The organism is Microbacterium sp. NPDC057659 (assembly GCF_042799915.1).
Taxonomy (GTDB): domain Bacteria; phylum Actinomycetota; class Actinomycetes; order Actinomycetales; family Microbacteriaceae; genus Microbacterium.
Map to the genome: position 1 here is coordinate 170,529 of NZ_JBHVHU010000002.1, position 55,912 is coordinate 226,440.

At 69.6% G+C, this 55,912-nt stretch carries 51 protein-coding genes and 1 pseudogene (2 of these 52 only partly in view); 31 read left to right on the top strand and 21 right to left on the bottom strand.

Annotated elements, in window-relative coordinates:
- The 4 genes from ACFVAE_RS09470 to ACFVAE_RS09485 all read right to left on the bottom strand — a co-directional run.
- Nucleotides 1-323, bottom strand: the start of a protein-coding gene (locus tag ACFVAE_RS09470) for an ABC transporter permease (RefSeq protein WP_378890978.1). 643 nt of this gene lie to the left of the window's left edge; only the first 323 of its 966 coding nucleotides appear in the window; it begins with the start codon at nucleotides 321-323; its stop codon lies beyond the left edge, outside the window.
- Nucleotides 320-1,306 carry an ABC transporter permease gene (locus ACFVAE_RS09475; RefSeq protein ID WP_378856365.1) on the bottom strand — a complete coding sequence of 329 codons (987 nt, stop codon included), beginning with the start codon at nucleotides 1,304-1,306 and terminating at the stop codon, nucleotides 320-322. Before ACFVAE_RS09475 ends, ACFVAE_RS09470 begins: the two co-directional genes overlap by 4 nt.
- Before the next feature lie 12 nt (nucleotides 1,307-1,318).
- Nucleotides 1,319-3,016: an ABC transporter substrate-binding protein gene (locus tag ACFVAE_RS09480; protein WP_378890981.1), complete on the bottom strand. Its 1,698-nt coding sequence runs from the start codon at nucleotides 3,014-3,016 to the stop codon at nucleotides 1,319-1,321.
- 106 nt (nucleotides 3,017-3,122) lie between these two features.
- Entirely contained in the window at nucleotides 3,123-3,857 is a 735-nt protein-coding gene (locus ACFVAE_RS09485) for a formylglycine-generating enzyme family protein (RefSeq protein ID WP_378890983.1), read from the bottom strand.
- A 172-nt stretch (nucleotides 3,858-4,029) separates the two neighbouring features.
- Here ACFVAE_RS09485 and nhaA point away from each other — a divergent pair, with 172 nt between their 5' ends.
- Both nhaA and ACFVAE_RS09495 read left to right on the top strand, forming a co-directional pair.
- A complete protein-coding gene (gene nhaA / locus ACFVAE_RS09490) occupies nucleotides 4,030-5,328 on the top strand; it encodes a Na+/H+ antiporter NhaA (protein WP_378890986.1) in 1,299 nt (432 codons plus the stop codon).
- 262 nt (nucleotides 5,329-5,590) lie between these two features.
- Complete coding sequence (locus ACFVAE_RS09495) at nucleotides 5,591-6,616, top strand: LacI family DNA-binding transcriptional regulator (RefSeq protein ID WP_378890988.1); 1,026 nt, start codon at nucleotides 5,591-5,593, stop codon at nucleotides 6,614-6,616.
- A gap of 26 nt (nucleotides 6,617-6,642) precedes the next feature.
- Here ACFVAE_RS09495 and ACFVAE_RS09500 read toward each other — a convergent pair whose 3' ends face one another.
- On the bottom strand, nucleotides 6,643-7,818 hold the full coding sequence (locus tag ACFVAE_RS09500; protein WP_378890990.1) for a Cmx/CmrA family chloramphenicol efflux MFS transporter: 1,176 nt from the start codon (nucleotides 7,816-7,818) through the stop codon (nucleotides 6,643-6,645).
- A gap of 284 nt (nucleotides 7,819-8,102) precedes the next feature.
- On the opposite strand from ACFVAE_RS09500, the gene ACFVAE_RS09505 reads away from it, so the two are divergent.
- From ACFVAE_RS09505 to ACFVAE_RS09540, 8 genes are all read left to right on the top strand, one after another.
- Nucleotides 8,103-8,972 (top strand): ROK family protein, encoded by an 870-nt coding sequence (locus ACFVAE_RS09505; RefSeq protein ID WP_378890994.1) that lies wholly within the window; start codon nucleotides 8,103-8,105, stop codon nucleotides 8,970-8,972.
- Nucleotides 8,969-10,795 (top strand): class I mannose-6-phosphate isomerase, encoded by a 1,827-nt coding sequence (locus ACFVAE_RS09510; RefSeq protein ID WP_378890996.1) that lies wholly within the window; start codon nucleotides 8,969-8,971, stop codon nucleotides 10,793-10,795. Before ACFVAE_RS09505 ends, ACFVAE_RS09510 begins: the two co-directional genes overlap by 4 nt.
- A gap of 112 nt (nucleotides 10,796-10,907) precedes the next feature.
- Nucleotides 10,908-12,173 carry an ABC transporter substrate-binding protein gene (locus ACFVAE_RS09515; RefSeq protein ID WP_378890999.1) on the top strand — a complete coding sequence of 422 codons (1,266 nt, stop codon included), beginning with the start codon at nucleotides 10,908-10,910 and terminating at the stop codon, nucleotides 12,171-12,173.
- An 8-nt stretch (nucleotides 12,174-12,181) separates the two neighbouring features.
- On the top strand, nucleotides 12,182-13,057 hold the full coding sequence (locus ACFVAE_RS09520) for a carbohydrate ABC transporter permease (RefSeq protein ID WP_378891002.1): 876 nt from the start codon (nucleotides 12,182-12,184) through the stop codon (nucleotides 13,055-13,057).
- 1 nt (nucleotide 13,058) lies between these two features.
- A complete protein-coding gene (locus ACFVAE_RS09525; RefSeq protein WP_378891006.1) occupies nucleotides 13,059-13,871 on the top strand; it encodes a carbohydrate ABC transporter permease in 813 nt (270 codons plus the stop codon).
- Nucleotides 13,872-13,889: 18 nt separating this feature from the next.
- Nucleotides 13,890-16,019 carry a hypothetical protein gene (locus ACFVAE_RS09530; RefSeq protein ID WP_378891009.1) on the top strand — a complete coding sequence of 710 codons (2,130 nt, stop codon included), beginning with the start codon at nucleotides 13,890-13,892 and terminating at the stop codon, nucleotides 16,017-16,019.
- 103 nt (nucleotides 16,020-16,122) lie between these two features.
- The gene (locus ACFVAE_RS09535) at nucleotides 16,123-17,280 is read left to right on the top strand and encodes a DUF4185 domain-containing protein (RefSeq protein WP_378891011.1); all 1,158 of its coding nucleotides are present in this window, start codon (nucleotides 16,123-16,125) and stop codon (nucleotides 17,278-17,280) included.
- Nucleotides 17,281-17,291: 11 nt separating this feature from the next.
- Complete coding sequence (locus ACFVAE_RS09540; RefSeq protein ID WP_378891013.1) at nucleotides 17,292-18,020, top strand: SGNH/GDSL hydrolase family protein; 729 nt, start codon at nucleotides 17,292-17,294, stop codon at nucleotides 18,018-18,020.
- Nucleotides 18,021-18,106: 86 nt separating this feature from the next.
- Here the strand turns inward: ACFVAE_RS09540 and ACFVAE_RS09545 are convergent, their stop codons facing one another.
- Nucleotides 18,107-18,559, bottom strand: coding sequence for a VOC family protein (locus ACFVAE_RS09545; protein WP_378891015.1), 453 nt, complete (start codon nucleotides 18,557-18,559; stop codon nucleotides 18,107-18,109).
- A 101-nt stretch (nucleotides 18,560-18,660) separates the two neighbouring features.
- On the opposite strand from ACFVAE_RS09545, the gene ACFVAE_RS09550 reads away from it, so the two are divergent.
- The 4 genes from ACFVAE_RS09550 to ACFVAE_RS09565 all read left to right on the top strand — a co-directional run bounded on the left by ACFVAE_RS09550 (nucleotide 18,661) and on the right by ACFVAE_RS09565 (nucleotide 24,499).
- Nucleotides 18,661-19,635 carry a helix-turn-helix transcriptional regulator gene (locus ACFVAE_RS09550; protein WP_378891018.1) on the top strand — a complete coding sequence of 325 codons (975 nt, stop codon included), beginning with the start codon at nucleotides 18,661-18,663 and terminating at the stop codon, nucleotides 19,633-19,635.
- Between the two features lie 62 nt (nucleotides 19,636-19,697).
- The gene (gene purL / locus ACFVAE_RS09555) at nucleotides 19,698-22,007 is read left to right on the top strand and encodes a phosphoribosylformylglycinamidine synthase subunit PurL (RefSeq protein ID WP_378891020.1); all 2,310 of its coding nucleotides are present in this window, start codon (nucleotides 19,698-19,700) and stop codon (nucleotides 22,005-22,007) included.
- 7 nt (nucleotides 22,008-22,014) lie between these two features.
- Nucleotides 22,015-22,158: a hypothetical protein gene (locus ACFVAE_RS09560; protein ID WP_378891023.1), complete on the top strand. Its 144-nt coding sequence runs from the start codon at nucleotides 22,015-22,017 to the stop codon at nucleotides 22,156-22,158.
- 109 nt (nucleotides 22,159-22,267) lie between these two features.
- Nucleotides 22,268-24,499 (top strand): esterase-like activity of phytase family protein, encoded by a 2,232-nt coding sequence (locus ACFVAE_RS09565; protein ID WP_378891025.1) that lies wholly within the window; start codon nucleotides 22,268-22,270, stop codon nucleotides 24,497-24,499.
- A gap of 47 nt (nucleotides 24,500-24,546) precedes the next feature.
- On the opposite strand, the gene ACFVAE_RS09570 is transcribed toward ACFVAE_RS09565, so the two are convergent.
- Complete coding sequence (locus ACFVAE_RS09570; RefSeq protein WP_378891028.1) at nucleotides 24,547-25,473, bottom strand: helix-turn-helix domain-containing protein; 927 nt, start codon at nucleotides 25,471-25,473, stop codon at nucleotides 24,547-24,549.
- Nucleotides 25,474-25,524: 51 nt separating this feature from the next.
- Entirely contained in the window at nucleotides 25,525-26,640 is a 1,116-nt protein-coding gene (locus ACFVAE_RS09575; RefSeq protein WP_378891030.1) for an alpha/beta hydrolase, read from the bottom strand.
- A 151-nt stretch (nucleotides 26,641-26,791) separates the two neighbouring features.
- On the opposite strand from ACFVAE_RS09575, the gene ACFVAE_RS09580 reads away from it, so the two are divergent.
- The 3 genes from ACFVAE_RS09580 to ACFVAE_RS09590 are packed head-to-tail and all read left to right on the top strand — an operon-like array spanning nucleotide 26,792 to nucleotide 28,316.
- Entirely contained in the window at nucleotides 26,792-27,112 is a 321-nt protein-coding gene (locus ACFVAE_RS09580) for a cupin domain-containing protein (RefSeq protein WP_378891032.1), read from the top strand.
- A gap of 35 nt (nucleotides 27,113-27,147) precedes the next feature.
- Entirely contained in the window at nucleotides 27,148-27,492 is a 345-nt protein-coding gene (locus ACFVAE_RS09585) for a TraR/DksA family transcriptional regulator (protein ID WP_378891034.1), read from the top strand.
- Between the two features lie 29 nt (nucleotides 27,493-27,521).
- Complete coding sequence (locus ACFVAE_RS09590) at nucleotides 27,522-28,316, top strand: hypothetical protein (RefSeq protein ID WP_378891036.1); 795 nt, start codon at nucleotides 27,522-27,524, stop codon at nucleotides 28,314-28,316.
- A gap of 53 nt (nucleotides 28,317-28,369) precedes the next feature.
- On the opposite strand, the gene ACFVAE_RS09595 is transcribed toward ACFVAE_RS09590, so the two are convergent.
- Entirely contained in the window at nucleotides 28,370-28,921 is a 552-nt protein-coding gene (locus tag ACFVAE_RS09595; RefSeq protein ID WP_378891038.1) for a hypothetical protein, read from the bottom strand.
- A gap of 82 nt (nucleotides 28,922-29,003) precedes the next feature.
- On the opposite strand from ACFVAE_RS09595, the gene ACFVAE_RS09600 reads away from it, so the two are divergent.
- Together ACFVAE_RS09600 and ACFVAE_RS09605 are read left to right on the top strand one after the other, a co-directional pair.
- Nucleotides 29,004-30,176, top strand: coding sequence for a winged helix DNA-binding domain-containing protein (locus ACFVAE_RS09600; protein ID WP_378891041.1), 1,173 nt, complete (start codon nucleotides 29,004-29,006; stop codon nucleotides 30,174-30,176).
- 51 nt (nucleotides 30,177-30,227) lie between these two features.
- Nucleotides 30,228-30,389, top strand: a pseudogene (locus ACFVAE_RS09605) (response regulator transcription factor); the annotation flags it as partial.
- A 90-nt stretch (nucleotides 30,390-30,479) separates the two neighbouring features.
- On the opposite strand, the gene ACFVAE_RS09610 reads toward ACFVAE_RS09605, so the two are convergent.
- Entirely contained in the window at nucleotides 30,480-30,833 is a 354-nt protein-coding gene (locus ACFVAE_RS09610) for an ArsR/SmtB family transcription factor (protein WP_378891044.1), read from the bottom strand.
- Between the two features lie 83 nt (nucleotides 30,834-30,916).
- Here ACFVAE_RS09610 and ACFVAE_RS09615 point away from each other — a divergent pair, with 83 nt between their 5' ends.
- From ACFVAE_RS09615 to ACFVAE_RS09640, 6 genes are all read left to right on the top strand, one after another.
- Nucleotides 30,917-32,218, top strand: a complete 1,302-nt coding sequence (locus ACFVAE_RS09615; RefSeq protein WP_378891047.1) for an NAD(P)-binding domain-containing protein — start codon at nucleotides 30,917-30,919, stop codon at nucleotides 32,216-32,218.
- Nucleotides 32,219-32,343: 125 nt separating this feature from the next.
- A complete protein-coding gene (trxB, locus tag ACFVAE_RS09620; RefSeq protein WP_378891049.1) occupies nucleotides 32,344-33,321 on the top strand; it encodes a thioredoxin-disulfide reductase in 978 nt (325 codons plus the stop codon).
- A complete protein-coding gene (gene trxA / locus ACFVAE_RS09625) occupies nucleotides 33,318-33,644 on the top strand; it encodes a thioredoxin (RefSeq protein ID WP_378891052.1) in 327 nt (108 codons plus the stop codon). Before trxB ends, trxA begins: the two co-directional genes overlap by 4 nt.
- On the top strand, nucleotides 33,641-34,735 hold the full coding sequence (gene arsB, locus ACFVAE_RS09630; RefSeq protein WP_378891055.1) for an ACR3 family arsenite efflux transporter: 1,095 nt from the start codon (nucleotides 33,641-33,643) through the stop codon (nucleotides 34,733-34,735). Before trxA ends, arsB begins: the two co-directional genes overlap by 4 nt.
- On the top strand, nucleotides 34,732-35,721 hold the full coding sequence (locus tag ACFVAE_RS09635) for a metalloregulator ArsR/SmtB family transcription factor (RefSeq protein ID WP_378891058.1): 990 nt from the start codon (nucleotides 34,732-34,734) through the stop codon (nucleotides 35,719-35,721). Before arsB ends, ACFVAE_RS09635 begins: the two co-directional genes overlap by 4 nt.
- A 22-nt stretch (nucleotides 35,722-35,743) precedes the next feature.
- Nucleotides 35,744-36,148: an arsenate reductase ArsC gene (locus ACFVAE_RS09640; RefSeq protein ID WP_378891060.1), complete on the top strand. Its 405-nt coding sequence runs from the start codon at nucleotides 35,744-35,746 to the stop codon at nucleotides 36,146-36,148.
- Between the two features lie 252 nt (nucleotides 36,149-36,400).
- Here ACFVAE_RS09640 and gnd read toward each other — a convergent pair whose 3' ends face one another.
- From gnd to ACFVAE_RS09655, 3 genes are all read right to left on the bottom strand, one after another.
- Nucleotides 36,401-37,462: a phosphogluconate dehydrogenase (NAD(+)-dependent, decarboxylating) gene (gene gnd / locus ACFVAE_RS09645; protein WP_378891063.1), complete on the bottom strand. Its 1,062-nt coding sequence runs from the start codon at nucleotides 37,460-37,462 to the stop codon at nucleotides 36,401-36,403.
- A gap of 76 nt (nucleotides 37,463-37,538) precedes the next feature.
- Nucleotides 37,539-38,672 carry a hypothetical protein gene (locus tag ACFVAE_RS09650; protein WP_378891066.1) on the bottom strand — a complete coding sequence of 378 codons (1,134 nt, stop codon included), beginning with the start codon at nucleotides 38,670-38,672 and terminating at the stop codon, nucleotides 37,539-37,541.
- The gene (locus tag ACFVAE_RS09655) at nucleotides 38,669-39,574 is read right to left on the bottom strand and encodes a LysR family transcriptional regulator (RefSeq protein WP_378891068.1); all 906 of its coding nucleotides are present in this window, start codon (nucleotides 39,572-39,574) and stop codon (nucleotides 38,669-38,671) included. Before ACFVAE_RS09655 ends, ACFVAE_RS09650 begins: the two co-directional genes overlap by 4 nt.
- Before the next feature lie 155 nt (nucleotides 39,575-39,729).
- Between ACFVAE_RS09655 and ACFVAE_RS09660 the strand changes: the two genes are divergently transcribed.
- From ACFVAE_RS09660 to ACFVAE_RS09670, 3 genes are read left to right on the top strand one after another with little or no spacing between them, the layout of a single operon-like run.
- Nucleotides 39,730-41,100, top strand: coding sequence for an MFS transporter (locus ACFVAE_RS09660; protein ID WP_378891071.1), 1,371 nt, complete (start codon nucleotides 39,730-39,732; stop codon nucleotides 41,098-41,100).
- A 38-nt stretch (nucleotides 41,101-41,138) separates the two neighbouring features.
- The gene (locus ACFVAE_RS09665; RefSeq protein WP_378891074.1) at nucleotides 41,139-42,359 is read left to right on the top strand and encodes an FAD-dependent monooxygenase; all 1,221 of its coding nucleotides are present in this window, start codon (nucleotides 41,139-41,141) and stop codon (nucleotides 42,357-42,359) included.
- Nucleotides 42,356-42,976, top strand: a complete 621-nt coding sequence (locus ACFVAE_RS09670; protein WP_378891077.1) for an NADPH-dependent F420 reductase — start codon at nucleotides 42,356-42,358, stop codon at nucleotides 42,974-42,976. Before ACFVAE_RS09665 ends, ACFVAE_RS09670 begins: the two co-directional genes overlap by 4 nt.
- A 116-nt stretch (nucleotides 42,977-43,092) precedes the next feature.
- Here the strand turns inward: ACFVAE_RS09670 and ACFVAE_RS09675 are convergent, their stop codons facing one another.
- Together ACFVAE_RS09675 and uxaC are read right to left on the bottom strand one after the other, a co-directional pair.
- The gene (locus ACFVAE_RS09675; protein ID WP_378891079.1) at nucleotides 43,093-44,334 is read right to left on the bottom strand and encodes a hypothetical protein; all 1,242 of its coding nucleotides are present in this window, start codon (nucleotides 44,332-44,334) and stop codon (nucleotides 43,093-43,095) included.
- 18 nt (nucleotides 44,335-44,352) lie between these two features.
- Nucleotides 44,353-45,828: a glucuronate isomerase gene (uxaC, locus tag ACFVAE_RS09680; protein WP_378891082.1), complete on the bottom strand. Its 1,476-nt coding sequence runs from the start codon at nucleotides 45,826-45,828 to the stop codon at nucleotides 44,353-44,355.
- A gap of 143 nt (nucleotides 45,829-45,971) precedes the next feature.
- Between uxaC and ACFVAE_RS09685 the strand changes: the two genes are divergently transcribed.
- Both ACFVAE_RS09685 and ACFVAE_RS09690 read left to right on the top strand, forming a co-directional pair.
- Nucleotides 45,972-47,294: a mannitol dehydrogenase family protein gene (locus ACFVAE_RS09685; RefSeq protein WP_378891085.1), complete on the top strand. Its 1,323-nt coding sequence runs from the start codon at nucleotides 45,972-45,974 to the stop codon at nucleotides 47,292-47,294.
- Between the two features lie 11 nt (nucleotides 47,295-47,305).
- Nucleotides 47,306-48,364, top strand: coding sequence for a LacI family DNA-binding transcriptional regulator (locus tag ACFVAE_RS09690; protein ID WP_378891087.1), 1,059 nt, complete (start codon nucleotides 47,306-47,308; stop codon nucleotides 48,362-48,364).
- Between the two features lie 215 nt (nucleotides 48,365-48,579).
- Here ACFVAE_RS09690 and ACFVAE_RS09695 read toward each other — a convergent pair whose 3' ends face one another.
- The 6 genes from ACFVAE_RS09695 to ACFVAE_RS09720 are packed head-to-tail and all read right to left on the bottom strand — an operon-like array spanning nucleotide 48,580 to nucleotide 55,294.
- Nucleotides 48,580-50,049: a polysaccharide lyase 6 family protein gene (locus tag ACFVAE_RS09695; RefSeq protein ID WP_378891090.1), complete on the bottom strand. Its 1,470-nt coding sequence runs from the start codon at nucleotides 50,047-50,049 to the stop codon at nucleotides 48,580-48,582.
- Between the two features lie 51 nt (nucleotides 50,050-50,100).
- A complete protein-coding gene (locus ACFVAE_RS09700; protein ID WP_378891092.1) occupies nucleotides 50,101-51,387 on the bottom strand; it encodes an alpha-L-fucosidase in 1,287 nt (428 codons plus the stop codon).
- Entirely contained in the window at nucleotides 51,384-52,136 is a 753-nt protein-coding gene (locus ACFVAE_RS09705) for a tyrosine-protein phosphatase (RefSeq protein WP_378891095.1), read from the bottom strand. The genes ACFVAE_RS09700 and ACFVAE_RS09705 overlap by 4 nt, the downstream gene beginning before the upstream one ends.
- Nucleotides 52,137-52,143: 7 nt before the next feature.
- Nucleotides 52,144-53,010: a carbohydrate ABC transporter permease gene (locus tag ACFVAE_RS09710; protein WP_378891097.1), complete on the bottom strand. Its 867-nt coding sequence runs from the start codon at nucleotides 53,008-53,010 to the stop codon at nucleotides 52,144-52,146.
- Nucleotides 53,007-53,975, bottom strand: coding sequence for a carbohydrate ABC transporter permease (locus ACFVAE_RS09715; protein WP_378891099.1), 969 nt, complete (start codon nucleotides 53,973-53,975; stop codon nucleotides 53,007-53,009). The genes ACFVAE_RS09710 and ACFVAE_RS09715 overlap by 4 nt, the downstream gene beginning before the upstream one ends.
- A complete protein-coding gene (locus ACFVAE_RS09720) occupies nucleotides 53,972-55,294 on the bottom strand; it encodes a hypothetical protein (RefSeq protein ID WP_378856302.1) in 1,323 nt (440 codons plus the stop codon). Before ACFVAE_RS09720 ends, ACFVAE_RS09715 begins: the two co-directional genes overlap by 4 nt.
- A 142-nt stretch (nucleotides 55,295-55,436) precedes the next feature.
- On the opposite strand from ACFVAE_RS09720, the gene ACFVAE_RS09725 reads away from it, so the two are divergent.
- Nucleotides 55,437-55,912, top strand: partial view of a hydroxyacid dehydrogenase gene (locus ACFVAE_RS09725; RefSeq protein WP_378891101.1) — the 5' end (the start) only. 535 nt of this gene lie beyond the right edge of the window; only the first 476 of its 1,011 coding nucleotides appear in the window; the start codon lies at nucleotides 55,437-55,439; its stop codon lies off the right edge, out of view.

Sequence of the window (55,912 nt, forward strand, 5' to 3'; positions counted from 1 at the left end):
GTGAGTCCGACGATCAGGCCGATCACGGTGGTCACCGCGGCGACCAGCAGGCCGATGCCGAGCGAGGCCCGCCCGCCCTGCAGCAGCTGCGCGAGGGTGTCCTCGCCGCGACCCGAGGTGCCGAGCAGGTGCTCGCCGCCCGGGGGCAGGTTCGGGGTGAAGCTCGCGTCGAAGGCCGAGTACGGCAGCAGCCAGGGGCCGACGACGGATGCCAGGGCGAGCAGTCCCAGCACGACGACGCCGATGATCGCCGTGGCCGGCAGCTTCGGCATCCGTCGCCGCCTGCGGACGTTGGGGCTGACGATGAGCTCTGTGGTGGTCATGATCCGCTCCTCTGCAGCACCCGGGGATCGAGCACGGAGTAGACGAGGTCGACGAGGAGGTTCGCTGCCAGCACCGTCAGGGTGATGATGAGGAACAGCGCCTGGATGAGCGGGTAGTCGTGCGCGGTCACCGCCTGCATCAGCGTGTAGCCGACGCCGGGGTACGAGAACACGATCTCGGTCATGATCTGGCCGCCCACGACGACGCCGATCATGCCGCCCAGCAGGGTGACCGACGGGAGGAGCGCGTTCCTGGCCGCGTGGCGCAGGGCGATCCGCGGCTGCGAGAGGCCCTTCGCCTCGGCGAGGGTCAGGTAGTCCTGGCCCAGCTCGCCGATCATCGCGTTGCGCATGTTCAGGGTCCACGTTCCCAACGAGACGATCACGATCGTCAGCACCGGCAGGAACAGGTGCACCGCCACGTCGCCGAAGAACTCCGGCGTCGGCGCCGGATCGCTGTATTCGTAGGCCTGCCCGATCGGCAGCACCCCCAGCTGCACGCCGAGCCAGTAGACCAGCAGCAGCGCGAGGAAGAAGTACGGGAACGATCCGATGAACAGCAGCGTCGCCGGCACGATCCGGTCGAACCAGCTGCCGCGGAACCAGGCCGCCACGATGCCGAGCACCGACCCGATCACGTAGCTCAGCACCAGCGCCGTGCCGCCGAGCAGCAACGACCAGCCCAGGGTCCCCGAGATCACCTCGGTGACCGGGCTCGGGAACCGCGAGAACGACAGGCCGAAGTCGCCGTGCAGGAGGTCGCCGAGGTACTGGAAGTACTGCACGATCAGCGGATCGTCGGTGATGCCGTACGCGGTGCGCAGCGATTCGATCGCCGAGGGGTCGACCGAGCCCAGCCGCGCGAGCGCGGCCGTGGCCGGGTCGCCCGGTGCGAGCCGCGGGATCAGGAAGTTGATCGTCACGGCCGCGAAGGCGGCGATGAGGTAGAGCCCGATGCGGCGGGCCAGGAACGCGAGTCTCATGTCGTCGGGGCGTCAGGCCTTGGTCAGATGCGGGAACACCAGGTAGCCGCTGTAGTCCAGGCTCAGCGAGAGCGGCGCGTACGGGTTCTTGTCGTCGGGGAAGCCCGTGTAGCGGCGCGTGCTGAACAGGCCGTAGTCGGGCGATTCGTAGAGCGGAACCACGGGGAACAGCTCGGCGAAGCGCTTCTCGATCTGCTGCATCGTGGCCACCTGCTCGCCCTCGTCGACCAGGCCGGTGAACTTCTCCAGCAGCGCGGTCGCCTCGGGGTCGCCGAAGCGGTGCGCGTTGATCGTGGACTGGGTGCCGACCGGCTTGACCGTGTGCGTCGACATCGACTCGTAGTAGAAGCGGTACGGCGTGGAGCTCTCGACCATGCCGACGAGCGTCACCTCGAACTCGCCGCCGTAGACCTGCTCGGCCCAGGAGTCGTAGGCGAGCGTGGACATCTTCACCTCGACGCCGACCTTCTTCAGGTCGTCGGCGACGCTCTGCGCAGCGGTGATCCAGTCCGTCCATCCGGTCGGGATGATCATCGCGTAGCTCATCTTCTTGCCGTCGGGGCTGACGCGGATGCCGTCCGAGCCCTTCTTGTACCCCGCCGCATCGAGTGCGGCGCTGGCGGCATCCGGGTCGAGGGCGACGGATGCGGCGGTCGAGTCGACCAGGCCCTGGTCGATCCAGCTCTTGAAGTGATCCGGCGGCAGCGAGACCGCGTTGGCCGGGTCGCTCTTGCCCCAGTAGGCGACGTCGACGATGCGCTGCCGGTCGATCGCCAGACTCAGCGCCCTGCGCACCTTCACGTCATTGAAGCCCGGCAGCGTGGTGTTCAGCTGCAGGTTCACGGTGCGGGTGCGCGGCCACCAGTAGTGGTTGTTCTTCGGGTCGCGGGCCACGTAGGTCTTGTCGGGGTCGGGGATGATCCCGCCCCAGTCGATCTTGCCGGCGAGCACCTCGGCGCTGATCTGGTCGTTGCCGGAGTACGAGCGCAGCGACAGTCCGTCGACGGCGATCTTCTGCCAGTAGTGCGGGTTCTTGGTGACGCGGTACACCTGGCTGGAGAAGCTCTCGACCGTGGTGAACGGACCGGTGGCGACCGGGTCGGGGTTGTCGAACGTGGTGGGGTCCTTGATCTCGTTCCACACGTGCGCGGGCACGATCACCTGCGACAGCACGGCCTCGAGCGCGGTGGCGCTGGGACGGTTGAAGGCGATCACGACGGTCTTCGGATCCTTGGCCGTGACCGAGACGATCTCGTCGCGGACCTGGGCAGAGGTGGCGACGAGCCCTTCGTTCTTGCGGACCAGTTCGAAGGTGGCGACGACGTCGTCTGCGGTGAACGGCCTCTTGTCGGACCAGACGACCTTGTCGCGCAGGGTGATGGTGAGCTCGGTGGCGTCGTCGTTCCAGGCGAACTCGGTCGCGAGCCACGGGTCGGTCTTGCCGGTGACGGCGTTCGAGATCATCAGCGGCTCGTACATCGCGTTGCGCGAGACCCAGCGCGAGGTGGCGGAGAACGGATTGAACGTGCGGGTCATGCCGCTCGGCGGCTCGGCGACGAGGCTGAGGTAGCGCGAGCCGTCGCCGCCACTTGCGCCTCCTGCGGGAGTGCAGGCAGTGAGCGCGACGAGGCCGCTCAGTCCGACGGCGCCGACCAGGAATCCACGACGGCTGACCCGGATGCGATCGGTGGTGGAGGTGATGTTGTTCATGCCGCGCTCCTTCGGGCGGGTGAAACTGCGGGATAGGTAACGTGAGAGACAGTATCTGAACGAGACAGTATGGTCAAGGGTTTTGCCGATGGGATGCGATGCGAGGTCAGACCGCGTCGGCGGCGAGCCGGAAGCCGACGCCGATCGCGCGGAGATCCGCCTCGTAGGCGCCGTGCCGACGCGCGCAGCGCGCGAGATCGCGATCGTGTCGGAAGGCGCCACCTCGGGTGATGTGCGGATCGAACGCCCAGCCCTCGAGGGCCGGCACCTCGGCCGGAGCATCCGGGTACGGCGAGTACCGCGTCGAGGTCCACTCGTCGACGTTGCCGACCATGTCGAGCACGCCGAACGGACTCGCGCCCGCGGGGAATGAGCCGACGGCGGTCGTCGTGCCGACACCGAGATCCCAGAGATTCGCGAGCCCCGGCCGGTACTCGTCGCCCCAGGGGAACTCGCGGTCATCGTCGCCGCGCGCCGCGCGCTCCCACTCGGTCTCGGTCGGCAGCCGCACCTCGTGACCGAGGCGCTCCGTCATCCAGACGCAGAACTCCGCGGCATCCGCCCAGGTCACGCCGAAGACCGGATGCTGCGCCGGCTCCGCCGGCACGGGCCGGCCGGTCGCTGCGGCGAACGGCGTCCACTGCGCGACGGTCACCGGCGTGCGCGCGATCCGGAAGGCGGGGACCGGAACGGAGGCCCGCGGCACCTCCTTCAGGTACCAGGCGGCGGGCACGCCGGTCTCTGCGTAGCGCGCGACGACGGCGTCCAGCTGCTCCGCGGGTGTGCCGCGCTGCAGCACGCCTGCGGGGATGTCCACCCAGTCGATCGGCGCAGCGGTCATTCGTCCTCCTCGTCATGCGGACACCGGCGGCGAGCGCCGGACGAACCGTGCTTCCATCCTTCCCGGATCCTGAGAGCCGAGGGCCGCTGCATCCGGTTCCTCCCCGGTAAGCTGGCCTGCGGAGTGTCGGGAAGCCTGGTCGACGTCGTTGTCCGTCGACCGGAAGGCCGCCATGTCGCCCACGCTCTCCCCCGCCCGAATCCGCGCCGTCTTCCCGGTCACCTCCCGCGCCGAGGCGCGCAGGATCGGCGAGATCCTGCGCAAGGAGACCATCGGCGGGATGCTGCTGGTCGCCTTCGCCGCTCTCGCGCTGGTGTGGGCCAACTCGCCCTGGGCGGACGCATACTTCGCGATCCGCGACACCGAGATCGGCTACGAGCCCTGGCACCTGAAGCTCTCGCTGGGCGACTGGGCGGCGGACGGCCTGCTGGCGATCTTCTTCTTCCTCGTCGGCCTGGAGCTCAAGCGCGAGTTCGTCGCGGGTGACCTGAGATCGGCGCGCACGGCCGTCGTGCCCGTCGTCGCCGCGATCGGCGGCGTGGCGGTGCCCGCTCTGCTGTACCTGGTCGTCGTCGGCGCGTCCAGCAGCGAGGCGAGCGGCTGGGCGATCCCGACGGCCACAGACATCGCCTTCGCCGTCGCGGTGCTCGCCCTCGTCGGGTCGCACCTGCCGGGTGCCCTGCGGATCTTCCTGCTCACTCTCGCGGTCGTCGACGACCTGATCGCCATCGCGATCATCGCGGTGTTCTACACCGACTCGATCGACCTGGTCCCGCTGCTGCTGGCCCTGCTGACGATCGCCGTCTACGGCGTGATCGCGCAGCTGTCGCGGCGGCTCTTCCACGTCCGGCCGGTCGCGGCCTGGCTGATCCTGCTCCCGATCGGATTCGTCGCCTGGGCGCTGATGCACGCCTCGGGGATCCACGCCACGATCGCCGGCGTGCTCCTCGGCTTCACCATCCCGGTTCTGCACCGGAGGGCGGATCGGGCTGACGACTCCGGACCCGGTCTGGCCGAGACCTTCGAGCACCGGTTCCGCCCGCTCTCGGCAGGATTCGCCGTGCCGGTCTTCGCGTTCTTCTCCGCCGGCGTCGCCATCGGCGGTGGCGACGGGCTCCTGTCGGCCGCGGCCGATCCTGTCGTCGTGGGCATCGTCATCGCCCTGGTGCTCGGCAAACCGCTGGGGATCACCGCGGCGACCTGGATCGTGACCCGCATCCGGCGCATCGACCTCGACCCCGCGCTGCGCTGGATCGACATCGCCGGCGTCGGCGTGCTCGCCGGCATCGGGTTCACCGTCTCGCTCCTGGTCACCGAGCTCAGCTTCGCCGCCGGCAGCGAGCATGCCGATCACGGCAAAGTCGCCGTGCTGACCGCATCCGTCATCGCCGCGCTCGCGGCCGCGACGGTGCTGGGCATCCGGAACAGGCGATACCGGCGCCTGGCCCGGGAGATCGACGGCGCGCGCTGACCCGCGAGGCGCCCGGCAGTCCGACACCGGCTTCGGATGCGAGGCGACGCCCCGCCGCGCCGCGCTCACGCCATACGAGCGCAACTTCGGATGCGGCGCGAAACCCGCCGAACGACCCCGTTCGACACGCGGCACGTCGCCCGCACGCTCCGCAGCTGGGCCCGGCCGGGACGCGGCCGGTCGACGCGATCGGGTACGACCCGCCACGGATGCCGCGTCCTGGTAACGTTCCCTCATCCGGATGTCTCAGGAGGTGCGGCGCATGGCCGAACAGCGTCGTCGGCCGACCGTCAAGGAGGTCGCGCAGCGCGCAGGCGTCAGTCCGATGACGGTGTCGCGCACCCTCTCCGGGGGCGTCAACGTCAAACCCGACGTGCAGCAGCGCGTGCTCGAGGCGGTCGAGGAGCTCGGGTATCACCGCAACGAGAACGCCCGCAGCATCCGGCCGGGGCACAGCAGCGGCCTGATCGGGGTCGCGATCACCAACATCGCGAACCCGTACTACAGCACCTTCGCCCTCGGGGTCGAGGAGGAGGCCGCGCTGACCGGTCGTCGCATCCTGCTCGGCAACACTTCCGAGGACATCGACCGCGAGACCGAGCTGGTCGGCGACTTCCTCGGCCGCCGTGTCGACGGGCTGATCGTCGTACCCGCAGGCGGCCGATCCGACCACCTCGCCCGTTCGCAGAGTCAGGGCGTCCCCGTGGTGCTGGCATCCCGCCGCATCGAGGGCCTCGCCGCCGACAGCGTCGTCCTCGCCGACGAGGACGGCGCGTACCGCGGCACGATCGCCCTCATCGACCGCGGCCACACCCGCATCGGCTATCTCGGCAACAGCATCACGATCTTCACCGGCGAACGGCGTCACGCCGGTTTCGTGCGGGCTCTGACGGAACGCGGCATCCGCGTGGACGACCGGCTGGTGGCGGCGAAGCAGCAGACCGTCGAGCAGGCCCGTGAGGCGACGAGGTCGCTGCTGCACGCCAAGAACCCGCCGACGGCGATCTTCTGCGCGAACAACCGCAACGCGATCGGCGCGATCACCGAGATCAGCCGCCAGCTCGAGACCGGCCTGCGCACCCGCGAGCACTTCCCCGAGATCGTGAGCTTCGACGACTTCGAGCTCGCCGAGCTCTCGCCGGTGCCGATCAGCGTGGTCGATCACGACCCGCGCGAGCTCGGCCGCACCGCCGCGCGGCTGCTGCTCGACCGGCTCGAGGGCGACGGGAAGGACGCCGCGCCCCGCGACGTCGAGCTGCCGGTGTCGCTGCGCCTCGGCGTGCGCTGAGACCGGCTGGCGCGGGACGCCGGCCATCAGTCCGCCTCAGCAGTCGCCCTCGTCAGCGAGTGTCTCGCAAGGAGCATGATGACGAGAGCGGCCGCCGTCAGCGCTGCGGCGATCCAGACCGGCGCAAGCAGCCCCGATCCGGTCGCGAGTCCGACCGCGCCGAGCACCGGCCCCACGGCGGCTCCGAGGTTGAGCGCGGAGGTCGCATACGAGCCGCCCATCGTCGGCGCGCCCGACGCCGAATACAGCACGAGCGTGATCAGAGTGCTTCCGACGCCGAACGCGAGCAGGCCCTGGACGAGGACGAGGGCCAGGAGCGCGACGGGATGGGAGGCAACCGCTGCCAACGCGATCCAGCCGGCCAGCAGGAGCGGACCTCCGATCGCGAGAACGAGGCCGGGCCGACGATCGGAGAGCCGTCCGGCGATGGTGACGCCGAGAAAGGATCCGAGACCGAACATCACCAGCGCGACGGAGACCCAGCCTTCCGCCAGGCCCGCCTTCTCCGTCACGACGGGCGCCAGGAACGTGAACGCGGCGAAGGTCGCTCCGTTGATCAGCGCCCCGAGCGCCATCGTCAGGATGAGCCGCGGCGCCGTCAGCTGCCGGAGCTCCGCGCCGAGGTCCGGCGAGGACGCGCTCGTCGCCGATCGACCGGCGTCGTCCGTGATGCCCCGGATGACGCCGATCAGTGCGGGAACACAGAGGATAGCGATCGTCCAGAACGTCGCCCTCCAGCCCATCGCCGTGCCCAGCAGTGCTCCGGCGGGGACGCCGGCCACGGTCGCGATCGTCGTGCCGGAGAGCAGGATCGCCAGCGCGCGCCCCTTTCGGTCCGCCGGTACGAGCGTCGCGGCCGTGCTCAGCGCCACGGCGAGGAAGCCGGCGTTCGCGAGGGCGCTGAGCGCCCGGGTGGTGAGAAGGACGGAGAACGCGGGTGTCAGCGCACCGATGACGTGACTCCCGGCGAACACCAGCAGGCAGACGCTCAAGGTCACCCGTGGTGGCCAGCGTCGAGCGAAGGCGGCCATCAGCGGCGCGCCGATGACCATCCCGACCGCGAATGCGGAGGTCAGCAGGCCCGCGGTGCCGACCGGGATGTCGAGGTCGGTCGCGATCGCGGGGAGCAGCCCCGCGAGCATGAATTCGGACGTGCCCATGACGAAGACGGCAAGGGCGAGCATGTAGAGAGCGAAAGGCATCGAGTGCTCCGAGGTGAGGGGATCAAGAAACGGTTCTTCTTGTCACCACGGCCGGCGCCCGGGTGCGTCAGACAGCCGCCTGCATAGCGGGCGGCGTGATCAGTGGTTCACGGGGCTGGCGGTGTGACCGACAACCCCTGACCTGTCCGATTCGGGACTCGACATGCTCGGAACTCTACACGCGGTCCATGGCGAGCAGGCTGGGCCGGATGCTCCCCCGTCGATCCGTTGACATCCGCTCGACATGCTTGGTATCGTTACCAACATTCGACCGAGGAGGACCGATGGAGCTGTGCATCGATTTCGGGGGCACCGAGATCAAGCTCGCCGTCATCGACGGCAGGCAGGTGCTCGCCTCCCGCGCCATCCCCGTGCGCGGCGACACCGGCGACCTCGCCGCGGCCGCCGACGCCGCCCGCGGCCTCATCGCCGGAACCGGCACTCCGACCGCCGCGGGCATCGCCGTCCCCGGTGTGGTCGAACCGACCACCGGGCGGATGCTGCACGCCAACGCCAAGTACGACTTCCTCCGCGGGCTCGACCTGCAGGACTGGTCGCGCACCGCGCTCGGACTCCCCGCCGTGATCGAGAACGACGCCCGCGCCGCCCTGGTCGGCGAGGCGGAGGCCTCCGGCGAGCGCGACGTCGTGCTCGTCACCCTCGGCACCGGCATCGGCACGGCCGCGATGATCGGGGGCGTCGCACTGCGCGGGCGATCCGGCCACGCCGGCATCCTGGGCGGGCACGCGACCACCGACATCCACGGCCCGATCTGCCCCTGCGGCAATCTCGGGTGCGCGGAGGCGCTGGCGAGCTCCTGGGCGCTCGGCGAGCAGCACGACGGACTCACGGTCCGCGACCTCTTCGAGAGCGACGCGCATCACGACCTCCGCGACCGCTTCCTGCAGGTCTGGGGCGCGACGGTCGTGACGCTCACCCACATGTACGACCCGGCGGCGGTCATCCTCTCCGGCGGCATCCTGCGCGCCGGCGACGCCGTGCGCGAGCCGATCGAGACCTACGTCCACGCGCACCTGTGGCCCTCGATCACGCCGCCGCGCTTCACCGTCCCGCCCGAGCCCGAGCTCTCCGTCGCAAGGGGACTCGCCGTGCTCGCCCGCGGAACCACCCACCACGACCAGGAGGATCAGTGACCACTCCGATCAGCGACATGCACGAAGGGCACACCGTCCGGGGGCGCTACGACACCCAGCCGACGGTCGCGCTGCCCGAGGGCGAGCGCATCCTGCGCGGCGCCGACGGCTGGGCGGCGGCTGCCGAACTCGCCCGATCCAGGGCATCCGCGCCGGTGATCCTCGTCGACGCCTACCCGGGTGCCGACATCCCGGCACTGACCGCCGCGGTGCGGGCCGCTCTTCCGGAGTGGAACCTGATCGATGTCGAGACCGCGGCCCGTCCGGCCGAGGAGATCGAGCCGCTCATCGCCGCCAACCTCACCGACGATCGCGTGTTCGGAGTAATGAGCCACTTCGTCCTCTCCGACTTCTACGACGCCGACGCTCTCGCCCGCCTCGCCGGCCGCACCGTCGGCGCCCCCGCGGTCGTCATCGGCTGGGGCGCGGCACTGCTCGCCCCGCTGCTCGATCGGCCCGCCGTCACCGTGCTGGTGGACATGGCCCGCTGGGAGATCCAGCTGCGCCAGCGCGCCGGCGCCCCCAACTGGCGCGCCGACAACGCCGGCGAGGACAACCTGCGCAAGTACAAGCGCGGCTTCTTCGTCGACTGGCGCGTCGCCGATCGTCACAAGCGCACGCTGTTCGACTCGCTCGACTTCGTGCTCGACGGCAATGCGATCGCGCCCGCCGAGCAGCATCCGGATGCCGCGGATGCCGGCATGATCACCGGGATCGCGTTCCGCCAGGCGCTGCGCGACGCCGCCGCCCGTCCCTTCCGCGTCGTGCCGTTCTTCGACCCCGGGGTGTGGGGCGGGCAGTGGATGAAGAACCTCATCGGCCTGGATCCGTCGAAGGACAACTACGCCTGGTGCTTCGACTGCGTGCCGGAGGAGAACTCCCTGCTGCTCGAGGGCGACGGCGGGGTCGTCGAGATCCCGGCCCTCGACCTCGTGTTCAGCCGCCCCGTCGAACTGCTCGGCGCGAAGACGTTCTCCCGGTTCGGCGCCGAGTTCCCGATCCGCTTCGACTTCCTCGACACCATGGACGGCGGCAACCTCAGCCTGCAGGTGCACCCGCTCACCGACTACATCCAGAACACGTTCGGCATGCACTACACGCAGGACGAGAGCTACTACATGCTGGATGCCGGCGAGGACGCCGTGGTCTACCTGGGCACCAAGGAGGGCGTCGACCGCGAGGCGATGCTCGCCGACCTGGCCCGCGCGCAGGACGGTGACCACCCCTTCCCCGCCGAGAAGTACGTCAACGCTTACCGCGCCCGCAAGCACGATCACTTCGCGATCCCCGCGGGCACCGTGCACTGCTCCGGGGCCGACTCGATGGTGCTGGAGATCTCGGCGACGCCGTTCATCTTCACCTTCAAGCTCTGGGACTGGGGCCGCGTCGGCCTGGACGGCATCCCCCGTCCGGTGCATCTCGATCACGGTGCCCGGAACATCCAATGGGACCGTGACACCGCCTGGGTCACCGAGAACCTCGTCGACCAGGTCGAGCCGATCCGCACCGAGGGCGACGTCGTCGAGGAGAGCACCGGACTGCACGAGCTCGAGTTCATCGAGGTGCGGCGGCACTGGTTCAGCCAGGGCGCCGACCACGACACCGAGGGCACGGTCAACGTGCTGAACCTCGTGGAGGGCGACGAGGTGCGGGTGGTGAGCCCCACCGGCGCCTTCGAGCCGTTCGTCATCCACTACGCCGAGACGTTCATCGTCCCCGCAGCCGTGGGTGCGTACCGGATCGAGCGCACCGAGCACTCCCGCAGCGAGCGCTTCGCCACCGTGAAGGCCTACGTGCGCGGTTCGCGCATGACCGACAACTGAACACAGCAACCCGAGGGGACTCCGCCCCGGAGTCCCTTGCACCGCAAGCAATCACCTTGGTAATCTGAACCAGATTTCTGGTAACGATACCAACCGAACAAGGGAGTTCTGAATGATTTCGCGACGCAAGATCGCCGCCGCAGCGGCAGGTCTGCTCATCGGCGGGATGGCTCTCGCCGGCTGCTCGGGGGACACCGGTTCCTCCTCCGGAGACGTCACCGGCACCCTGAACTTCTACACGGACAAGGCCGCGTGGAAGCCCGACTTCGAGTCACTCAACAAGACGAGCAGCAAGGCCGTGGACATCACCCTGAAGACCACGGGCTACTCGGACGCGAACCAGTACGACGCGTTCATCAAGCAGTCCTTCCGCACGGCGAAGTCCCCCGGCCTGTTCACCTGGCACACCGGCGACTCGCTCAAGCAGCTGGTGGACGAGGGCCTGGTCGCCGAGACCACCGACATCTGGAAGAAGGCGATCAAGGAGGGCTGGGCCAGCGAGGATCTCGCCAAGGCCTACACCTTCGACGGCAAGCAGTACTGCGTGCCGATGAACATCGCCTACTGGATCATGTTCTACAACAAGGCGGAGTTCTCGAAGGCGGGCGTCGAAGTGCCCACCACCTGGGACGAGCTCGACGCGGTGGCCACCAAGCTCAAGTCCGACGGGATCACGCCGTACTACCAGACCAGCACGCTGTTCACCTTCCAGTGGTTCCAGCACCTCGTCGCCTCGACCGACCCCGAGCTGTACGCGGGGCTCGCCGACGGCTCGGTGAAGTACACCGACCCGAAGATCGTCGACATCATGAACCTCTGGCTGGACGAGCAGAAGAAGGGCTGGTTCAGCGACCCCGGCAGCACCACCGACCCGGCCGTCGCGCTGAAGCAGGGCGACTTCGCCATGATCAACTTCGGCACGTTCTTCGCCGGCAACCTCAAGGGCGCCGGCATGAGCGACAAGGACTACGGCATGTTCGCCATCCCCGCAGTCAGCGGCGACCTGAAGACCACCCCGGTGGCCGTCGAGTCGGGCCCGATCTGCACGGCGGAGAACTCGAAGCAGAAGGACCTCGGGCTCGCCTACGCCGAATGGTGGATGTCGCCCGACGCGCAGACCGCCTGGAACGCCGCGCACGGCGACGTCGCCTTCAACCCGAAGGCGAAGGTGGCCGACCCCGCGCTGGCCGAGATCGGGTCGAAGATCTCCGGTCCCGACTACTCGCTCTACGACCGCTTCTTCGAGGCGATGCCCACGCCGATCGTGACCACCGCCATCGAGCAGTTCGGCGCGTTCAATGCCAACCCCGGCGACCCGCTGCCGTTCCTCGAGAAGATCCAGGCCACGGCCGACAAGTACTGGGCAGAGCAGAAGTAGGACGGTCGATGGCGCACCAGAAGACGCCGTACCAGTGGTCCGCCCGGGGCTTCATCGCCCCGGGCGTGCTCCTGGTCGCGGTCCTGCTCTACCTCCCCCTGCTGTGGACGGTGTTCCTCAGCTTCACGCACTACAACGGGCTCGGCAGCCCGAAGTGGATCGGCATCGACAACTACGTCGAGATGCTGACCGATCCCGACTTCGTGGGCTCCGCGCTGAACACCGTGCTCTGGGTCGTCGGCACCCTGATCGTTCCGGTCGGCATCGGCCTCGCGATCGCCCTGCTGACCTGGAACCTCGGCGGGGGCATCTGGCTGCGGCTGCCGTTCCTCATCCCCTACGCCCTGTCCGGCATCGGCGTGGGCGTGGTGTGGTCGTTCATCCTCTCCTCCGGCGGTGCGCTCGATCAGGCGCTCGCGGTGTTCGGCATCACCGATCCGCCACGCTGGCTGCTGGATGCCCCGCTGAACTCCGTCGTGATGATCATCGCCTCCGCATGGCAGGGCGTCGGCGTGAACGCGCTGCTGTTCACCATCGGCCTGCAGGCCATCCCGAAGGAGCCGCTCGAGGCGGCGCGCATCGACGGCGCCAGCGGCGTTCGACTCTTCGGCAGCATCCTCTGGCCGATGCTGCGCCCGCTCACCGCGGTGGTCGTCGGCCTCTCGATCGTCGCCAGCCTGAAGACCTTCGACATCGTCTGGGGCATGACCAAGGGCGGACCGGGCACCTCATCCGAGACGCTCGCATTGACGATGTACAAGGAGACCTTCGTCAACAGCGACTACGGCCTCGGCTCGGCGATCGCGGTGTTCCTCACCGTCATCACCCTCATCGCCTCCGTGCTGTATCTGCGCCAGCAGCTGTCCCCGAAGAACGAGATGTGACATGTCCAAGACCATCCGCACCGTCGTCCTCATCGTCCTCGGCATCATCTGGCTGATGCCCGCCTACCTCCTCGTCGTGAACGCGATGAAGGATCCGACCACCTTCACGTCGAAGACGTCGTGGGTGCCCACCGACTTCCACCTGTTCCAGAACTTCGCCGACGCGTTCGAGCTCTCGGGTCTCGGCAGCAGCATCCTCAGCACCCTGATCTACTCGATCGTCTCGCCCACCATCGCCGTGCTGGTCGGCGCGGCCGCCGGATTCGCGATCGTCGCGCTGCGGCTGAAGCGCGGGTTCCTGTGGTTCGTGGTGATCTTCGGCGGCACGGTGTTCCCGCTGCAGATGGTGCTGCTGCCCCTGTTCGACGCCTACTCGCGCATCGGCCTGTTCGACACCAGGGTGGGCATGGTCATCATCTACACCGTGATCTCCATCCCGTTCTCGGCCTTCGTGATGCGCAACTTCTTCACCGGGGTCGCGCACAACGTGTTCGAGGCCGCCGTGCTCGACGGCGCGACCACCTGGCGCATCTTCATCCGCCTGTACCTGCCGATGGCCTCCAGCGCGCTGGTGGCGATCTTCATCCTGCAGGCGACGTTCGTGTGGAACGACCTGCTGCTGGGTCTGACCCTCAGCCAGTCCGACGACATCCGCCCGATCATCACGACCCTGTCGGGCATGCAGAGCACCTACGGCGGGGCGCAGATGTCCACCGTGCTCGCCGCCGCCGTGCTCGTCTCGCTCCCCACCGTGGTGCTGTTCCTGTGCACCCAGAGGTTCTTCGCCAAGGGACTGGCGCTCGGCCAGTACTGACCCCGCTCGAAAGGCATCATGCATCCGCTCATCCCCACCGTCGAGGATCTCGCCGCCGATGCGGTCACGCACCACTACGACGACATGATCGCGCCCTCAGGGCTCACGAACATGCTCGGCACCGTGCGGGTCGACCACGACCTCACCGCGATCAGCGCGGTGCAGTTCCCGCCGGTGTCGCAGGCGCTCACGCAGACCGCGGCCCTGTTCGTGGACGGACGGCTGTTCGCCTCGTACGGCGTGCCGGTCACGCACGAGTGGCGGCCCGACCGCGTCGTGCGCCGGGCCGTGCTGCCCGGCCTCGAGATCGAGACGACGACCGTCTGCGTGCCGGGGAAGACGGCGGCGGCGATCGACATCGCCGTGCGCAACACCGGTTCCGCGGACCGCGACGTGCGACTCGGCCTGTCGGCCGCCGCGCGGGTCACGCGCTCGGCGGACGCCTGGCTCGACGCCGAGTCGCCCTCCGAGCGGGATTCCGCTGCCGTGGACGGCGAGCGTCTGCTCTTCTCGTCGGCGGATGCCGCGGCGTGGAGCGTGCAGGGGCTGACCGGCGGCACCGCCGCGCTGAGCGGCGTCGCGGAGCTGCCCGACCAGTTCGACACCGGCATCGGCGGCAACGGCCGCGGCGGCGAGCTGACCGTCGTGCTGGCCGTGCCGGCCGGCGGCGTCGCGCGCACCGGCTATGTGCACGCGATCGGCCTGTCGGAGCAGGATGCCGCGGACGCCTACGCCGCCGTCGCCTCCGATGTGTCCGGCGCCGTGGCATCCGCCGAGCAGTTCTGGAACCGTCAGCTGACCGCGGCGTTCACGCCCGGCGATGCCGAGTTCTCCGGCGCGCTGCCCGTGCTCGACACGTCGTCGACGCCGCTGCGCCGACTGTACTGGTGGGCGGCGCTCGGGCTGATCTGGTTCCGCCGCGACTTCGCCGGGAACGTGCTCGGCCGCTCCTACGACACCCTCATGCCCAACTACTGGGGCACGACGACGTTCATCTGGGACTACAGCCTCAGTTCGGTCAGCCACGCGCTGCTCGACCCGGCCGAGATGCGCAACCAGGTGCGGCACTGGATCTCGCTCGACATCCACTCCCACTTCGGCACGTCCTCCCTCACCGGCGGGCCCGTCGGCCGCTGGTACTCCGTGAACGACTACGCGATGACCCGGCTGGTGCACGACTACGTGCGCTTCACCGGTGACACGGGGTTCCTCGACGAGGTGGTCGGCGACGTCACCGTCGCCGAGTCCGTGCGGCAGTGGGCCACCGCCTGGAAGGCGCTGCGGCGCGACACGGCGCTGGCCGACTACGGCGAGATCGACAACCTGCTGGAGTGCGTCAGTTCCTACACGCACGAGGTCGCCGGGCTGAACGCCGCGAACGTGTGGAGCATGCGCGCCGCCGCCGACCTCGCCGAGCTGCGAGGCGATGCGGCGAGCGCGGAGGGGCTGCGGGCCGAGGCATCCGCGCTGCTGCCTTCGGTGATCGACCGCTACCTGCCCGGCACCGGCATCTTCGCCGCAGGGCAGCCCGACGGCACCCGGCTGCCGGTGCGGCACTGCTACGACTTCAGCGTGGTCGGCACGACGATCGCCGACGACCTCGCTCCCGAGGTGCGTGCCGAGATGGTCGCCTTCTTCGAGCGCGAGCTGCAGACGGAGAACTGGATGCGAGCGCTCTCGCCGTGGGATCCGGATGCCAGCTACAGCCCGCGTCCGGACCACCAGTGGAACGGCGCGTACCCGGCCTGGCCGGCGGATGCCGGACGCGCGCTCGCCGCCCTCGGGGCGCCCGACGTGCTCACCGGCTGGATCGAGGGGCTCTCGCGCTCCGCGAACCAGGGGCCGATGGGACAGGCGCACTTCGTCGAGGAGGCCGTGCCCGGCATCAGCGGCGGAGCGCGCAAGGCGCCGCCGCAGTTGCCGTACATCATCGACTGGTCCTGCTCGTCGTCCGGCGCCTGGATCGAGCTGGTCATCGAGGCGCTGTTCGGCGTGACCGTCGCCGCCGACGGCGCGGTGTCGGCCGACGGCTGCGTCGCCGCGCTCGACCCGGATGCCGCGCTGCGCGGACTGCGGGTCGGAGACCGGATGTACGACATCGACGCGCGAGGGCGCGTGACCCCCAGCGTCTCATCTCTCGGCTCCTGAGCGCCCTTCGTCTCGCTTCGCTCGCTCAGGAACCGCGGGGTGGGACAAAGGAAGCAGTACCCGGAACCAAGAACACGAACAAGAACACGAAGGAGTGATCGAGATGGACAGAAAGACCCTCGTCGCCACCGGCCTGGCCGCCGTGACCCTGTGCGCCGGCGTACTCGTCGCCGCACCCGCGGACGCCGCGGCCCCGGCACAGAAGCACACCGGACAGTGCTCCCTGGTCGACAAGACTCTCACCGCCACGGCATCCGTCGACCAGCCGCTGACCGACACCTTCCGCAGCTACGCCGAGACCGGCGGAGGATGGACCGGCGCCGACAGCACGTACTCGCTGCCACTGCGCGGCGGCCGCACCGGCTGGTTCTTCTCGGACACGTTCCTCGGCACCGTGAACCCCGACGGCTCGCGCCCGAAGGACTCCCCGTTCGTGAACAACTCCATCGTCGTGCAGAGCGCGAAGGAGATGTCCACCGTCACAGGAGGAACGGCGAACGCACCGGAGGCGATCGTGCCACCGGAGACCGACGGCCGCTGGTACTGGATCGGCGACCCCGCATCCGGCGCGAAGGGCACCGTTCAGGTTCCACTGCTGCAGTTCACGAAGTTCGGCACCGGTCAGTGGGACTGGGGCTGGAGCGCGAACCGCCTGGCCACGCTCGACGGCGACACCCTGACGCTGCAGTCCGTCTCCGACCTGCCCTCCGCCACCGGCATCAACTGGGGATCATGGACACTGCAGGACGGCCGCACCACGTACATCTACGGCATCAAGGACATCGACGGCGTCCGCTCGGCGCACGTCGCGCGCACGACCGACGGCAAGGGCCTCGCGGGCGCCTGGACGTACTGGGACGGGGAGGGATGGTCGGACGCCGAGGCCGACGCGGTCGCCGTCGCACCGTACGTGTCGAACGAGTTCAGCGTCGCCCGGTACAAGGACGGCTACCTGATGATCACGCAGGACACATCGGAGCTCTTCAGCACCCGCATCGTCGCGCGCACCTCGTGCTCGCCGATCGGTCCGTTCGGCGACGAGGTCGAGTTGTACCGCACGCCCGAGACCGGCATCTTCGGCAGCTACGGCGACGCCGACGTCTTCACCTACAACGCGCACGAGCATCCCGAGATGAGGAAGGGCGACCGACTCCTGGTCACCTATAACGTGAACACCTTCGACAACGTCGGCGACGTCTACGACGACGCATCCATCTACCGGCCGCGCTTCGTCGACGTGCAGCTGTCCGCCACCGAATGAACGGAGACCGCATGACCGCCGACCGCACGCGTCTGCGCGACTCCCTGGCCTCCGGCCGTCCGCTCACCTGGGTGCTCACCGGCGACTCGATCACCCACGGACTCATCCACACCCGTGGTGCCCGCAATTACGTCGATCACCTGCACGAGCTGATTCGCGGCGATCTCGGCAGGGTGCAGGACGTCGTGATCAACACCGCGATCACCGGGTGGCGGGCCGACCTCATCCTGGACGACTTCACCCGCCGGGTCTCCTCGTGGAGCCCCGACGTGGTGACGCTGATGATCGGCACGAACGACTGCACCACGGTGTGGCTGGATCCGCCGATCGACGCGGACGTGTTCCGCGACTCTGTGGCGGAGTTCGTGCGGCGGGTGCGGGCGGCCGGAGCGATCCCCGTGCTGCAGACACCGCCGGCCATCGACCTGCTGCACGCCCCCGACCGGGAGCGGATCGGCGACTTCGCGCAGCGGATCCGCGACGTGGCGGCCGAGCACGACGTGATCCTCGTCGACCAGCACGTCGCGTTCACGGAGTTCTCCGAGGGCACCGGGCCGGGCAACGAGGGCATGCCGTGGGGCCTGCTCGACGACGCGTTCCATCCGAACGCCGCCGGGCACGCCCTGCTCGCGCTCGGGCTGGCGCGGGAGCTGGGCCTCGATGAGGACCCCTCCGCGGTGCTCACCGATCTCGCCGCCCGGGTGGCTGTGGCCCGGCATCCGCAGTGGCCGCCGGCATGACCGTCGGATCTCACGCGCTCCGTCCCTGACGCGCTCTGCGCGTCGGCGCCCCTCCGGAACCACGTCCGCCGGAGGGGCGCCGGCGTTCAGGCGCCCAATCGCACGTCCACCACCCAGGTCACCCCGAAACGGTCGGTGAGCATGCCGAATCCCGGAGACCAGGCGGATGCCGCGAGCGGCTCGACGACGACGGCCCCGTCCGCGAGCCGCTCCCAGTACGTGGTCAGCTCATCGAGCGAGTCGGCCTGCAGCGACTGGAAGAAGGTGCGGTCGGTGATCGTCACGCCGTTCTCGCGCCTGGTGGAGCCGGCAATCCCCTCGGCATCGTCCGCGCCGGGGATGTCGTACGCCATGAGCCGGATGCCGCCCGGCGCCTGCAGCTGCCCGAACACGATCCTGTCGAACCCGGGCACGCCCTCCGGCATGCCGAACTGCCCGTACGTCGCGGCCGTGACCTCGCCGCCGAAGACCCCGCGATAGAACTCGAGTGCCTGCCGTGCAGTGCCGCGGAAGTTGAGGTGCGTGGTGGTGGTGATCATGTCGTTCTCCCTGTCCGCGTCCTGTCCTTCAGAACGCTGTGGAACCACAGTCACAGGAGTAGAGGTCTGTTCTTGTCCTCTACTCAACGCACAATGGAGGCATGACCGCTCCGACCGCACGCCTGCTCACTCTGCTGTCGCTGCTGCAGACCCCGCGCGACTGGCCGGGGAAGGAGCTCGCCGATCGGCTCGGCATCGCCCCGCGTACGGTCCGCCGCGACGTCGACCGCCTGCGCGAGCTGGGCTACCGCATCGCCACGGCAAAGGGCCCCTACGGCGGCTATCGGCTCGAGGCCGGATCGGAGCTGCCGCCGCTGCTGTTCGACGAGGAGCAGGCCGTGGCGATCGCGGTGGCGCTGCAGGGCGTCCGGGCGAGCGGTGTCGACGTCGGAGAGGCCGCCGATCGGGCACTCGCGACCGTGCGCCAGGTGATGCCCTCCCGGCTGCGGCACCGCGTCGACGGCATCCGCTTCACCGGCGCCGGCAATGACACCACGGTCGACCCGGCCGTGCTCGAGGCCGTCAGCGCCGCCATCCGCGACCGGCGCGTGCTGCGCTTCGGCTACGGGAATGAGGAGGACAGCCCACCCCGTCGCACCGAGCCGCACGCGGTGGTGCTGCGGGACGGTCGCTGGTACCTGTTGGCCTGGGATCTGGATGCCGGCGACTGGCGCACCTTCCGGCTCGACCGTATGTCTCCGCGCGTCCCGACCGGGCCGTCATTCATCCCGCGCGCGCTTCCCGCCGCAGAGGCCAAGTCCTATCTGGCGGCAAGGGCCAAGGGATCCGACACCGAGGATCGCTGGCCCTGCATCGGCGAGGTCGAGCTCGATCTGCCCGCCGCCGAGGTGGCTCCGTGGGTCGGCGACGGAGAGCTGGAGCCGCTGACCGCGGACAGCTGTCGCCTCACGGTCGGCTCCTGGTCGTGGACCGGAGTTCTGGCCGCCGTCGCCCGCTTCGACGCGCCGTTCACCGTGGTCGGTCCCGCCCAGCTCCGCGAAGCGGCATCGACGCTCGCAGCACGCTTCGCCGCGGCATCCGCCTCCCGCTCCGAGGGCCGAGTCGCCCAGGGCTGAGGGCGCCGGAAGCGCCGGTAGACTGGAGCCGCCCCGCTTCTCCCTTCTCTTCAGGAGCCCGCGTGACCACCACACACATCCCCGACTCCGTCGAGAACGCCCTCGCGACCCCTGAGAAGGAGCAGCCCTACGCGGCGCTCGGCCTCAAGGACGACGAGTACGCCCGCATCCGCGAGATCCTGGGCCGCCGCCCCACCTCGGGCGAACTGGCCATGTACTCGGTGATGTGGTCGGAGCACTGCTCGTACAAGTCGTCGAAGAACTACCTGCGCCGCTTCGGCCAGAAGGTCTCCGACGAGATGAAGCAGCGCCTCATGGTCGGCATGGGCCAGAACGCCGGCGTCGTCGACGTGGGCGAGGGCTGGGCCGTCACCTTCAAGGCAGAGTCGCACAACCACCCCAGCTACATCGAGCCGTTCCAGGGCGCCGCGACCGGCGTCGGCGGCATCGTGCGCGACATCATCTCGATGGGCGCCCGCCCCGTGGCCGTCATGGACGCGCTGCGCTTCGGCGCCATCGACCACCCCGACACCGCCCGGGTGGTGCACGGCGTCACCGCCGGCATCAGCTTCTACGGCAACTGCCTCGGCCTGCCCAACATCGGCGGCGAGACCGTGTTCGACTCGGTCTACCAGGCCAACCCGCTGGTCAACGCCCTCGCGGTCGGCGTCCTGCGCCACGAGGACCTGAAGCTGGCCAACGCCACCGGCACGGGCAACAAGGTCGTCCTGTTCGGCGCCCGAACGGGCGGCGACGGCATCGGCGGCGCCAGCATCCTGGCATCCGACTCCTTCGACGACGGCGGCCCCACCAAGCGCCCCGCCGTGCAGGTCGGCGACCCGTTCGCCGAGAAGGTGCTCATCGAGTGCTGCCTCGAGCTGTACCGCGACGAGCTCGTCGAGGCGATCCAGGACCTCGGTGCCGCGGGCATCTCCTGCGCGACCAGCGAGCTGGCCGCCAACGGCAACTCCGGCATGCACGTCTCGCTCGACAACGTGCTGCTGCGCGACCCCACCCTGACCGCTGAGGAGATCCTCATGTCGGAGTCGCAGGAGCGCATGATGGCGATCGTCGCCCCCGAGAAGCTCGATGCCTTCATGGCCGTCGTGAACAAGTGGGAGGTCGAGACCAGCGTGCTCGGCGAGGTCACCGGAGACGGCCGCCTCATCATCGACTGGCAGGGCGAGCGCATCGTCGACGTCGACCCGTCGACCGTCGCCGTCGACGGCCCGGTCTACGACCGCCCGGTCGCCTACCCGACGTGGATCGACGCGCTGCAGGCGGATGCCGCGGAGGAGCTGCCCCGCTCGTCCGACCCGGCCGTGCTGCGCGAGCAGTTCCTGAAGCTGATCGCGAGCCCGAACCTGGCCGACGTCAGCTGGATCACCAACCAGTACGACTACTACGTCGGCGGCAACACCGCCCTGGCCTTCCCCGACAACGCGGGCATGATCCGCGTCGACGAGGAGTCCGGCCTCGGCTTCGCGATCTCCACCGACGCGAACGGCCGCTACAGCCAGCTCGACCCGTACCGCGGTGCGCAGATCGCACTGGCCGAGGCGTACCGCAACGTCGCCGTCACCGGCGCGACGCCCACCGCCATCACCGACTGCCTGAACTTCGGCTCCCCGGAGAACCCCGAGGTCATGTGGCAGTTCGGTCAGACCGTCGACGGCCTCGCCGACGGATGCTACGCGCTGGGCACCCCGGTCACCGGCGGCAACGTCTCGTTCTACAACCAGACCGGCGACGTGCCGATCCACCCCACCCCGCTGGTGGGCGTGATGGGCATCATCGAGGACGTCTCGCGCCGCATCCCGTCGGGCTGGCAGGACGAGGGCCAGAACATCTACCTGCTCGGCGTCACCTCCACCGAGCTGTCCGGGTCGGCCTGGGCCGACGTCGTGCACGACCACCTCGGCGGCCTGCCGCCGCAGGTCGACCTCGAGGCCGAGCGCCGGCTCGCCGGCCTGCTCGCTGCCGCACGCGACGAGTGGCTGATCTCGTCGGCGCACGACCTCTCCGAGGGCGGCCTGGCCGTCTCGCTCGCCGAGGCCGTCTCGCGCTTCGGCGTCGGCGCGCGCGTCTGGCTCACCGAGCTGATGGAGCGCGACGGTGTGGATGCCGCATCCGCCCTGTTCTCCGAGTCGACCGGACGCGTCATCGTGACCGTGCCCCGCGAGGACGACGTGAAGTTCCGCGGCCTGTGCGAGGGGCGCAACTACCCGGTGCTGCGCATCGGCGTCACCGACAGTGAGCCCGCCCTCGAGGTGCAGGACGTGTTCACCGCCACTGTCGCCGAGCTGCGGGAGACGTCGCGCGCGACGCTTCCGGCCGCCTTCGGCCCCACCGTCACCGAGCCCGTCGCCTGAGGACCTCATGAACAAGCACGATGAAGCCGAAGACCTCTCCATCTACAGCGAGCGTCGCCAGAAGCGCATCCGCGTCACCGCCTGGGTGACCATCGTCGCGCTCATCCTCGTCGGCGGCGGCGCCACGGTGATCGGCCTCATCCTCAACTGAGTCTCCGTGAACGGATGCCGGGATCATCCGGCATCCGTTCATGAACGCGTCATCGGCGGGTCATAGCGGCGTCACGGGCATTCCAACGTGCGCCGATTGACTCGCGGGCATGAGACGACTCCCCCGCGCGCTCGCCGCCGCCACCGCTGTGGCGGCCGCAGCGACTCTGCTCCTCGCCGCACCGGCGAACGCCGCCGGCAATCAGACCACCCCCGCCTCGCCGAACCACGCCTTCCAGCCGACACTCGTCGCCTGGGCGCAGCTGTCGGCCGACTTCCTGGCCGACGGACCTCCTTCCGGCGCGCAGGCGAGCGCGGGCAACGGACGCCAAGGCCCCTGGAACGGCCAGGTCATCCCCGGGTTCTCGGCCGTGATCGACAACGGCGACGGCACCTTCTGGGCGCAGCCCGACAACGGCTTCGGCGCCAAGGGCAACTCGGCCGACTTCCTGCTGCGCAGCTACCTGGTGCGCCCCGACTGGCAGACCGCCACGGGCGGCTCGGGCGAGATCAAGGTCGAGCGCTTCATCTCGTACAACGATCGCAACGGCCTGCTCGACTTCCCGATCGTGAACGACGGCACGAAAGACCGCCTGCTCACCGGCGCCGACTTCGACATCGAGTCGGTCGTGCGCGCCAAGGACGGCACATTCTGGGTCGGCGAGGAGTTCGGTCCGTTCCTGCTGCACTTCGACGCCAAGGGCACACTGCTGCAGAAGCCGTTCTCGCTGCAGGGCGCGAAGTCACCGCAGAACCCGTACCTGAAGGCCGGCGAGACCCCGCGCGTGAAGTTTAGCCGCGGCTTCGAGGCGATGGCCGCGTCGAAGAACGGCCGCTACCTCTACCCGATCCTCGAGGGCGCCTACGCCGACGACCCGGAGCAGCGCCGCCGCGAGATCCGTGAGTTCGACACGAGGAAGGGCGCGTACACCGACCGCACCTGGAGCTACCAGACAGACCAGGAGCCGAACGTCATCGGCGACGCGTTCACCGTGAAGAACGACGTGCTGCTCGTCGTCGAGCGCGACGACTTCGAGGGCGCGCAGTCGGTCACCAAGCGGGTCTACGAGATCGACCTGAAGCGGACCGACCGCGATGGCTACGTGCTGAAGAAGCCTGTGCTCGACGCCCTGCGCATCGCCAATCCCGACGGCCTGGCCGCGGGCGAGGGCTACGGCACCGGCGAGGTGTTCTCACTGCCCGTGCAGTCGTTCGAGACGATCGTGCAGCTGCGCAACGGCGACCTGCTGATCGCCAATGACAACAATTACCCCGGCAACGACGCCCGTGTGCCCGGCACTCCCGACGACACCGAGTTCGCCGTCATCTCGCTCGATCGCACCAAGGTCGAGAAGGAGCAGGTGACGGTGGTCGGCCACCGCGGCGCGAGCGGCTACCGCCCCGAGCACACCCTCGCCTCGTACGAGCAGGCGATCGTGCAGTGCGCCGACTACATCGAGCCCGACGTGGTCTCCACCAAGGACGGCGTGCTCGTCGCCCGCCACGAGAACGAGATCAGCGGCACCACCGACGTGGCGACGCACCCCGAGTTCGCCTCACGGAAGACGACGAAGACCATCGACGGTGCGAAGGTGACCGGCTGGTTCACCGAGGACTTCACGTTCGCCGAGCTGCGCACGCTGCGCGCGAAGGAGCGGATGCCGCAGACGCGACCCGCGAACACCGCCTTCGACGGCTTGTACGTGATCCCCACGCTGGACGAGGTCATCGACCTGGCCCGGCACTCGGTCAGCTGCGACGGCCGTCAGGTCGGCGTCTACCCCGAGACCAAGCACCCGACCTACTTCGACTCGATCGGGCTCTCGCTCGAGGAGCCGCTGGTCGCGCAGCTGAAGGCGAACGACGTCGACTCCGCCGACGCCCCGGTGATCGTGCAGAGCTTCGAGGTCGCGAACCTGAAGGAGCTGAACGGCCTCACGAACGTGAAACTCGCGCAGCTCATCAACTCGTCCGGCCGCCCGTACGACTTCACAGCAGCCGGTGACCCGCGGACCTACGCCGACCTGGTGAAGCCCGCCGGTCTCGCCGGCATCGCGAAGTACGCCGACGGCATCGGCGCCGAGAAGTCGGTGCTGATCCCGCGCACCGCCGACGGCCGTCTCGCTGCGCCCACGCCGGTGATCGCCGATGCTCACGCCGCGGGCCTCGACGTGCACGGCTGGACGTTCCGTCTGGAGAACCAGTATCTGCCGGTGGAGTTCCGCTCCTCGGCCGACCCGATCGCGCCCGGTGACCTCGCCGGAGAGATCACCGCCTATCTGAAGGCCGGCATGGACGGCATCTTCAGCGACCAGCCCGACATCGCCGCCACCGTCGGCTGATCCGGCACACGGAGTGCCCGCCGCCCTGATCGGGCGGCGGGCACCTCTCACTCTGCGGGCTGGTCCGCGACCCAGAACCGCGGGTCGCCCCAGCCCAGTTCGCCGTGCCCGGCATGGTTCAGCGCCAGCAGCACCAGCACACGGCGGTACGCCGCGAAGGTGAGGATGTGCGCGAGATTCCCGCCGTAGCTGATCACCTCGACCGGGTCGCCGGATGCGTCGACGAACGTCTCATCCAGACGTTCCCCGGCGGTCACCTCCCGGACATGCTCATGGAACGCAGGCCCCTCCACCGCGAGGATGTCACGCAGGTCGCCGAGCGACTGGTGATCCTCGACCTGAAGGTCGTACGGCCTGCCCGCCATGACGGCGTTCCACATCGCCAACTGTCCGACCATCCGCGCCAGGAGTGACCTGACGCTCTGCTCGTCGTCGTCGACGTCGATCTCGATGGGCCGGTTCAGTTCGTCGTCGCCGAGCTCGCCGGCCACGCGGATCATCTCCCCGGTCAGCCAGATGTGATGCGCTGTCATGCGCTCCAGAAGTTCCATCTCGCTCTCCCTGTCTCTCATGGGAAGCCGGATGCTCCCCGGTGGATGGAAATGCACTCCGTTGCCGGCCGGCAGTCGGAACGTCGCCGCGCTGTGCCGCCAGTGCGCCGGCGCGGCCCCGAACTCGCGCGTGAACGCGCGGGTGAAGGCCTCGTGCGACGAATAGCCCGCATCGACGGCGACGTCGAGCAGCGGCATCCGCGTCGTCAGCATCCGGAACGCGGCGCGCTCCAACAGGATGCGGCGACGGAACGCCCCAGGGTTCTCGCCCGCCACCGACCGGATGATCCGGTCGAGGTGGAACCTCGAGAATCCGACCCGTGCGGCCAGCTCGGCGCCGTCGATCGCACCGGCCTCGTCGTCGCGCAGGGCGTCGGCGAGCCGGTCGACGAAGGTCGCGAAGGTGTCCGCGGGGCTGCTCATGTCCCCATGGTGCTCCTCCGCGGCATCCGGCGCTTGATCGTTGTTGCGCAGTTACCGCGCCGTTTCCTTCCGCGCCGCGACCACCCGGGCGAGGAACGCCTCGACACCGTCGATCACCGCGGTGAACCGCCAGGACTGCATGGCGTCGAAGCCGTGCTGCCCGCCGGGCAGCTCGGCGTACCAGACCTCGTGCGGCGACCCTGCGTCGAGGTGATCGCGCAGGGCACGGGCCTCCTCGACCGGCACGAAGTCGTCGTGGTCGCCGTGGGCGAGGAAGAACGGCGGCGCCTGCGAGGCATCCAGCGCCATCGCCGTGGAAGCCTGTGCCTCATCCTCGCCTCGCCCGTAGTACCGGCCGTAGTAGGCGTACAGCGAGACGGCCGCGTCGACGCGCGGACGCTCGGGATCGCCGGCATCCTGGGTCAGCGCGCAGAGCGCGGTCAGGTGTCCGCCGGCCGAGCTGCCGGCCATGGCGACCATGTCGGTGTCGCCGCCGTGGACGTCGGCGCGGGCGTGCGCCCAGGCCAGCACCGCTCTGGCGTCGGCGAGATGCTCCTCGAAGCCGAACTCCGGTCGCATCCGGTAGGTCGCGCTGATGCACGTCCAGCCCTGCGCGGACAGCCGGTGCAGCAGGCTTCGCCCTTCCCTTCGGTTGCCGCCGCCGCCGTAGCCGCCACCGTGGAAGTACACCAGCACGGGCCCGGAGGCCTCGGGATCCCGCGGCCGATAGACGTCGAGGCGCTGCCGCGGATGGTCGCCGTAGAAGATCGGCCCCGTGCGGATGACCGAGCGCGGCCGCCAGGGCAGCGGGAAGATCATCGGCCGCAGCCACCAGAACCGACGCCGCTGCGGCGGCTGCGCGCCGTGCTCGCGCACCATCGCGTCGATCACCGGACGTGCGCGCAGGGCGCTGGCCAGGAGCACGAGGAGCGCCACTTCCGCGAGGACGGCGATGACGAGCAGCACCGTGCCCGGGCCGCCGCTGAGGTCGCCCTCGTCCCAGGCCAGCAGCGAGATCAGCAGCAGGTAGACGAAGAGGATGTGCGGGATCTCACTGGCCGGCAGTGCGACCGCGAACAGCACGTTCCCCCAGCGACGGATGCGGATCAGTGCCAGCACCGTGGTGATCACGATGAGGGCGAGCGGCAGAACGTATCCGAACGGCATGTCGATGCCCTCCTCAGCTGTGTACGGCGTTCACAGACAACCGACCCTACGGTGAACGTCATTCACGGTCAAGGGATGCGGATGCCGGTAGGTCTCGCGCCGGAGCGGATCGCGGCGTACCCTCGGCCGGAAGTGCACCGGGAGGCACAGCATGACGATCCAACCGATCGACGTCGCGCGCGACGCGAACATCGAGGGCCACCTCATCGGGTCGCCCGTCAGCATCATCCGCGAGTACGCCTCGCCGGGTGCCGGCCCGCGACTGCACCGGCATCCCTATGCGGAGACCTTCGTCATCCACGACGGCAGGGCCCTGTTCACCGTCGGCGACGAGCAGCTGGTAGGCGTCGGCGGTCAGGTGCTCGTGGTCCCCGCGCTGATCGCGCACCGCTTCGAGGTGCTCGACGGCGGCATCTACGAGGCGACCCATGTCCACGCCAACGACCGCTTCATCACCGAGTGGCTCGAGTAGGACCCGACGTCGGCACCCGGGGCTAGGCTGACGGGATGCCTGATCAGCGCGAGAATCTGCGGCGCCTGCGCGCCGAAGCGGCTACTCGCGCCGAATCCGCGGCATCCGCGCTTCAGGAGCTCGTGCACGACCGCGAGGGCTCGAACGACGACGACGAGCACGATCCCGAGGGCGTGACGCTGTCGTCGGAGTGGTCGCGGCTGTCGGCGCTCGCCGACGCCGCAGCCGACGAGCTGCGGCAGGTCGACGACGCACTGGCCCGAGTGGACGCCGGCACCTATGGCATCTGCGTCGGATGCGGGCAGCCGATCCCCGCGGCGCGACTTGAGGTGCGCCCGTTCGCCGACCGCTGCGTGACGTGTGCGGAAGCGGCGCGGTGACCCGGCGGCCGGATTAGGCTGAACGCATCATGGACGAGTTCTGGAAGTTCGTGGGCGGCTACTGGTGGCTCGTCTTCCCCATCATGGGGATGGCCGGCGGCATGGCGCGACGGTGGCAGGTCATGTCTCGACAGCGGCACGAGCAGCGCCTCGAGACGCTGCGCCTGAAGGGCGAGATCAAGGCCGCGCAGATCGCCGCGCGCGGCGGGCAGACCGCACCGGTGCCCACGAAGAGGCAGCGCGAGAAGCAGGAGGCCGCGGACCACGCGGAGCTGCTCACCCGGCTGTTCTCCGAGCACGATGAGATCACCGCGCGCTGGCTCGACTACGAGCTCGACGTCGCCAAGCTCATCGCCTTCCCCGCCATGAGTGACGGCCGACAGCCGCTGACGGCCGCGTTCCTGAGGGCCAAGAAGACGGCGGACGCCCTTCGTCCGGCATCCGCCGACGCGAAGGTGAGCGAGCAGCAGGTCACCGAGTACCTGGACGCGGTCGGCAACTACTCCGTCGCCTTCGAGATCGCCGAGAAGGAGGCGCGGCGCCTGCGCAACTCGACCTTCACCGAGGACGAGCGCAAGCGCCTCGACCGCGCGCAGCAGCTGCTGAAGGTCGCCATCGACGAGTCGGCCACCCAGGCGGAGCGCAACGTCGCCTACAAGCGCGTCCGCGAGGAGCTCGACGGTCTGATCGTGCTCTCGGAGCAGGCCGTGCAGGTGCTCGAGAAGCAGGTCGCGAAAGAGCTTCCCGCCCAGCCGGATCCCTCGCCAGCGGCGCCGCCCGCGCCGGAGCGGATGCCGCTGCGCAACCCGCTCCCCGGCGAGTAGCCCCGGGAAGCCCCCCGCCTCCTGAGCGAGCGAAGCGAGACGAAGGACGCCCGTCAGCCCAACGACGCCATGCCCACCGCGGCGCAGGTCGCGCCGGCGATCAGCAGGATCGGCCCTGCGAGGATGCCGCACCAGAAGCTGCGTGCGGCGATCTTCAGCGACGGCCGCGTGGCGAATGCGGCCACGATCGTGACCAGCACGCCGACGAGCGCGTACACCGGCTGCGCGAACACCCAGGCCAGCGGCACGAAGTGGATGCCGACCACGGCGAGGATCAGCGGGGCGATCAGGTCGGAGCGCTTGCGCCGCGTCGCGATGATCGACAGCACGATCATGATGATCACCTCTACCCAGAACACCACGACGTAGGCGATGAAGGCCGGCCCGCCGACCTCGATCGCGGTCGGGCCGCCCCAGTTGCGGATCGCGGCGGGCAGGCTCAGCCCCACGAGCGCGACGCCGCCGAGACCGATCACACCGAGCAGCACCCGCCAGATCACCTGCTTCGGCGGACGCTCCTGCGCCCAGCCCGACCAGATGAACGCCGCCATTCCGAAGATCACTCCGGTCATGAGCAGGTCGCGGGGGAACTCCGTCGCGATCATATAGACCTCCTGTCCCGGGACACCCTACGGGAGGGCGGGCAGCGCCGGGTCCACACGGGTGCTGGACGGTAGCGTGAGGCGCGTGAAAGCCGAACGGGATGAAATCGTCGCGTTCCGACTGAGTGCACACCACCTGACGGAACGGCTCGACGAGCACGGCCTGCTCGCAGCCGCCGCGTGCGGCGTGCAGAACAGCCCTCCCGGTTCGGCGCTGCTCGCCCTGAACGCCCGGGTGCGATCGGTCACGCCGCAGAGTCTGGATGCCGCGGTCGACGACCGCTCGATGCTGCAGACCTGGGCCATGCGCGGCGCACCGTTCTTCTTCCCCACCGTGGACGCCGCGATCTTCACCGCGGGTGTGCTCCCGATGACCGAGGCGGCGCTGCGCCGGTTCATCCTCGGGATCGGGCCCTCGGTCGACGATCTCGGGATCACCGTCACCGAGGCAGTCGACCTGGTCGGCGGCCACCTCGGCGAGGCCCTGACGGGACGGCGGCTCGCGGTCGACGACCTCGGCGCCGAACTCGCACGCTTGGTGGTGCCCGATCTGACGCCCGCGCAGCGAGAGGTGCGGATGCGCGAGGGACCACACGCCGACGGCCAGCCCGTCGGCGAAGCGGTCGCGCACTTCTGCCTGCGCGTCCTCATGCTGCGCGGGAGGGTCTGCTTCGCGCCGCGCGACGGCGATCGGGCACCGTTCGTGCTCGTCGAGGAATGGCTCGGGCATCCGCTTCCCGCTGCCGATCCGCAGCGGGTCCGGGGCGAGCTGCTGCGCCGCTACCTGCACTGCTACGGCCCGTCGACGCGTGCGGACTTCGCCGGCTGGATCGGCGTGCGCGCGGGTGATGTCGCACCATGGTGGGAGCTTCTCGAGGGGGAACTCGTCGAGGTGGACACCGGCCGGCGCGCGTGGATGCTGGCGACCGACGTCCACGCTCTGCGGACCGCGGCGCTGCCCGAGGGCGTGCGGCTGCTGCCGCCGCGCGATCCGTACACACAGGCCCGCGACCGCGGCATCCTGGTGGATCCTGCGCATCAGCGCGAGGTGTGGAAGACCGTGGGAGATCCCGGGGCGCTGCTGGTCGACGGTGAGATCGCGGGGGTGTGGCGGCCGCGCAAGAAGGGCCGGATGCTCACGATCACGGTCTCGCCGTTCGCGGCACTGACCGACCGGATGCAGCGCCTGCTGCAGGCCGAGGCGGAGCAGGTCGCCCTGCTCCGCGGCGCCGCGACGGTCGACGTCATCGTGGCGTGACCACGCCGGTCAATGGTGATCCATGCCCTTCATCTGCGGCATCCCCACCTCGCGGCCGAACTGTTCCTCAGCCCGGCGACGGCTCGCACCTACGCCAGCCGGCTGCTCGCACGCCTCGGCGCCCGCGACAGGGCAGCACTCGTCGTGCTCGCCTACGAGACCGGACTGGTGATGCCGGGGACCGCGGGCCCTTCCACTCCCGCCCCCCCCTGAGCGAGTAGCGCAGCGACGACCGCCGTGCTGAGCGAGCGAAGCGAGACGAAGTGACGAAGTGACGAAGTGACGAAGTGACGAAGGGCGGACTCAGCGGGCCAGGCTTGCCGGCCGCAGCGCATCTGCCGCGGCATCGAGCGCACCGTCGTTCAACGAGAAGTACGCCCACCGGCCGCGCTGTTCCCTGGTCACGAGCCCGGCCTCGGTGAGCTGCTTCATGTGATGCGAGACGGTCCCCTGCGACAGGCCGACTGGTTCGATGAGATCGCAGATGCAGGCCTCACCGCCCTCGGTGCCGGCGATGAGCGAGAGCAGCATGACACGGGTGGGGTCCCCGATGGCCTTGAACACACGAGCGGCGCGCTCCGCCTCTTCCGCAGTGATGGACGCGGTGATCCGAGGCACGCAGCACGCACTCTGGTCGATGGTCGCGGGAAGGCTCATACGGATATTCTGCCACGTATTGACAAACTTCGATAGATAGGCGAGCGTCTACGTATTGAAGTTCTTCGATCCAAGGAGATGTGATGTCCGAGCTTCCCGTCGTCATCATCGGAGCCGGCCCGCAGGGCCTGGCAGCCGCAGCCCATCTGACCGAGCGCGGCCTCGACGCGATCGTCGTGGAACGCGGCGCGGGCGCCGGCGCCGCCGTCTCGGAGTGGGGACATGTGCGACTGTTCTCCGCCTGGCCCGAGCTGACGGATGCCGCCGCACGGCGCCTGCTCGAGGCATCCGGCTGGACAGCGCCGTCAGGCGGATACCCGACCGGAGCCGAGTGGGTGGACGGCTATCTCACGCCCCTCGCGAAAGCACTCGGCGACCGGGTGCTGTACGGCACGACCGTGACCGGCGTCGCCCGTCAGGGGCGCGACAAGGTTGTCAACAGCGGCCGCAAGGCGCAGCCGTTCGTCGTGCACACGATCAACCAGGACGGCAGCGACGGGCGCATCCTCGCTCGCGCGGTGATCGACGCGAGCGGCACCTGGGCGCAGCCCAACCCGGCAGGGGCCGACGGGTACCCGGCTGTCGGCGAGACGGCCGCTTCGGAGCGCATCTCCTATCGCATCCCCGAGGACGTGTCCGAGTTCGCCGGCACACACATCGTCGTCGTCGGCGCCGGCCACTCGGCCACGCACGCCGTGCTGCGACTGAGCGAGCTGGCCCGCCGCGAGCCCGGCACCCGGGTGACCTGGCTGATGCGGCGCGGCAGCGCGACGAACGTGTTCGGCGGCGGAAGCGGCGACGAGCTTCCCGAGCGCGCCGCACTCGGGTCCCGCGCGCGCAAGGTGATCGACGCCGGCATCGTCGAGGTCGTCACCGGATTCCGCGTCGCGGAATTCGCGCAGGATTCCGGTCGACTGACGCTCACCGCCGAGAACGGCCACGAGGTCACCGATGTCACGCACGTGTTCGCCCTCACCGGATTCCGGCCCGACACCGGCATCCTCCGTGAGGTGCGCGTCGACCTGGACGGGTCGCTGGACGCGGTGGCCGGCATCGCATCGGAGATCGACCCGAACATCCACTCCTGCGGATCCGTCGGAGCGACAGGTGCTCGCCAGCTCACGCAGCCCGAGCAGAACCTGTTCATCGTCGGCGCGAAATCGTACGGCCGCGCGCCCACGTTCCTCGCCCTCACCGGATACGAGCAGGTGCGCAGCGTGGTCGCGCACCTCGCCGGTGATCATGAGGCGGCCGAGCGCAACGAGCTCGTCCTTCCCGACACCGGAGTGTGCGGCGGCGCCGGCGGCTTCGACGCCGAAGACGGCAGCTGCTGCGCCGCGCCGGCCGTGCTGCAGATCGGCGCGAGGCCAGTCACCGTCAGCTGAGCATCACGTCAAGAGGGCGATCTCCCACCGGGAGATCGCCCTCTTCGCGCACGCCGAAGGTGAAGTTCTGATGAACGCCCGCGCCACCGATTGCGGGTTGAATTGAAGAATGTCAATATAGATGCATGTCGAAGCAAGAGGTCGAGTTGGTCATCATCGGGTCCGGCCCCGCGGGTTTCACGGCTGCGATCTATGCCGCGCGTGCGAATCTGGCTCCCGTGGTGATCGCCGGATCGGTGACCACGGGCGGCGCGCTGATGACGACCACCGAGGTGGAGAACTTCCCCGGCTTCGTCGACCCGGTCAACGGTCCCGAGTTGATGGAGTCGATGCGCCAGCAGGCCGAGCGGTTCGGCGCTCGCATCCTCCTCGACGACGCGATCCGTGTCGACCTCGACAGCCCGGTCAAGACGATCGAGACCGGCAGCGGCGAGACCTTCCACGCCCGCGCGGTGATCCTCGCGATGGGCTCTGCCTACCGGAAGCTCGGCCTCCCGGACGAGGAGCGCCTGACCGGCCGCGGGGTGTCCTGGTGCGCCACCTGCGACGGCTTCTTCTTCCGTGAGCAGGAGATCGTCGTCGTCGGTGGAGGTGACTCCGCGATGGAGGAGGCTCTGTTCCTCACCCGCTTCGCGTCGAAGGTGACCGTCGTGCACCGCCGTGACGAGTTTCGGGCATCCCAGATCATGGCACAGCGCGTGCTGGACCATCCGAAGATCGAGGTCGCCTGGAGCAGCGAGGTCGTCCGCCTCAACGGGGCCGAGAGGCTGGAGTCCATGACTCTGCGCGACACCGTCACCGGCACCGAGCGCGACCTGTCGGCGACCGGGCTCTTCGTCGCCATCGGCCACGACCCGCGCTCCGAGCTCGTCACCGGCACGGTCGACACCGATGCCGCCGGCTTCGTGCTTGTCGATCACCCCTCGACTCGGACCAACCTGCCCGGAGTCTTCGCCGCCGGCGATCTCGTCGATCACACCTACCGGCAGGCGATCACCGCCGCCGGCACCGGATGCGCTGCAGCCCAGGACGCCCAGCACTTCCTCGCCGCGCTCGAGAACGAGACCGCCCCTCTGACCGAGACCGAGGAGGTCTTCGCGTGAGCACGCTCACCGCCGTCACCGACGCCACATTCCAGGACGAGGTCCTCGACTCCAGGATCCCCGTGGTTGTGGACATCTGGGCCACCTGGTGCGGCCCCTGCCGCCAGGTCGCTCCGCTGCTCGAGCAGCTCGCGGCCGAGTACGACGGCCGCGTGAAGATCGTGAAAGTCGACGCCGACCAGAACCCCGAAACCGTGATGGCTGCCGGCGTCACCTCGATCCCGACGCTCGGGTTCTACCGCGACGGCGCCCGCTCGGACATCCTCATCGGGGCGCACCCGAAGCCCGTCATCGCCGAGAAGATCGAAGGGCTGCTCGTATGACTGCCACGTCGACTCCCGCCCGCAGCGCAACGAAACGCCTCTCCACCCTGGACAGGTGGCTGCCGCTGTGGATCGGCCTCGCCATGGTCGCAGGGCTCCTCCTGGGCCGGCTCATCCCTGCGCTCTCAGGGTTGCTCGTGAAGCTCGAGGTCGGCGGCATCTCTGTCCCCATCGCGCTCGGGCTGCTCGTGATGATGTACCCGGTCCTCGCGAAGGTCCGCTACGACAGGGTCGCCGCTGTCACCGGCGACAAGAAGCTGCTGGTGTCGTCGCTGGTGCTGAACTGGCTGGTCGGTCCGGCGGTGATGTTCGCCCTCGCCTGGATCTTCCTTCCCGATCTGCCGGAGTACCGCACCGGCCTGATCATCGTGGGCCTGGCCCGCTGCATCGCGATGGTCGTGATCTGGAACGACCTCGCCTGCGGCGACCGCGAGGCGACCGCGGTGCTCGTCGCGATCAACTCGGTGTTCCAGGTCGTCGCGTTCTCGCTCCTGGGTTGGTTCTACCTGACCGTCCTGCCCAGCTGGCTCGGCCTGGACACCCAGGGCCTCGAGATCTCGGTCGGGCAGATCGCGCTCAACGTGCTGGTCTTCCTCGGCGTCCCGCTCGTCGCCGGCTTCGCCTCCCGCTGGATCGGCGAGAAGCGCCGCGGCCGCGCCTGGTATGAGGAGAAGTTCCTCCCCGCCGTCAGCCCCTGGGCGCTCTACGGGCTGCTGTTCACCATCGTGCTGCTGTTCGCGCTGCAAGGGGAGGCGATCACGCAGAACCCGCTCGACGTCGCACGAATCGCGTTACCGCTACTGGCCTACTTCGCGATCATGTGGTTCACCGGCATCCTGACCGGGAAGACGCTCGGGCTGAACTACGCCCGCTCCACAAGCCTGGCCTTCACCGCAGCGGGCAACAACTTCGAACTCGCGATCGCCGTCGCCATCGGCACCTTCGGCGCCACCTCCGGTCAGGCCCTCGCCGGCGTCGTCGGCCCGCTCATCGAAGTGCCTGTCCTGGTCGGGCTCGTCTACGTGTCGCTCTGGGCGGCCCGCGCCTGGTTCCACACCGATCCGTACACCGGCGAAAGGATCGCCTCATGAACCTCACCTTGACGGATGCGGGCGAGAACTGCAGCCCCGTCGCCACCCACGCCATCGGCCAGGAAGCGGCATCCAACGTCGCCGCGACCTTGAAGGCCCTCTCCGACCCACTGCGACTGCGCATGCTCTCCGCCATCGCCTCCGACCCTCGCGGCGAGTCGTGCGTCTGCGACCTCGCCGAGCTCGCCGACGTCTCACAGCCCACGGTCTCCCATCACCTCAAGGTGCTCAAGGATGTGGACGTCCTGACCTCCGAGCGACGCGGCACCTGGGTCTGGTACCGGATCACCCCCCGCCGTCGGAGCGCGGTCACCGCCCTGCTGGACTCCTTCGCACCGGCGACCATGACCGCATCCGATGTCGACGTCGCGCCGGCGGAGCGCCCCGACTTTGACATCCGAGTCACGCACCTGGCCGACGAGCTGGCCGCCGAGGTGCCCGAGCTCGCCCCGTCGACCGTGCTGAGCATCGTGCGCGAGTCATACACGGCCCTCGCCCGCACGGCGAAGGTCACCGGCGCGCTGGTTCCGCTCACCGAACGGTTCGCTCGCCAGCGCCTCGCTGACCTGACGCGTGACCGCGACGCATCCGTGCCGCAGGTGTTGTTCGTCTGCGTCGCGAACGCCGGGCGCTCCCAGCTGGCCGCCGCGCTGGTCAACCAGGTCTCCGGCGGCAAGGTCGTCGCCCGCTCCGCAGGATCCAGCCCCGCTGAGGTCATCCACCCGCACGTGCGATCCCTGCTCACAGAGATCGAGGGAGATCTCGCTGCAGAGCAGTTTCCGAAACCCCTCACCGACGATGCCGTCCGCGCCGCCGACGTCGTGATCACGATGGGCTGCGGCGACGTCTGCCCTATCATCCCCGGCATCCGCTACGACGACTGGGCCGTCGGCGACCCCGCTCTCGCCTCCCGCGAAGGCGTCGAAGCCATCCGCGACGACATCGCCGCGCGCGTCCGAGCACTCGTCGACGAACTCAGCCGCTGATCCCTATCGTCAAGGAGCCACCATGACCGACACTGCCAGGCCCTCCGTCCTCTTCGTCTGCGTGCACAACGCGGGCCGCTCGCAGATGGCCGCAGGCTTCCTGCGCGACATCGCCGGCGACCGGATCGAAGTGCGCTCCGCCGGTTCGATGCCCGCAGACCAGATCAACCCCGTCGCCGTCGAGGCGATGGGCGAGCTCGGCATCGACATCACGACCGAGCAGCCGAAGGTGCTGACCACCGAGGCCGTGCAGGCGTCCGACGTCGTGATCACCATGGGCTGCGGCGACGCCTGCCCGTTCTTCCCCGGAAAGCGCTACGAGGACTGGAAGCTCGATGACCCCGCCGGACAGGGCATCGACGCCGTCCGGCCCATCCGTGACGAGATCCGCGGGCGCATCGAGAAGCTCCTCGGCGAACTGCTCTGAGCGGGCGCGCACCTTCGAGCGGAGCGGCTCGAGAGTGAGCGAAGCGGGACGAGGGCGCCCTTCGTCTCGCTTCGCTCGCTCAGGACCCGGGAAGGCGAGATCACGCTCGCTCAGGACCCGGGAAGGCGAGATCACGCTCGCTCAGAACCCGGGAAGACGAGATCACGCTCGCTCAGGACCCGGGAAGGCGAGATCACGCTCGCTCAGGACCCGGGAAGACGAGATCACGCTCGCTCAGGACCCAGGGCAGCATCAGGCCGGAGGCGCGTCCGACTTCCGGCCGCCGGCCTCGAGCACGTCGCCGGCGGGCAGTTCCTGGTGGCCGCCGAACTGCAGGCGCATCGCCGAGAGCACCTGGTTGGCGAAGTGGTCCTCGTCGCGCGAGGCGAACCGCTCGAACAGCGAGGCGGCGAGCACGGGCACGGGCACTCCCACGTCGACGGCGGCCTTGACCGTCCAGCGCCCCTCACCCGAGTCGGAAACACGCCCGGCCAGACCGGTCAGCGTGGGGTTCTCGTTCAGTGCGGCGGCGGTCAGGTCGAGCAGCCACGACGACACCACCGACCCGCGCCGCCACAGCTCGGCGACCTTGCCGGTGTCAATCGGGAACTGGTAGAACTCGGGCTCCTCCAGCGGAGCCACTTCGGCCGAGTGCTCAGCCTCGCGCACCCCGGCATCCGCGTTCTCGAGCAGGTTGAGGCCCTCGGCGAGCGCGGCCATGATGCCGTACTCGATGCCGTTGTGCACCATCTTCACGAAGTGCCCGGCGCCCGACGGACCGCAGTGCAGGTAGCCCTGCTCCTCGGGCGCGAGAGCGCCGGTGCGGCCGGGCGTGCGCTCGATCTCGCCGGCTCCCGGCGCGATCGTCTTCAGCAGCGGCTCGATGTGGTTCACAGCGGTGTCGGTGCCGCCGACCATCAGGCAGTAGCCGCGCTCCAGTCCGAAGACCCCGCCGCTCGTGCCGGCATCCACGTACTCGATGCCGCGCTCGCGCAGCGCCTTGGCGCGGCGCACGTCGTCGCGGTAGTTGGAGTTGCCGCCGTCGATGATGATGTCGCCCGGCTCGAGCACGGCGGCGACGTCGTCGACGACCTTGCCGGTGAGCGAGGCGGGCACCATCAGCCAGACCACGCGCGGCGTCTGCAGCTTGGCGGCGAAGTCGGCGATATCGGATGCTCCGGTCGCCCCCTCTGCGGCGAGCGCGGAGACCGCATCGGGACTGACGTCGTAGACGACGCAGTCGTGGCCGTCGCGCATCAGACGCCGCACGATGTTGGCGCCCATCCGGCCAAGTCCGATCATTCCCAGTTGCATGGTCTCTCCCTCACTCAGGTCCGAGTACATCGTCCTGCACCGCCGACGACAGGGCAATGATCCGCGCGGATGCCGGTCAGTTCAGTCCGGTGCCGGCATCACCCGTCGGGATCTCCATGGGCACGTCGTAGCCGAACTCGTCGCGCAGCGCGGGTCCGATCCGCTCCAGCCGCGCCCGCAGCCAGACCAGCAGGGCCAGTCCCAGCAGCCAGAGGACCAGAACGAGGGGGCCCGCGACGCCCGCCGCGAGGAGGGCGATGACGGTCCACACCGCCATGGTCGTGACGGCCTGGGTGCGCAGGTCGTTCGTGAGGGATCGTCCGCGCTCCTTCTCGGCGTCGGTCGGCGACGGGCCGCGCAGCCGCTGCGGCAGGCGGGAGAGCTGCACCCAGCGGGCGAGGTGCAGCACGAGCAGTGTCGCCGCGCACGCGGCCAGGAGCAGCCACGCGACGGCCACCGGCACTCCCCCGATCGTGTCGCGCAGCGCACCGGCCGCACCGGTGAGGACGATGCCGGTGACCAGGCACCACACCATGGCGCGTGAGGCCCGATCCAGCGGCGTGCGCAGCCGACGGTCGCGTTCGGCCAGCCGGGCGCGGCCGGTCCTGTCGTCCGGCAGGAGCACCGCGGCCTGGCCGTGCACGCCCACGGCGCCCTTCGGAAGTGCGGCGGCCCGCGCAGCGATCCGCCCCCGCGTCAGGCTGCGTGTGACCAGCACCGCGAGCAGGAGGACGACGACGAGCGCGAAGCATCCGACGGCCAGCGCCGGGAAGACGGGCCCCTGCGACCACAGGATCGCGAAGACGATCGCCATGATCGCGGCGAATCCGGCGACGCAGAACAGGCTCACCTGCAGCGGGAAGAAGGGCGTGGCCGTCGCCTGCCCGCGGAACTCGACGGCGTTGCGCAGTTCGGCGGAGCCCGCCACGGCGCCGTCGTACATCCGCATCCGCGCGAAGTGCGCGGCGGTGAACGCCGGCCCGAGCAGCACCAGGAAGACGGCGACGGTCACCGCTGTGATGAGGAGCAGGCGGAGCCCGGCGGCGTTCATCGTGTCGCCCGCCCCGCTCAGTCCGCCGAGCAGCACGAGCACGCCGGTGAGTCCGACGCCGACCCCGCCGGCGATCGCCACCGCGATCACCGCGTCCAGGATGCCGCTCGACCAGACCACGCCCGTGGTCGGTGGCAGCTCCGGCCTCCGTCGAGTCATCCTGCTCCTCCGAACTTCTCCACGGCGAAGTCGAGCACTGCCGATGCGCGCGGTGTCAGGGTCATGTCCGCCGGCCAGAGTCCCACCACGTACGAGCGGGTGACCGGCGGATCGAGAGGCCGGATCACGAGCGGACGACCCTCGGTGCTCATCGGGAGGGTGTTCGGCCGCGACATCAGCAGCCCGTATCCCAGGCCGCGCCCGACGAGCGCGTCGACGAGGGTGAGCTGCGTGGCCTTCGCCACGATCCGGGGCTCGAGGCCCCGGGCGGCGAAAGCGTCCGTCACGTTGCGCGTGCCAGGGGCGACGTCGTACAGGATGCACGGCTGGTCGGCGAGATCCGCGAGATCGATGGACTCCGCCGACGCCAGCGGGTGATCGGGATGCAGGTGCACCTGCAGCTCGGTCGGGTAGATCCTGCGACGCCGGTAGCCGACCGGCAACGAGACATCGAAGATCAGCGCCACGTCGAGGCGTCCGGCCTCGAGGGCCGCGAGCAGCTCCTCGTTGGTGCCGACCATGATCTCGAGGTCGACTCCCGGATGCCGTTTCGGGAAGCCCTCCAGAAGCTCGGGGACGACGTGGGTGGCGAAGCTCGAGTAGCAGCCCAGCTTCACCGGACCGCGCAGCTCCCGCCCCTTGCCGACGCCCAGCACCAGCTCCTGGGTGTCCGCGATGATCTTGCGGGCCTGCTCGGCGAACTGCTGGCCAGTCGGTGTCAGCGTCAGCCCACGCGCCTTGCGCCGCACGCACAGCTGCTCGCCCACGGCCTTCTCCAGGCTCGTGATGGCCTGGGACAGGGCGGACTCCGAGATGTGCAGATGAGCCGCTGCCGCGCTCAGCGTGCCGAAGTTCGGCAGTGCGGCGAAGAGCTCCAGCTGCCGCAGGCTCACATCGGCCATGAGCACTCCCGTCTCACCATGACTTCTTCGATTCACTCGAACTATATCCGCGGATAACCGTGATTTACACACAGACATCAGTGTCCGACGATGAGAGGACCCGATTCCCCCCGGCCCTCCTCATGGAGGGCAGAACAATGACGTTAGGGATGCTCATGACCGCCTCGACTGCCGCAGTCACCTCACAGCGCCGGATCGCCTTCGCGACGATCATCGGCACCACCATCGAGTGGTACGACTTCTTCATCTACGCGACGAGCGCCGGTCTGGTGTTCGCCCAGCTCTTCTTCCAGCCCGCCGGCAAGGACATCGCGCTCCTGCTCTCGTTCGCCACCGTCGGCATCTCGTTCCTGTTCCGGCCGCTCGGCGCCTTCCTCGCAGGCCACTTCGGCGACGTGATCGGACGGCGCGCGATGCTGGTCGCCACCCTCGTCCTGATGGGCACAGCGACGACCCTGATCGGCGTGCTGCCCACCTACGCCCAGATCGGCATCGCGGCGCCGATCCTGCTGCTCCTGCTCCGCATCCTTCAGGGTCTCTCGGCCGGCGGCGAGTGGGGCGGTGCGGTCCTGATGGCCGTCGAGCACGCCCCGTCGGACCGTCGGGGCCGCGCTGGCGCGTGGCCCCAGCTCGGCGTCCCCCTCGGCTTCCTGCTGGCCTCGGGCATGACCGCACTGATGACCGGTGTCATCTCGCCCGGGGAGGCGTTCCTGCAGTGGGGCTGGCGGGTGCCGTTCCTGCTGAGCGTCGTACTGATCGTCGTCGGCTTCGTCATCCGCCGCTCCGTCTCGGAGAGCCCGGTGTTCGCGGAGATCGCTGAGCGCGGCAAGCAGGCGAGCCTGCCGATCGTGACGCTGTTCACGCGCCACTGGAACCTCGTGGTCCTCGCCGCCCTCGTGTTCGTGGGCAACGGCACTCTCGGCTACATGACCACGGGCGGCTTCCTGAACAACTACGCGATCAGCGTGCAGCACCTGGATACCACCTCGGTCCTCGTCGCGGCGGTCTTCGCCGCCACGGTCTGGTTCTTCTCGACGCTGCTCGCCGGTCACCTCGCCGACGTGATCGGCCGCCGGAACACCTTCCTCATCGGCTTCGGTCTGCAGGCCGTCATCGTGTTCCCGGTCTTCTGGCTCGTGGACACGGCCGGGCTGCCGGGGCTCTACATCGCGCTGCTCCTGATCTCCACCGGCCTGGGACTCACCTACGGGCCGCTGGCCGCCTGGTACGCGGAGATCTTCCCGGCATCCATCCGCTTCTCGGGCGTCTCGATCACGTACGCGATCGGCGCGGTGCTCGGCGGGGCGTTCGCTCCCATGATCGCGCAGATGCTGCTGGGCGCCACCGGCACGGTCGCCGCCGTGTCGGCCTATCTCCTCATCGCAACTCTGCTGGGCGCGGGCGCCACGCTGTGCCTGCGCGATCGCTCCGGCATTCCGCTCGGACCGGACCATGAGGCCGAGCAGGCGACGGGCGCCACGATCTTCGAGCCGCAGACCACCGGTGCGCTCGCAGGAACCCGGTAAGGCGCGCACGGCGTGCGCAGTTCAGTCAAGGAGAAGCAATGCTGAGTCGTCACACCAGGATCGCGATCATCGGCGGGGGGATGGGCGGACTCACCGCCGCCATCGCCCTGACGAAGATCGCGGGAATCCAGGTCACCGTGTTCGAGCAGGCGAGCAGACTCGGAGAAGTGGGCGCGGGCGTCACGGTCGCTCCGAATGCCGCGCGCGTCCTCGAGCGGCTCGGGGTGCTGGACCGGATCCGCAGCCTGGGCGCGGTCCCCGACGGTCACGGCGTCTACCTCGATGCAATGGGCCGCATGGTCACCGACGCCGCCTGGGAGGACACGGCGAAGCAGTACCAGAACATCGGGATGTACCGGCCCGATCTCATCGGGGCCCTGGCCGACGAGGTCGACCCCGAGGTGGTCCGGCTCGGCCACCGTCTGGCGTCGGTGGAGGCGGTCGACGCCGGAGTGCGTCTGGAGTTCGAGGACGGCACGGAGGAGGTCTTCGACGCCGTCATCGGCGCGGACGGCATCCACTCGGTCGTGCGCAGGGCCGTCGACCAGCATCCGGAGCCCGTGTACTCGGGGTACATCGTGTACCGCGGAGTGATGGACGCCTCCCGCCTGCCCGCGGACTGGCCGATGATCAGCCAGGTGTGGATGGGGGACAGCCGGCACTTCATGTGCTATCCGCTGCAGCAGCGCAGGCTCTTCAACTTCGTCGCCGGCGTCCCGAGCGACCGTCCGCTGAACGGGCCGTGGTCGGGTCCGGCCGAGGTCGGCGAGCTCGCCGCCGAGTTCGCCGGCGAGAGCTGGGATCCCCGGCTGCAGAACTTCATCTCGCAGATCGAGAAGACGTTCTGGTGGGGGCTGTTCGACCACGAGCCCCTCACGAACTGGTCGCAGGGGCCGATCACGCTGCTCGGCGACGCCGCGCACACGATGCTGCCGCACCAGGGGCAGGGTGTGAACCAGGCGATCGAGGACAGCATGGCCCTCGCCACATTCCTCGCGGCGGCCGACGACGTCGGCGACATCCCGGAGGCGTTCCGCCGGTACACCGCCGTCCGCATGCAGCGAACGGCCATCCTGCAGAACGGCTCGCGTCGCGCAGGCGCGATGTTCGATGCGCAGTACGAGTTCGCCGACCTCACGAAGCGCGACGCCGACATCCGCGTCGGCCGCGACTTCCGCCGCGGAGCGGTGTTCGACTACGACGCGCAGAAGGTGGCCGAGCAGGCGCTCGGCCGGTTCAGGAAGGTGCAGTACGCATGACCTCGATCAGCATCATCGGCAGCGGCAAGATGAGCGGGGCGATCGCCGAGGTCGCGACGCGCGCCGGCGCCCACGTCCAGATCGTCAAGCGGAGCGCGACCAGCATGTCGGCGGCGCGCCCCGGACTCGACTACAGCGTCATGGGCGATGAGCTCACCGGCGACCTCGTGGTGCTCGCCGTTCCGTACAGTGCGTACACCGGCATCCTCGAGCAGTACCGGGATCAACTCGCTCGGAAGGTCATCATCGACATCAGCAACCCGATCGACTTCTCGACCTACGACGAGCTGAGGTCGCCGGCCGACTCTTCGACCGCCGCCGAGCTCGCGAAGATGCTCCCCGAGGGCGCAGCAGTCGTGAAGGCGTTCAACGTCAACCTCGGCGACACGCTCACCAGCGGCACCAACGGAACGACCCCGACGACCGTTCTCTACGCCGGCGACTACGCCGACGCGAAGATGCGAGTCGCGGCGCTCATCGAGGCATCGGGAATGCGCGCGGTCGACGTCGGTCCGCTGACGCGTGCCCGCGAACTCGAGGCGATGGGCTTCCTGCAGATCATCATGGCCGCACTCGGCAAGACACGGTACGAGTCCGGGTTCGCGCTGCTGCCGTAGGTGCGGGATACCGGGGCATCGAAACGCCTGTCCGCCGGCTGCTCGGGCGAGGTGGACGAGCGGATGTCGCGGCTGGATGCCCCGACCTCGATCCGTGCTCGCCGGGATGCTGCGACTCAGGACAGCAGCGATGCCGCCGCCGCGATCACGCGCTCCAGCGAGCCGCGCGCGAACGGCGCCGGCATCCCGTAGTAGCGGTGCGCGTCGGCGACTTCGTAGCCGCCGTGCTCGTACTCGTCCTCATCGGTCAGGTAGCCCGCGACGCCGTCGCAGTAGCCGAGCACGAGGACGGGTCCGTCGTGCTCGGCGCGCAGACGATCGGATGCCGCGAGGAAGGGCTCGCCGGGCAGACAGACGATGCGCAGAGTGCCGGCCGAGATCACCGACACGCGCCCGGTCCATCGGGTGCCGTGCGGGCGGCCCTCCGCCCACCGCAGCCATTCCTCGAGCAGCGCCGAGCGGTCGGTCCCGCGGGCGAGCTCGTCACGCCAGGCACGAGCCTCGGCGGCGACATCGGACTCGGGCTGCAGGTCGAGGGCGACCTCGGCGGTCGCGAAGGCCGCGTCACGCGCGTCGATCTCCTGCACCGGCTCTCCGAGCGCCGCCCGGGCGAGGATGCCGCCGATGCGGTCCGCGTCGGCGAAGGTGTGCCCCTCGCCGCCCGGCACGTACGAGGACTCCGGGCTGAAGTCGCCGGGGTTCACGTCACCGGCGGCACCGGTGGCGTAGACGCACACGCTGCCGGGGAAGGCCTGCTCGACCTGCTCGCGCAGGGGTGCGACGAAGTCACCGCTGATCAGGGTGTTCGCCGCGTCCAGCACCACCGGATGACAGGCGTGCGTCACGAGGGTGGCGAGGCGACGGCCGTCATGGTCGAACCCGACGGCCTGCACGGGCGGGTCGATGCGGCGCTCCGGATGCCGGCGGTTGCGGGCGACGTCCGCGCCGAAGGCCTCCGAGAAGCAGGTCGTGCACGGCAGCCGACGAGCGGCGGCATCGGCGACAGCCGCGCTGACAGCCATGGTCAGCGCGACGCGCACCTCCGCCTCGTCGACGCCCGCACGGCCCCACCCGACGCACGGGCCGGAGTGCGTGTGCGTCGCATGCAGCACCAGCTCGTCGATGTCACCGCGGGAGATCGCCGCAGACCGCGCGGCGGCGCAGGTGTCCTCGTGCAGCACGCAGCAGTCCACCGCGATCAGGGCGATCCGGTCGATCACCAGGGCGCGGACGGTGAGCGGGTCGTGGGTCCCGGTGCTGCCGGAGGTGCGGGCGGCGTAGCCGGACATCGCTGTGCCGCGCGGCACGGGCACGGTGCGGACGGCGGCACCGACCAGGAGAGTCCCCGTCTGCGGCATCCACGCCCTCCCCTTCGTTCAGGTCGCAGAATACGTCAGATCGTCGACGTCGGCACGACGGGGAGTGCGATCCGGGGCTGCGTCCACGGGGATCCGGAACGTGTCGTAGGGCACGCGACGCACGAGGTCGTCCGCGATCTGCGAGGCGTCCTCCTCGTCGAGGCGGTGGGTGGCCACCAGCGACGCCAGGTAGCCGGCATCCACGCGCCGGGCCATGTCGTGCCGGGCGGGGATCGAGCAGAACGCCCTGGTGTCGTCGATGAACCCGGACGTCTTCTCGAAGCCCGCACTGTCGGTGATCGCGCGACGGTAACGCTCCATGGCGTCGGGGGTGTCCAGGAACCACCACGGGGCGCCGACGTACACGCTCGGGTAGAAGCCGGCGAGCGGGGCCAGCTCTCGCGAGAAGGAGGTCTCGTCGACCGTGAACAGCACCAGCCGCAGCCGGGTGCCCGTGCCGAAGTCGTTCAGCGCCCGGCGGAGCGGTTCGGTGTACGTCATCGGCACCGGCAGATCGTGCCCGGTGTCGGCGCCGAATCGCTCCAGCGTCGGTCGGTGGTGGTTGCGATGGATGCCGGGATGCAGCTGCATCACCATGCCGTCCTCCGCCGACATCTCCATCAACCGGTACAGGATGTCGCGGCGATAGGCCTCACCCTCGGCATCCGTCGCCTCGCCGCGCAGCCCCGCGGCGTGGATGCGCTCCGCCTCCGCCGCCGGCAGCGGCAGCGCCCAGGCATCCGCCACCCCGGTGTCCGTGGCGGTGCCGCCGGCCGCGCGGAACGCGGCGCGGCGCTGGCGCAGCGCCTCGAGCATGCCCGCATAGGTGGTGCAGGGGATGTCGGCTGATGCCTCGAGCCGATCCAGCGCGGGGCGCCATCCGTCCGCCGCGGGATCCATGATGCGGTCGGCACGGAAGGTGGGCAGCACACGGCCGTGGAACGACGGATCGGCGGCGAGAGCGCGATGCGCGGCAAGGTCGGACGCCGGATCGTCGGTGGTCGCGAGCACGTCGACGCCGAACCTCTCGAAGAGCGCACGCGGCCGGTAGTCGTCGTCGGTGAGGCGCTCGGCGATCTGGTCGTAGATGCCGTCCGCGGACTCCGGCGTCAGCCGCTGGTCGATGCCGAACACCTCGGCGAGCTGGTGCTCGAACCAGTACTGCACCGACGTGGCGCGGAACAGGTGCCAGTGCCGGGCGAGCACGTTCCACGCGTCGCGCGGGTCGATCGGAGGCAGTCCCGCCGGTGCCTGCACTCCCCCGAGCGAGACCCCGGCTCCGTGCAGCACCCTGGTCACGTAGTGGTCGCCGGTGAGCAGCAGCTCGGTCGGCGAGGCGAACGGCTGGTCCGCGGCGAGCAACTGGGCGGGCACGTGTCCGTGCGGGGAGCAGATCGGCGCATCGGCGACCCGTCGGTAGAGTCCGCGGGCGATCTCGCGCACGGCGGGGTCGGCGGGCAGAAGCCGGTCTGGATGCATCCTGAGGTTGCGCATGTGGTCCTTCTGGGTCGTGCGTCGCGTCGGCCTCGGCCGGTCGTCCAGATGCACGCTACCCGGGTGCGGACACCTTTGGCAACCGCTTGCCACTAGGATGGCTTTCGGAGGCGTGATCGTTCCGTCTCGAGAGGGGGCCGGCAGTGACGGATGAACCGCGCGATGACGGGCCGACGGTCGTGCACATGGGCGTCGGCGCCTTCCACCGCGCCCATCAGGCCTGGTACACGCAGCGGGCGCCGCACGACGGCACGCCCTGGGGCATCGTCGCGTTCACCGGGCGGAGCCCCGACCAGGCGAGGCTCCTGCAGCGATCCGGATGCCGGTACACGCTCGTCACCCGCGGCGCCGACGGCGACGACTTCACCCGGGTCCGCAGCATCCGGTCCGTCCACGACGGGGCGGACCGCACCGCGTGGCTGAGCGCGATGGCGCATCCGCGCACGCACGTCGTGACGATGACGGTCACCGAATCCGGGTACCGGACCGACCGCCTCGGGCGTCTCGACCTCACCGACCCCCAGGTCGCCGCCGATCTGCACCGGGTCCATGCCGGAACCGATGCGCCTGTCGCGACGGCCCCCGTGCGCCTCGCCGTCGGGCTGGATAGCCGACGCCGCGCCGGTGCCGGACCGCTGACCGTTATCAGCTGCGACAACCTCGCGGGCAACGGCGAGGTCGCCCGCCGTGTGGTGCTGGCAGCGGCCGCCGAGATGGACGCCGCCCTGCCCCGCTGGATCGACGAGAACGTGGCCTTCCGCTCGTCGATGGTCGACCGGATCACGCCGCGCACCCGCCCGCAGGACGTCGACGAGGTCGAGCGCGCCACCGGCATCCGCGACGAGGCGACGGTGGTCGCAGAGCCGTTCTCGGAGTGGGTCATCGAGCAGGACTTCGCGGCCCCGGCGCCGGACTGGCCGGGCGCCGGCGCGCGGCCGGCCGCCGATCTCGCACCCTTCGAGCAGCGCAAGCTGCGCATCCTCAACGGCGCGCACTCGCTGCTCGCCTACCGGGGGATCCTCGCCGGACACCGGGATGTCGCGGCGGCGTTCGCCGATCCGGCCATCCGCGACGCCGTCGAGGCGTACTGGCGGGTCGCCGGCCCGAGCTGCCTGCTGGCGGCCGACGAGGTCGAGGAGTCGATCGCGGCGACGCGGACGCGGTTCGCGAATCCCCGCATCCGGCACGAGCTCACGCAGATCTCCGCCGACGGCGAGCGCAAGCTGCGCGAGCGGATCCTGCCTGTTCTCGCCCACGCGATCCTGGCCGGGGACGACACCTCCGCCCCGGCGGGCGCCGTCGCCGCCTGGCTGGTGACGCAGGCGCGGCGTCCGGTTGCCTTGGACGATCTGCTCGCCGGCGTGACGGATGCCGGGATGTCCGAGGCCATGAGCGCCGCCATCCGTCTCGGGATCCGTAGGCTGGGGGACATGCCCGTCGGCGCCGCAGCGCGCCCCGCGCAGTGAGGAGCATGCCGATGGCTGAGGACGGAACCGGCGACGCCGTGATGCCCGGCGACGAGACCGACCAGGGCACGCAGGTGCGCCCGGGCGAGAGCGTCACCATCTACGACGTGGCGAAGCTCGCCGGCGTGAATCCGTCGACGGTCTCGCGCGCTCTGAACCGCCCCGGCCGCGTGAGCGCGGCGACCGAGAAGCGCATCCGCGCCGCCGCCGAAACGCTCAACTACCAGGTGAATCCGATGGCGCGCGCGCTGCCGACCGGGCGCACCTCGATCATCGGCCTCGTGGTCTCGGACATCACCAACCCGGTGTTCTTCGACATCGTCCGTGGTGCGGAGACCGCGGCCACGCGCAGCGGCTACACCCTGGTGCTCACCGAGTCGGAGGAGTCCGAGGAGCGCGAGTACGAGCGGGCCGAGCGGATGATGCGCATGCTCGACGGCCTGCTGCTCGCCACGCCCCGCATGTCGGACGAGCACATCCGAGCGCTCGCGGGGCAGAAGCACGTCGCCGTGGTGAACCGAGAGGTGTCGGACGTGCTGTCGGTCGTCCCCGACGCCTCGGAGGGGATCGCGGAGGCCGTCCGGCATCTGCGCGGCCTGGGGCACAGCCGCCTCGCCTACGTGCCCGGCCCCGCACTCTCGTGGATGGCACGCCGCCGTGGCGAGCTGCTCGCGCGGCGCTGCGAATGGGCGCACATCGAGCTGGTCCAGCTGGATCCGGTCGCCCCGACCGTCGCGGGCGGCCGCACGGCCGCACGGGCGGTCCGCGACAGCGGCGCGACCGCCGTGGTCGCCTACAACGACCTGATCGCGATCGGGCTGATGCAGGAGCTGGTGGAGGCCGGAGTGCGCATCCCCACCGACCTCAGCGTGATCGGCTTCGACGACATCTTCGGCGCGGACTTCACGTCGCCCTCGCTCACCACGATCAAGTCGCCGCTGCGCGAGACCGGCGACCACGCGATGACCGCCCTGCTCGCCCTCGTCGCCGGCGATCGCGTGCCGCGACTGGGGATCGACCTCGACACGACCCTGGTCGTTCGCGGGTCGACGGGCGCCGCACCGGCCTGACCGCGGCCCGGGCGGCACCCGGCCGACTGCCGCCCGGCTGCTCGCCGCCCGGCTGCTCGCCGCCCGGTCCCGCGCACCTCCGGTGCCGTGCCGCCCGACGCGCCGCACGCTCACGCCCTGAGTCGCTCAGCGGGTCAAAGCGTGAGGGTGCACGAGGTGGGCGGTGGGCCGCACCGATCCCGGGCGGCCCACCAATCTGGCAAGCGGTTGCCAGATCAGGGCGCGAGAGGCCCGACGTCCGCCGTGCGGAGCGGCCCGCGCATCGGCCTCGCCATGCTCACCTCGTGCGCGCCGGCATCCGCCTTCACAAGGCGCTGCCTCCCGTCGATGTCATCGCGTACCCAGGCCGAATGATCCTGCGTCGAGGCGTTCACCGCGGGGCTGCCCGAACCGATCCGCCACACGTCCGCGGCATCCTTCGCGAGCCGCGGATCGGCCCGAGTGAACCCGGTTGCCGGCATGTCGCCGTCGGGTGCGGCACCCCAGAACATGTTCCCCGCCCAGGTGAACCCGATCGAGTTCGAGACGACGCTCTGCGTGCCCGCGTCGCCCTGGAAGATGTTGTCGACGATCACGCAGTCCATCGGCGTGATCGGGCGGTGCGTCTCGCACGAGATGCCGCCCGCCGCGTTCACCACGGTGTTCAGCGCGATCCGCACCCGATCGGCGGCGTCGTTCTTCGTGCGCGACGACGACGGTTCGCCCTCGTAGTGGTCGCGCACGGTGCCCGCGCCGAGCACGAACGCCGTGTCGGCATTGTCGCCGATGTAGTTGTTCACGATCACGTGGTCGTTGCCGTAGATACGGATGCCGCGCTCACCGCGGATGATGTGGTTCGACTCGACCCTGGTGCGGTTTCCGTGCCGCAGCACGATGCCGCCGCCGCTGTCACGGAAGGTGTTGTACCTGACGATGTTGTCGCTCGACTTCACCGAGATCGCCTCGGGGTCGCCGTTCGTGCGCTCGAACAGGTTGTACTCGACGACAGCGTGCGCACTGCTCAGCGCGCGGGGGCTGACACCCAGGCGGATCGGTTCGCCGCCGTTGTCGCCGGCGAAGCTGTGGTCCGAGAAGTAGTTGTGGTGGATGTGCACCCGCTGCGCCATGTCGGTGCTGCCGCCGCCCTCGATCGCGAGAAGCACACCGAGCGTCGACTTGCTGTGGAAGTGGTTGTACTCGACGACGGTGTCGTCGGCACGCACCATCGCGTGGAACAGCCCCTCGATGTCGGCGAGCGCGAACTCGTTGCGGCTCATCGTGATCGCCTGGCAGTCCGCGGGGATCTCGAACGTGGTCGACTGCGTGAACACGAAGCCGCGCAGGGTGACGTGGTGCGCTCCGGAGAGCACGAAGCTCTGCGCTCCGGTGAAGGTCACGCCTCCGACCGTGGCCGCGGTGATCGTCAGGTGCTTGTTCCACCGACCGCCGACGCCGTCCAGACGGATCGGGGCGCCGTCCGGCACCGCGTAGGTGCCGTCGGCGAGGATGATCGTCGCACCCTCGACAGCCGTGTCGATCGCCTTCTGCAGCGCGGAGAGCGACGAGACCGTGGTGTACGGGCCGGTGCCGACCAGGGCCGGGACGACTCCGCCCGCAGGCCCGACCGCCGCGCCCGCGGCCTGCACGCCGGCGAATGCGGTCGCCGCGCCCGCCAGTCCGGACAGGATGAACGTTCTTCTCTTCATGGGTTTCCTCCTCGTTGAGGCCCTTCGTCGAGGTCGCGGTCGCGGCCTGGCTCAGGAACCGGGGTGTTGGTCCAGGAACAGCTCGATCACCGGCACCGCCGTGTCGGGACGACGCACGGGCAGCTGCAGAGTGAGCGTGCCCTCGGACAGCCCTCCCATCAGCGTGTTCTGCGCGGTGCGCTTCGGGTCGATGTGCAGGGGCAGGATCTCCGAGGCATCCGTCATCAGCTGCGCGTACCGCACCTTTCCCGCGAGACCGGGCAGGTGCAGGTGCCGGAACGGCCAGTCGAACAGGTGCACGTACAGCCGGTCGCCGCACAGGGTGTACCGGGTGTCGGTCGGCGCCTGCCAGGGTGCGGGGCCCGCACCGTGGATCGAGCGCGCGTGCGCATCCATCCACTCGGCGATGCCGGCGAAGGTCTCCCGCGCGACTGCGTCGAGCCGCCCACGGCCGTCCGGTCCGACGTTCAGCAGCAGGTTGCCGTTCTTGGACACTCCGTCGATGAGCAGCCGGATCAGCGATCCGGTGCTCTTGCGGTCGAGGTTGTCGCGGTCGTACCCCCAACTGCCGTTCAGCGTCTGGCACGCCTCCCACGGCACAGGAACGCCGTCGCGCCGCATCGGCTCCAGCGGCTGGTACTGCTCGGGGGTGACGATGTCGCCGGGGATGCCGAGCCGGTCGTTCACGATCACCTCGGGCTGCAGCTCGCGGATCAGCGCCATCAGCTCGTCGGCCGCCCAGTCCTCGGCGCCCTTGCCGCCCCAGTAGTCGGGACGGTGCGTGTACGAGAAGTCGAAGAACAGGTAGTCGATCCGCCCGTAGCGGGTCAGCAGCTCGCGCACCTGACCGTGCAGGTACGGCTGGTAGTCGCGGATGTCGCGATCGGCGGCGGCCGCCTTGAACTCCTCGTCGTCGCGCTGCGGATGCGTGCCGTCGACGGGAAAGCCCTCGTGGTGCCAGTCGATCAGCGAGTAGTACAGACCGACGCGGAGCCCCTCGGCACGGCACGCCTCGACGAACTCGGCGACGACATCGCGCCCATAGGGTGTGTTCATCACGGTGTAGTCGGTGAGCTCCGAGTCCCACAGGCAGAACCCGTCGTGGTGCTTGGCTGTGAGCACGACGTACCCCGCCCCGGCCGCTCGGGCGGTGCGCGCCCATGCCCGCGGGTCGTAGCGGTCGGGGTCGAAGTGCTCCCGATACCGCTCGTACTCGGCATCCGTCATGCGCTCGCGGTTCTTCACCCACTCGTGCCGGGCGGCGAGCGAGTACAGCCCCCAGTGCACGAACATGCCGAGGCGCGCCTCGGTGAACCAGTGCAGATCGGCGGTCGTCACAGAGATGCTCCTTCGGGATCGGATGCGGGGATGCCGGGCGATCCCGGTTCGACGAGCGCGCGCCGCAGCGCGGCCAGCTCGTCGGCGGTCAGGCCGTGGGTGCGGAGGTAGCCGGCCGCTCCGCCCCATCGCTCCTCGATGCCGGTGAGCGTCTCGCGCATCACCGGCGCCGGCGACTCGGTGACGAGGGACGCCGCGTTGCGGGAGTCCGGATACTTCGCGCGCAGCCGCACGACCTCGGCCGATCGGCGCTCGTGCGAGATGAGCTCGCCGGTCAGGGCGTAGTCGGCGACCACGGCGCCGCGATCGGCGCCGACCGCCGACAGGGCAAGCGCGATGGTGAGCCCGGTGCGGTCCTTGCCCGCTGTGCAGTGCACCAGAGTCGGGTCTCCCCGCGCGATCATCCGCACGGCCGTCACGAGGGATGCCGCGGACTCGACCAGCATTCGCTCGTAGACCTCGCCCAGGGTGAGGTCCTCGAAGAAGAACGAGGCGGGCGAGCCGAGGAACAGCGGGACGCGCACGATGTCGACGCCCGGCACAGCCGTCGCCGCGGAGGCGACTTCGTCGTCGGAGCGCAGGTCGACGATCCGTCGGACGCCGGCGCGCAGCATCCTGGCGCCGTCGTCGTCCACACCGGAAAGCTCGCCGGACCGGAACAGCCGCCCGCGGCGGGTGCGCCCGCCGGCCGCGGGCATGCCTCCGATGTCCCGGAGGCCGAAGACCCCCGGGATGCTCTCGATCGTCATCGCCGCGTCAGCCCTTCAGCGCACCCGAGGTCAGGCCGCGTGCGAACGAGCGCTGGAACAGCAGGAACACGACGACGGACGGCAGCAGTGCCAGCAGCGACGCGGCCATGATGACGCCGGGCGTGACGGCGGGGTCGATGCGCAGCGTGCGCAGCGCGAGCGGCAGCGTGTACGTGTCGCTGCTCTGCGAGACCAGCAGCGGCAGCAGGTACTGGTCCCAGATCATGGTGAATCCGAACACCCCGATCACGCCCAGGGCCGGCTTGCACAGCGGCACGATGATCTGCGCGAACACGCGCAGCTCGCTCGCACCGTCGATGCGGGCGGCCTCCTCGAGCTCGAGCGGGACGTCCTTCATGAACTCGGTCATCACCAGGATCGAGAACGCCCACGCGCCCAGCGGCACGATCATTCCGGCCAGCGTGCCCATCAGGTTGATGTGCAGCAGCGGGATGTCGGAGAGCAGGATCGACAGCGGCAGCGCCAGGATCTCCTCGGGCAGCATCATGGTCGCGAGGATCGCCACCATGACCAGGGCCGAGAAGCGGAAGCGCTTGCGGGCGAGGGCGTAGCCGGCCAGCACGGACACGATCACCTGCAGCAGCAGGCCGAAGCCGACCACGAAGAACGAGTTCGCCAGGTAGCCGAGCACTCCGTAGTCGAACGCGACGCCGAAGTTGTCCAGCGTCGGACGGTGGGGGATGACGCTGAGCTCGGTCGGGTCGGAGACCTGGCTGAACGCACCGACCAGCAGGGCGATCAGGGGACCGGCGAACAGCACGACGACGAGGGCGTACAGGAAGACCTTGACGGCGATGCCGGCGATGCTGCGGCTCTCGGTCAACCCGAGGGCAGTGTCTGTTCCGACGCTCATGCGTCCTTCTTCCTCCGGGTCAGGATCTGCACGACCAGGGTGAGTATCAGGGTCGCCAGGAACAGCAGCACCGCGCCGGCCGAGCCGACGCCGAGCTTGCCCTGTTCAAGGCCGAGTTTGTAGAGCAGGGTCATGATCACCTCGGTGGCGCCGTTCGGCCCGCCGTTGGTCATCAGGAACACCTCGGTGAACACCCGGAAGCCGCGCACGGCGGCGAGGATGAAGAGGATGGTGAACACCGGCCGCAAACCGGGCAGGGTGACGTGCACGATGCGCTGCCAGCGGTTGGCGCCGTCGACCGTGGCGGCCTCGTAGAGCCCGCGGTCGATGCCGGCGAGGCCGGCCAGGATGATCATCATGTCGTAGGGCGCGCCGCGCCAGATGCCCATCAGCATGATGGACCCCATGGCGGTGTCGGGACTGTTGATGAACTCGCTCGGTCCGAGGCCGAAGACCACCAGGATCGAGTTCAGGAAGCCGTCCGCTGCGGGGTAGTACATGATCCGCCACAGCTCGGCGACCACGGCCATCGGCACCACGACCGGCAGGAACGCCGCGGAGCGGATGAAGGAGAGCTTGCGGGTCTGCCCCTCCAGCAGCAGGGCCAGGACGAAGCCGAGCAGCAGGCACCCCGCCGTCTGGCCGATCGCGAGGACGACGGTGTTGATCGCCGCATCGCGGAAGTCCGCCGAGGAGAGGATTGTCTGGTAGTTCTGCATCCCGACGAACTCGTTGCCCAGGTACGGGCGCACGTTCTCGACCGACATCGAGACGGCCTGGATCATCGGGATGTAGCGGAAGACCAGGAACAGCAGCAGCGCAGGCATCAGGAACGCCCAGGGGATCCACCAGGAACCCTGTACACGATGACGGCGCCGCCTGGCCCGTGGCGGAGACACGCGGGTCTCCGCCACGGGACGGGATGCGTCGGCCACAGGAGCGGCGTCGGCGGTGTGGAGTGTCACTGCTTGAGGATCCCCTGCGTCTTGAGCTCGTCCGCGAGCTTGGCGTCGAGCTTGGCGAGCTCGTCGTCGAGGTCGAGCGAGCAGTCGGCGAGCAGCGCGTTGATGGTGTCGGCCGTCATCTGGCGCACCGGCGTCCAGCTGGGGATCGTCGGGGCGTAGGTGCCGCTCTTCTGGTAGGCGTCGGCGAACGTCTGCCAGCGCGGGTCGTCACGCACGTCGGTGATGTCGACCTTCTCGTTGACCGGCAGCTGGATGACGAACGCGTCCGTGCCCTTCATGCCCTCGGTCTGCGCCTCGGGGCTGACGTACCAGTCCGCGAAGGCCGACTGACCCTTGACGTTCTCGGAGCCCGCCATCAGGTACACGGTGCCGCCCTCGGCGAGGACCGACTGGTCCTTCGGGCCGGTCGGCATGGTGACCACCTCGTACTTGTCCTTGCCGAGCACCTCGTCGAAGCGCGGCATCATGTACGGGCCGGTGACGTACATGCCTGCGACCCCGGACTCGAAGGCCTCGTTGGTCGGTGGGGTGTCCATGCTGACGGCGCCCGGCTGCATCACGCCCGCCTTGCACTGCAGGTCGCGGAACCACTGCGTCGCGTAGACCGACTCGTCGGTGGTCATGGCCGGCTTCCACTGGTCGCCGGATCCGGTGATGAAGTCGCCGCCGCCCGACCACAGGAAGTTCGAGAAGTACCAGGACGCGTAGCCGCGCTTGGTCGATCCGGGCACGGCGAGACCGTAGGTGTCGGCCTTGCCGTTGCCGTCGGGGTCGTTCTTGGTGAACGCGGTGGCCACGGCGAGCATCTCGTCCCAGTCCGTCGGCGCCTGCAGGCCGAGGTTCTTCAGCCAGTCGCTGCGGATGTAGAGGGCGTTCGCCTGTGCGGAGTACGGGATGCCGTAGGTCTTGCCGTCGATCGCCTTGCCCGCCTCGAGCGCCTGCGGGGTGAGGTTCTTGGCGTTGGGGACATCGCCGAGGTCGATCTCGCGCAGGATGCCCTGGGTCTGCATGGTTCCGAGCTGGCTGACGTCGTTGAGCACGACGTCGGGCAGGTCCTTCTGCCCGGCGCGCTGAGCGAGCTTGGTCTCGAAGTCGTCGAAGATCGCGGTGACCTCGGCCTTGTAGCCGGTGGCCTTCTCGAACGCCTCCACCTGCTTCTTGGTGGCGGCCTCGCTGGCGCTGCCGGGGGTGGTGCGGGTCCAGATCTCGAGAGTGGCCTTCTCGTCCTGCTCGACGTTCGATCCGCCCGCTCCGGGGGCGGCGCTCGAGCAGCCCGCGAGGGCCAGCGTGGCGACGCCGATCAGTGCGGCTGCTTTCATCCTTGTGTGCATGAGACTCTCTCCGGGTTGGCAAACGCTTGCCACTTTGCAAGACGCTGTTCGCGAATCTAACCTAGGGGCGCGGGGACTGTCAACAAATCATCGGATGTCTGGCTGAGGCGCTCCCGCAGGAGGAGACGACGTGGACGTGGCGAACGAGCGCATCAGGGTGCGCCTGGTGATGGAGGAGGACCGCAGGGGCGAGGTGTATCCCCCCGACGTTCTTGCGGCAATCGACCGTATCGCGGACAGCACCCTCCCCCCGCTCACCGCGGAGCAGCTCGCACAGGATCCGCGTGCCCTCGAGGACGTGGACGTACTGCTCACCGGCTGGGGAGCACCGGTGCTGGATGCCGCACTGCTGGCCCGAGCTCCCCGGCTGCGCGCACTGCTGCACGCCGCAGGGTCCGTGAAGCACATCGTCACCGACGAGTCCTGGGATCGGGGCATCGTCGTCGTCTCCGCCGCCGCCGCGAACGCCGAGCCCGTGGCCGAGATGACAGCGGCGCAGATCATCCTGTCGGCACGCGGCGTCCCCGCCTCGCGCCGCGCCTACCGCGCACGCCGCGATCTCGACGCGCGGGATGCGGCGTACGGCGCGTCAGGACGCACCGTCGG

Excerpts from the sequence above, each read along its gene's own strand:
- ACFVAE_RS09610 (WP_378891044.1), bottom strand. The coding sequence starts at position 30,833 with ATGAGCCTTCCCGCGACCATCGACCAGAGTGCGTGCTGCGTGCCTCGG.
- ACFVAE_RS09640 (WP_378891060.1), top strand. The coding sequence starts at position 35,744 with ATGACCGACACTGCCAGGCCCTCCGTCCTCTTCGTCTGCGTGCACAAC.
- ACFVAE_RS09660 (WP_378891071.1), top strand. The coding sequence starts at position 39,730 with ATGACCGCCTCGACTGCCGCAGTCACCTCACAGCGCCGGATCGCCTTC.
- nhaA (WP_378890986.1), top strand. The coding sequence starts at position 4,030 with ATGTCGCCCACGCTCTCCCCCGCCCGAATCCGCGCCGTCTTCCCGGTC.
- ACFVAE_RS09650 (WP_378891066.1), bottom strand. The coding sequence starts at position 38,672 with ATGACTCGACGGAGGCCGGAGCTGCCACCGACCACGGGCGTGGTCTGG.
- ACFVAE_RS09520 (WP_378891002.1), top strand. The coding sequence starts at position 12,182 with ATGGCGCACCAGAAGACGCCGTACCAGTGGTCCGCCCGGGGCTTCATC.
- ACFVAE_RS09540 (WP_378891013.1), top strand. The coding sequence starts at position 17,292 with ATGACCGCCGACCGCACGCGTCTGCGCGACTCCCTGGCCTCCGGCCGT.
- ACFVAE_RS09505 (WP_378890994.1), top strand. The coding sequence starts at position 8,103 with ATGGAGCTGTGCATCGATTTCGGGGGCACCGAGATCAAGCTCGCCGTC.
- uxaC (WP_378891082.1), bottom strand. The coding sequence starts at position 45,828 with ATGCGCAACCTCAGGATGCATCCAGACCGGCTTCTGCCCGCCGACCCC.
- ACFVAE_RS09580 (WP_378891032.1), top strand. The coding sequence starts at position 26,792 with ATGACGATCCAACCGATCGACGTCGCGCGCGACGCGAACATCGAGGGC.
- ACFVAE_RS09585 (WP_378891034.1), top strand. The coding sequence starts at position 27,148 with ATGCCTGATCAGCGCGAGAATCTGCGGCGCCTGCGCGCCGAAGCGGCT.
- trxB (WP_378891049.1), top strand. The coding sequence starts at position 32,344 with ATGTCGAAGCAAGAGGTCGAGTTGGTCATCATCGGGTCCGGCCCCGCG.
- ACFVAE_RS09615 (WP_378891047.1), top strand. The coding sequence starts at position 30,917 with ATGTCCGAGCTTCCCGTCGTCATCATCGGAGCCGGCCCGCAGGGCCTG.
- ACFVAE_RS09675 (WP_378891079.1), bottom strand. The coding sequence starts at position 44,334 with ATGCCGCAGACGGGGACTCTCCTGGTCGGTGCCGCCGTCCGCACCGTG.
- ACFVAE_RS09560 (WP_378891023.1), top strand. The coding sequence starts at position 22,015 with ATGAACAAGCACGATGAAGCCGAAGACCTCTCCATCTACAGCGAGCGT.
- ACFVAE_RS09525 (WP_378891006.1), top strand. The coding sequence starts at position 13,059 with ATGTCCAAGACCATCCGCACCGTCGTCCTCATCGTCCTCGGCATCATC.
- ACFVAE_RS09530 (WP_378891009.1), top strand. The coding sequence starts at position 13,890 with ATGCATCCGCTCATCCCCACCGTCGAGGATCTCGCCGCCGATGCGGTC.
- ACFVAE_RS09635 (WP_378891058.1), top strand. The coding sequence starts at position 34,732 with ATGAACCTCACCTTGACGGATGCGGGCGAGAACTGCAGCCCCGTCGCC.
- ACFVAE_RS09695 (WP_378891090.1), bottom strand. The coding sequence starts at position 50,049 with ATGAAGAGAAGAACGTTCATCCTGTCCGGACTGGCGGGCGCGGCGACC.
- ACFVAE_RS09655 (WP_378891068.1), bottom strand. The coding sequence starts at position 39,574 with ATGGCCGATGTGAGCCTGCGGCAGCTGGAGCTCTTCGCCGCACTGCCG.
- ACFVAE_RS09550 (WP_378891018.1), top strand. The coding sequence starts at position 18,661 with ATGACCGCTCCGACCGCACGCCTGCTCACTCTGCTGTCGCTGCTGCAG.
- ACFVAE_RS09670 (WP_378891077.1), top strand. The coding sequence starts at position 42,356 with ATGACCTCGATCAGCATCATCGGCAGCGGCAAGATGAGCGGGGCGATC.
- arsB (WP_378891055.1), top strand. The coding sequence starts at position 33,641 with ATGACTGCCACGTCGACTCCCGCCCGCAGCGCAACGAAACGCCTCTCC.
- gnd (WP_378891063.1), bottom strand. The coding sequence starts at position 37,462 with ATGCAACTGGGAATGATCGGACTTGGCCGGATGGGCGCCAACATCGTG.
- ACFVAE_RS09515 (WP_378890999.1), top strand. The coding sequence starts at position 10,908 with ATGATTTCGCGACGCAAGATCGCCGCCGCAGCGGCAGGTCTGCTCATC.
- ACFVAE_RS09565 (WP_378891025.1), top strand. The coding sequence starts at position 22,268 with ATGAGACGACTCCCCCGCGCGCTCGCCGCCGCCACCGCTGTGGCGGCC.
- ACFVAE_RS09705 (WP_378891095.1), bottom strand. The coding sequence starts at position 52,136 with ATGACGATCGAGAGCATCCCGGGGGTCTTCGGCCTCCGGGACATCGGA.
- ACFVAE_RS09545 (WP_378891015.1), bottom strand. The coding sequence starts at position 18,559 with ATGATCACCACCACCACGCACCTCAACTTCCGCGGCACTGCACGGCAG.
- ACFVAE_RS09575 (WP_378891030.1), bottom strand. The coding sequence starts at position 26,640 with ATGCCGTTCGGATACGTTCTGCCGCTCGCCCTCATCGTGATCACCACG.
- ACFVAE_RS09495 (WP_378890988.1), top strand. The coding sequence starts at position 5,591 with ATGGCCGAACAGCGTCGTCGGCCGACCGTCAAGGAGGTCGCGCAGCGC.
- ACFVAE_RS09485 (WP_378890983.1), bottom strand. The coding sequence starts at position 3,857 with ATGACCGCTGCGCCGATCGACTGGGTGGACATCCCCGCAGGCGTGCTG.
- ACFVAE_RS09720 (WP_378856302.1), bottom strand. The coding sequence starts at position 55,294 with ATGAAAGCAGCCGCACTGATCGGCGTCGCCACGCTGGCCCTCGCGGGC.
- ACFVAE_RS09535 (WP_378891011.1), top strand. The coding sequence starts at position 16,123 with ATGGACAGAAAGACCCTCGTCGCCACCGGCCTGGCCGCCGTGACCCTG.
- ACFVAE_RS09690 (WP_378891087.1), top strand. The coding sequence starts at position 47,306 with ATGGCTGAGGACGGAACCGGCGACGCCGTGATGCCCGGCGACGAGACC.
- ACFVAE_RS09475 (WP_378856365.1), bottom strand. The coding sequence starts at position 1,306 with ATGAGACTCGCGTTCCTGGCCCGCCGCATCGGGCTCTACCTCATCGCC.
- ACFVAE_RS09590 (WP_378891036.1), top strand. The coding sequence starts at position 27,522 with ATGGACGAGTTCTGGAAGTTCGTGGGCGGCTACTGGTGGCTCGTCTTC.
- ACFVAE_RS09500 (WP_378890990.1), bottom strand. The coding sequence starts at position 7,818 with ATGCCTTTCGCTCTCTACATGCTCGCCCTTGCCGTCTTCGTCATGGGC.
- ACFVAE_RS09710 (WP_378891097.1), bottom strand. The coding sequence starts at position 53,010 with ATGAGCGTCGGAACAGACACTGCCCTCGGGTTGACCGAGAGCCGCAGC.
- ACFVAE_RS09480 (WP_378890981.1), bottom strand. The coding sequence starts at position 3,016 with ATGAACAACATCACCTCCACCACCGATCGCATCCGGGTCAGCCGTCGT.
- ACFVAE_RS09595 (WP_378891038.1), bottom strand. The coding sequence starts at position 28,921 with ATGATCGCGACGGAGTTCCCCCGCGACCTGCTCATGACCGGAGTGATC.
- ACFVAE_RS09570 (WP_378891028.1), bottom strand. The coding sequence starts at position 25,473 with ATGAGCAGCCCCGCGGACACCTTCGCGACCTTCGTCGACCGGCTCGCC.
- ACFVAE_RS09665 (WP_378891074.1), top strand. The coding sequence starts at position 41,139 with ATGCTGAGTCGTCACACCAGGATCGCGATCATCGGCGGGGGGATGGGC.